Below are 56,517 nucleotides of genomic sequence, written 5' to 3'. Positions count from 1 at the left end.
TGTTCGGGCTGGCCCTGGCCGGCATGAACTCGGTCTTCTACCAGGCCATCGAGCGGATCCCGCTGGGGCCGGCGGTGACCCTGGAGGTGCTCGGGCCGCTCGTGCTGTCGGTGCTGACCGCCCACCGCTGGACCGCGTGGTGCTGGGCCGGTCTGGCGCTGGCCGGGGTGGCGCTGCTCGGCCAGGGCGGGTTCGACCGGCTGAACCCGGCCGGCGCCGGCCTGGCGCTGGGCGCGGGGGCGCTCTGGGCGGCGTACATCGTCTGCTCGGCCCGGGTCGGCGGCCGGTTCCCCCGGGCCGACGGGCTGGCCCTGGCCATGACGGTGGCGGCCCTGCTGACGCTGCCGTTCGGGCTGGCCGACGCCGGGGCGCGGCTGTGGAACCCGGCCGTGCTGGCGCTCGGCGCCGGGCTGGCGCTGCTCGCCTCGGTGCTGCCCTACACCCTCGAACTGCTGGCGCTGCGCCGGCTGGCCACCTCGACCTTCGCGGTGCTGATGAGCCTCGGCCCGGCGCTCGCCGCGCTGGCCGGCTGGCTGGTCCTCGGGCAGGACCTGCACCTGACGGAGGTGCTCGCCATCGCCCTGGTGATCGCCGCCAGCATCGGCGCCGTACGGGCCGGCACGGCGCGCGCCGCAGCCGGATCGGGGCGCCCCGAGGCCGCGCCGAACGACACGGACGTACGGCTCAGCGCAGCAGCCGCACCGCCCCCGGCACGGCGGTGATCCGCACCGGCAGGTCCAGCGAGCGCTCCCCGTCGGCGTACGTGGTGATCCCCTCGGCGGCCAGCTCCACCGTCCGCGCCCGATAGCTGCGCACCAGCCGGTGCGTCACGTGGGTGCCCTGGTAGATGCGGGGCTTGACCCGCATCAGGGTGCGCCGGTCGAACCGACCGCCGACCACCACGTCCAGCAGCCCGTCGGTGGGGTCGGCGTCGGGGCAGATCCGCATCCCGCCGCCGTAGCTGCGGCAGTTGCCGACCGCCACCAGCACCGCGTCCAGCTCGTGCGCCTCGCCGTCGAGGCGCAGCGTGTAGCGGCGCGGGCGCAGCCGGGCCAGCTCCACCAGGATCGCCAGGTCGTACCGGCGGGGGCCGCGCGGCCAGCGCATCCGGTTGGCCCGCTCGTTGACGATCGCGTCGAAGCCCGCCGCGAGCACCGCCCCGTACCAGCGGTCGCCGCCGTCCGCCCCGGTCATCCGGGCCAGGTCGACCGGGCGGCTGCGGCCCTCGCGCAACGCGGCGGCGATCACGTCGGCGGCGGCCAGCGGGTCGGCCGGGAAACCGGTGTCGACCGCGAAGTCGTTGCCGGTGCCGGCCGGGACCGGCCCGAACGGCACCGCCGTACCGGCGACGGCCTGCACCGCGCGGTGGACGGTGCCGTCGCCGCCGACCGTGACCAACGCGCCCGCGCCACCGGCGACGGCGGCGCGACAGGCCGCCTCCGCCTCGCCCGGGTCGTGCGCCGTCAGCAGCTCGACCGGGCGGCCGCCGGCAGCCAGTCGCTCCAGCACTGCGGCCAGCAGGTCACCGTGCCGCCCCCGGCCCGCGGTGGGGTTAGCGAGGACGGCCACGGGGCCGGTCGGACAGTGATCGTCTACGGTCACGGCGAGCACCGTACGGTACGGCGGACGCCGCCCACCAGAGGCGGCGTCGTCACCGTCGGTAGTGGCGGGTCAGAAGGCGATGCGGACCTTGAGCGCGGTGCGCTCGTCCATCGCCCGGTACCCGTCGGGCACCCCGTCGAGGGTGACGGTCCGGTCGAAGACCGGGGACGGGTCGATGGTGCCGTCGAGCACGTCGGCGAGCAGCTCCGGGAGGTACGCGCGGGCCGGGGCGACCCCGCCGCCCAGGGCGACGTTGCGGTTGAACATCTGGCGGATCTCCACCCCGGCGCTGCCGCCGTGCGGCACCCCGACGTAGCCGACCGCGCCGCCGTCGCGGGCGATCGAGATCGCCGTACGCATGGACTCCTCGGTGCCGACGGCCTCCAGCACGGCGTGCGCGCCCTGGCCCTTGGTCAGCTCCCGGACCGCGGCCACCGCGGCCTCGCCGCGCTCGGCAACCACGTCGGTGGCGCCGAAGGCCCGGGCGATGTCGGTGCGCGCGGGGTGCCGGCCCAGCGCGATGATCTGCTCGGCGCCGAGCCGCCGGGCGGCCAGCACGCCGCAGAGGCCCACCGCGCCGTCGCCGACCACGGCGACGGTGGCGCCGGGGCGGACCCGGGCGGCGAGCGCCGCGTGGTGGCCGGTGGACATCACGTCCGAGAGCGCCAGCAGCGCGGCGAGCAGCCGGTCGTCGCCGGCGGCCTCGGCGGGGAGCCGCACCAGGGTGCCGTCGGCGTACGGGACGCGCACGGCCTCGCCCTGCCCGCCGTCGGAGCCGGGCTCGCCCCAGAATCCGCCGTGCGGGCAGGAGGTGTGCAGGCCCTCGCGGCAGAAGTCGCAGACGCCGTCGGACCAGACGAACGGGGCGACCACCAGGTCGCCGGTCCGCACCGAGGTCACCTCGGCGCCGGTGGCCTCGACCACGCCCAGGAACTCGTGGCCGATGCGCTGGCCGGGCTCCCGCCTGGCGACGCCCCGGTACGCCCACAGGTCGCTGCCGCAGATGCAGGCGGTGACCACCCGGACGACGGCGTCGGTCGGGTGGCGCACGGCGGCGTCGGGAACCTCCTCGACGCGGATGTCGTTCGGGCCGTGGATCACGGTGGCGCGCATGTGACCGTCCTTCGCGGGATCGACTGTGCTCGGCGGCACGCCGCCGCCCGCCCGGGCGGGCGGTCGACGGGCCGGGACGACGGTAGACCGGCGACGGGCGCCCACCGCACCCGGCGCGGGCGGGGTGGCAGGGCTCACCCCCGCACCGCCTGGCCGGGCCGGCGCGGCGCGGTGCGTCCCGCCAATTGCAGCGATGCATTTACATTTAACAAAGTTAACTGATAGCCTCCGGCGCATCGACGAGGAGGTATGTCATGCGACTTCGACCCCGACTCACCGCCCTGGCCGTCGGCGTGGCGCTGGCCGCGACCGCCGCCGCCCTGCCGACCACCCAGGGGTTCGCGGAGGCGGCCACCGACGTCGCCGCGGCCGCCTGCACCGCGCCGGCCTGGACCGAGGGCACCACCTACCCGGCGGGCAGCCAGGTCAGCTACGCGGGCCGGCGCTACCAGGCGCTGGTGACCCACACGCCACCGGCGGGCGCCGGCTGGAACCCGGCCGCCACGCCCTCGCTCTGGACGGACCTGGGCGCCTGCGACGGCACGCCCTCCCCGCCCCCCTCACCCACGTCGCCGCCCACGCCCACGCCGTCGCCGACCGTCACTCCCCCGCCCGGCACGCCCACCTGCGCGGTCAAGCCCCGCCCGGCGGGCAAGGTGCTCCAGGGCTACTGGGAGAACTGGGACGGTGCCGCGAACGGCGTCCACCCGCCGCTGGGCTGGATCCCGATCACCGATGCGAGGATCCCCGCGCACGGCTACAACGTCGTCAACGCCGCCTTCCCGGTGATCCGCTCCGACGGCACGGTGCTCTGGGAGGACGGCATGGACGTCACCGTCAAGGTGCCCACCCCCGCCGAGATGTGCCAGGCGAAGGCGGCCGGCCTGACCGTCCTGCTGTCGATCGGCGGCGCCACCGCCGGCATCGACCTCAGCTCGGCGGCGGTCGCCGACCGGTTCGTCGTCACCGTGGTGCCGATCCTGAAGAAGTACAACTTCGACGGCATCGACATCGACATCGAGACCGGGCTGACCGGCAGCGGTGACATCAACCGGCTCTCCACCTCCCAGGCGAACCTGATCCGGATCATCGACGGGGTGCTCGCCCAGATGCCGGCGAGCTTCGGCCTCACCATGGCCCCGGAGACCGCGTACGTCACCGGAGGCAGCGTCACCTACGGCTCCATCTGGGGCGCGTACCTGCCGATCATCAAGCGGTACGCCGACAACGGCCGGCTCTGGTGGCTCAACATGCAGTACTACAACGGCAGCATGTACGGCTGCTCCGGCGACTCCTACCCGGCCGGCACGGTGCAGGGCTTCACCGCGCAGACGGACTGCCTCCACACCGGACTCGTCGTACAGGGCACCACCATCCGCGTCCCGTACGACAAGCAGGTCCCCGGCCTGCCGGCGCAGCCCGGCGCCGGTGGCGGTCACCTGCCGCCGGCCTCGGTGGCGCAGGCGTGGAACACCTACCGGGGCGGGCTGAAGGGCCTGATGACCTGGTCGTTGAACTGGGACGGCGCGAAGGGCTGGACCTTCGGGGACAACGTCCGGTCCCTGCAGGGCCGCTGACCTCTGCCGACCGGCCCCGCGCCTCGGTCACCGGGGCGCGGGGCCGGTCAGCACGGGCGATCGCGCCGCGAAGACTTCGACACATGGACATGTTGCGGGGAGGTCCGGGACCGCTCTAGGCTGCCATGGGAGCGCTCCCGAGCCTCGTCCGGGCATCGAGGCGACAACGGGGACCGCCCAGACCGGCGAGTGCGGTGTGTGGGCACCACCGCCACCCGGTCCAGGCGCCGGACCGGGGCACCACCACCTCGCACCCGACCCCCCGTACAGATGGAGACGGTCCCATGCAGAAGATCCCCCGCCCGACACGGCGGCACCTGCTCGCCGCCGGTGCCGCGGCCGCACTCACCATCGGCGCGTCGGCGCTCCTGCCGGTCGCCACCGCGATGGCGGCGCCCGGCTGCGCCGTCACCTACACGACCAACTCCTGGCCCGGCGGCTTCACCGCCAACATCACGGTCAAGAACCTCGGCGACGCGGTCAACGGCTGGACCCTCGGCTTCAGCTTCCCCGACGCGGGCCAGCGAGTGGGCCAGGGCTGGTCGGCGACCTACCAGCAGAGCGGCCAGGCCGTCACCGCCCAGAGCCTGAGCTGGAACGGCGCCCTGGCCACCGGCGCGTCCACCACCATCGGCTTCAACGGCACCTGGACCGGCAGCAACCCGGCGCCCACGTCGTTCACCCTCAACGGCACGGCCTGCACCGGCAGCACGACCCCCACCACGCCGCCGCCGACCGGCCAGACACCGGTGGCGGTCAACGGTCAGCTCCGGGTCTGCGGGGTCAACCTCTGCAACCAGTACGGCAGACCGATACAGCTGCGGGGCATGAGCACGCACGGCCTGCAGTGGTTCGCCCGGTGCTACAACGACGCGTCGCTGGACGCGCTCGCCACCGACTGGCGCGCCGACCTGCTGCGGATCTCGATGTACGTGCAGGAGGGCGGCTACGAGACCAACCCCGCCGCCTTCACCGACCGGGTCAACACCCTCGTCGACGAGGCCGGCGAGCGGGGCATGTACGCGCTGATCGACTTCCACACGCTGACGCCGGGCGACCCGATGTACAACCTGGAGCGGGCGAAGACCTTCTTCGCCGCCGTCTCGGCGCGCAACGCGAACCGGAACAACGTGATCTACGAGATCACCAACGAGCCCAACGGCGTGAGCTGGCAGACCATCAAGAACTACGCCGAGCAGGTCATCCCGGTCATCCGCGTCAACGACCCGGACGCGATCGTCGTCGTCGGCACCCGGGCCTGGTCCTCACTGGGCGTCTCCGAGGGCGGCAACTCCACCGAGGTGGTCGACAATCCGGTCAACGCCGGCAACATCATGTACGCGTTCCACTTCTACGCCGCCTCGCACAAGGACAGCTACCGCGCCGAGGTCGAGCGGGCCGCCGCCCGGCTGCCGCTGTTCGTCACCGAGTTCGGCACGGTCACCTACACCGGTGGCGGTGCCGTCGACGCGGCCAGCAGCACGGCCTGGCTGAACCTGCTCGACCGGCTGAAGATCAGCTACGCCAACTGGACGTACTCCGACGCCGACGAGGGCAGCGCCGCCTTCCGGCCCGGCACCTGCGCCGGCAGCACGTACGCGGGCACCGGCGTGCTGACCGAGTCCGGCGTCCTCATGCGCGAGCGCATCCGTACCCCGGACACCTTCCCCACCGGCTGACCGCCCGCACCGCACGGCGCCCCGTCCCGGCATCGGCACGGGGCGCCGTCGTCGGCGGGTCAGGCGACGGCGGCCGCGGCGGCCCGCCCGGCCGTCCGCCCGGAGAAGAGGCAGCCACCGAGGAAGGTGCCCTCCAGGGCGTTGTAGCCGTGCATGCCGCCGCCGCCGAACCCGGCGACCTCGCCGGCGGCGTACACCCCGCCCAGCGGCTCGCCGTCCGGGCGCAGCACCCGGCCGGAGAGGTCGGTGTGCAGCCCGCCGAGGGTCTTGCGGGTCAGCACGTGCAGCTGGACGGCGATCAGCGGGCCCGCCGCCGGATCCAGCAGGCGGTGCGGCGTGGCGACCCGGATCAGCCGGTCGCCCCGGTACCGGCGGGCACCCCGGACGGCGTGCAGCTGGGCGTCCTTGCCGAACGGGTGGGCGACGTCGCGATCGCGCGCCTCGACCAGGCGGCGCAGCGGCGCGACATCGAGCTGCGGGCCGCCGGTCTCGGCCGCCAGCCGGTTCATCCCGTCGACCAGCTGCTCCAGGCTGTCGGCGACCACGAAGTCGGCGCCGTGGCGCTTGAACGCCTCGACCGGGCCGGGCGCGCCCGGACGGACCCGTTGCAGGACCTGCCGGACGCTGCGGTTGGTCAGGTCCGGGTTCTGCTCGGAGCCCGACAGCGCGAACTCCTTCTCGATGATCTTCTGGGTGAGCAGGAACCAGCTGTAGTCGTGGCCGGTGCCACGCAGGTACTTCAGGGTGGCCAGGGTGTCGAAGCCGGGGAAGAGCGGCGCGGGCAGGCGCCGGCCGGTCGCGTCGAGCCAGAGCGACGACGGGCCGGGCAGGATCCGGATGCCGTGCCCCGGCCAGACCGGGTCCCAGTTGCGCAGGCCCTCGGTGTAGTGCCACATCCGGTCCGGGTTGATCACCTGCCCGCCGGCGGCCTCGGTGATGGCCAGCATCCGGCCGTCCACGTGAGCGGGCACCCCGGCGACCATCCGGGCCGGGGGCGCGCCGAGCCGCGCCGGCCAGGCCCGCCGGACCAGGTCGTGGTTGCCCCCGATGCCGCCCGAGGTGATGATCACCGCCTGTGCGCCGTAGGAGAAGTCGCCGACGGTTACCCGGGAGGTGCTCTGCCCCCGCGGCGCGTCGTCGGGTTCGAGGACCGTGCCGCGTACCCCGGTGACCACGCCACCGGCGGTGACGAGTTCGTCGACCCGGTGCCGGAACAGCAGCCGCACCCGGCCGTCGTCGACGGCCTTCTGGACCCGCCGGGCGAACGGCTCGACCAGCCCGGGACCGGTGCCCCAGGTGACGTGGAACCGGGGTACGGAGTTGCCGTGGCCGTGGGCCGCTCCCCCGCCCCGCTCGGCCCAGCTGGCCACCGGGAAGACCCGGTGACCCATCCCCCGCAGCCAGGCCCGCTTCTCACCGGCGGCGAAGTGCACGTACGCCTCGGCCCACCGGCGCGGCCAGTGGTCCTCCGGCCGGTCGAAGGCCGCGCTGCCGGTCCAGTCCTGCCAGGCCAGCTCGACCGAGTCGCGGATGCCCATCCGCCGCTGCTCCGGGGAGTCGACGAGGAAGAGGCCGCCGAACGACCAGAACGCCTGCCCGCCGAGGTTCTGCGCGGGCTCCTGGTCGAGCAGCAGCACCCGCCTACCCGCGTCGGCGGCCTCGGCGGCGGCGACCAGACCGGCCAGCCCGGCGCCGATCACGATGACATCCGTATCCATGCCCCCGACGCTACGTACGAGGGTGCCAAGACGGTGGCGGCGCACGCGCAAGATCCGGAGTAGTTTTTGTCACCCGGATGACAAGAAGAGGGGCGGTGGCGTGTCCGACGCGCTGATCGACATCGAGCCGGGCCTCGCCGCCCTCCCGCCGGCGGTCGGCGAGCACCTGCGCGCGCTGCGGGCACCCCTGCGCCGGCGGATCCTCGGCACCGTCCGCGCCGCCATGCGGGCGCAGGGCCGGTCGCTCACCGGCGGGCAGGGGCAGGGCCTCACCCTCGGCGTGGAGACCGCCGTCGACGCGTTCGTCGAGGCGGTCGCCGACCCCGCCCGGGACCTCGCCGCCACCCGGGCCGTGTTCCACACCCTCGGCCGCACCGAGTACCGGGAGGGCCACCGGGTCGACGCGCTGCGCACCGTGCTCACCCTCGGCGCCCGCGACATCTGGGCCTTCGTCGTCGAGAACGCCGGCCCGGCCGGTCCGGCGCCGGCCGACCTGTACGTCGTCGCCGGGGCGCTCTTCGGCTTCGCCGACGCCCTCGCCGGCGCGGCCGCGGAAGGGTTCCTCGACGAGCAGCGCGACGCCGCCCAGGACTGGGCGACCACCCGACGGCGGCTGATCACGCTGCTCGTCCAGCCCGAGCCCCCGGCCGAGAACGCCCTGCACGCCGCCGCCGACGCCGCCCGCTGGCCGCTGCCCCGCAGCCTCGCCGTGATCAGCGCCGAGGGCACCGACGCCGAGCACCTGGCCCGGGCCACCGGCGGCGGCGCCATCGCCACCGTCATCGACGACGCGGTACGCATCGTGCTGCCCGACCCGGGTACACCCGGGCGGCTGGTCCGCGCCCGCCACGCGCTGGCCGGCCGGCGGGCGGCGCTCGGCCCGGCCGTCGAGTCGCGGCGGGCCCGCCTCTCCTACCGGCTCTCCCGGCGCGCGCTGGCCCTGCAGCACGAGGGCGTGCTGCCCGACGGGCTGGTGAGCTGCGACGAGCAGCTGCTCACCCTGCTCACGGCATGGGAACCCGGCCTCGCCGACCGGCTGGCCGGCACCGCGCTCGCCGCGCTGGACGCCGTCCGGCCGGCCGCCCGGCACGCGCTGGCCGAGACGCTGCACAGCTGGCTGCGCCGGCAGGGGCAGGTGGTCGCCGTCGCCGAGGAGCTGCACACCCACCCGCAGACCGTCCGCTACCGGATGCGCCGGCTCCGGGAACTGTTCGGCCCGGCGCTGGACGACCCCGACGCCCGGCTCACCCTGCAACTCGCCCTGCGCCACCGGCTGAGCCGGCCCGCCGGGTGATCCAAGATCCGTCCGCGTTGAACCGTACGGCCGTCCGATCCGAACCACTGGTCGTGCGTACCCGAACCGCCGCGCTGCTGGGGCTGCTGCTCGCCCTGCTGTCCGTACCGCTGGCACCGCCCAGCCCCGCCGCCGCCCACGCCGTGCTGGTCGCCACCAGCCCGGTCCGCGACGCGGTGGTCGGCTACCCGCCGCGGGAGGTGGTGGTGACCTTCAGCGAGCCGGTGTCCCCCGTCGCCGGGCGGGTGCAGGTCCTCGGCCCCGACGGACGCAAGGTCCACACGGGTGAGCCCGTGGTGCGCGGCGGCACCCTGCGCATCCCGGTGCGGGTGCCCGAACGACCGCTCGGCACCTATCTGGTGAGCTACCGGGTGATCTCGGCCGACAGCCACCCGGTGGCCGGGAGCTTCACCTACTCCGCCGGCGCCCCCTCGGCGACGCCCCCGCCGCCCGACGGGGACACCCGGCAGAGCGGCGCGCTGGCGCCGGCCGCCCGGTACGTCGGCTACCTGGGACTGGTCCTGGCCGTCGGCCCGGTGTCGCTGGCGGTCGGGATGTGGCCGCGCCGACGGTCACGCCGCCCGGTGGTGGTCGCCGCCTGCGCCGGGCTCGGCCTGGTGGTCGTGGCCACCGTCGGACAATGGGTGGGACAGGCCGCGGACATGGTGGGGGCGCCGGTCGGCGAGCTGTCCCCGGCCGACCTGCGGGCGGTGGGCACCGGCGACGTCGGCGCGGTGCTGGCGGCCCGGCTGGCCCTGGTCGGCGTGGCCGCGGCGCTGCTGCCCGCCGTCGTGGCCGGCCGGTCCGGCCGCCGGCGACGAGCCGCGCTGGCGGTGGTCGGTGTCGCCGCGCTGAGCACCTGGCCGCTGGCCGGGCACCCGGTGGCCGCCCCGCTGCCGCCGGTGAGCGTCGCCATCGGCGTCGTGCACCTGGCCGGGATGGCGGTCTGGCTGGGCGGGCTGCTCACGCTGGTGGCGTTCCTGCTGCCCGGCCTGCCCGAGCGGGTGCGCGCCCGCGTCCTGCCCGCCTGGTCCCGGCTGGCCACCCTCGCGGTGTGCTGGCTCGTCGCCAGCGGCGTCGCGCAGGCCGCGTTCGAGCTCGGGCGGCCCGCCGCGCTGCTCGACACGACGTACGGGCGGCTGCTCTGCGGCAAGGCCGCCCTGCTCGGCGCGGTGCTGGCGGTCGCCGCCGGGCAGCGCCGCCTGGTGCGCCGGGGGCTCGCGGCGGGGCGGCCGGGCCGGCTCACCCGGGCGGCCGGGGCCGAGCTGGCCGCGACCGCGCTGGTGCTGGCGCTCAGCGCCGTGCTGGTGCAGACGCCGCCGGGCCGCACGGCGGACACCGAGGCCGCCCGGGCCAGCCGGGAGGGGGTGGCCCAGACGCTGACCAGCGGCCTCTACACCCTGCAGTTCGACGTCTACCCGGTGCGGGTCGGCGTGCCGAACTCCCTGCACGCCTACGTCTACACCCCGCAGGGGCAGGCGCTGCCGGTCCTCGAGTGGACGGTCAGCCTGGCCCTGCCGGCGGCCGGCGTGGAGCCGGTCCGGGTGCCGGTCGACACGCCCGAACCGCACCACGGCAGCGCGGAGATCACCTTCCCGGTCCGGGGCGAGTGGACGCTGCGCTTCACCGTCCGGACCAGCGACATCGACCAGGCCACCGTCACCGCGACCGTGCCCGTCGGCTGAGCCGGCCGTGGAGCACACCCGGAATTGTGGCGACCGATCGGCGCGCGGATTGAACGACCGGCGCCCCGGCACCGTACGAACGGGTGAAGGGAGCTGCTCATGAAGCGCATCACCCCGTTGCTCACCCTGCTGGCCGGGGCCGGCACGGCCGCCGTGCTGTTCGCGATGAGCGCCCAGGCGGCGCCGCGTACGGTCCAGCCGACGGCCGGCGCCGCCCCCTCGGCCGGCGCCACCGCCCCGCCCGACGCGTCCCCGGCACCGCCGGCCGAGGCACCCGGGCAGCCGCCCGCGCAGCCGTCGGAGCAGCGCAGCCGCCCCGGCGCACCCACCAGCGCCCCGCCCGCGCCGGTCACCGCCAACTGGACCGGCCGCCTCGACAGCGGCGCCACCATCGCCATCACCGCCACGGACGGCACGGCGGTGGCGTACGTCTGCGACGGCAAGCGTCTGGAGATCTGGCTGCGCGGCACCGCCGCGGACGGTCGGCTGCGACTGAGCGGCAAGCAGGACGCCACCCTCACCGGCACGGTCGCCGACGGCGACGTCTCCGGCGAACTGGTCGTCGGCAAGCGGCGCTGGACGTTCACCGCCAAGGCCAGTGCCACGCCCGCGCCCGTGCTCTACCGGGCCACCGCCGCGCTCCGCAAGACCGGCGTGGACGGCGGCTGGATCATGCTGCCGGACGGTTCCCAGATCGGCGTGCTCACCCGCGACGGCACCCCGGTGCCGGCCCCGCCACTCGACCCGGCGTTCGGCACCACGATCGTCGACGGCCTCACCGTCACCGCCGAGCCGGTGGCGCCCGCAGCGGGTACGGCCGAGTGAGGGTCGGTCACCGGCGCATGACCGGCGCGGAGTCCGGCGAGGACACCACGCCGGTCGTGCACGTGCAGTTCGACCCGGCTCCCGCGCCGGCCCGACCGGCCCCGATCGGCGCGCCACGGGCGTCCCTGGTCGTTCCGCTGCTGGTCGGCGCGGCCGTCGCGGTGGCGACGGGCGTCTACGGCCGGCTCCACACGCCGACCGGGATCGCCGTCAACCTGGCCGGCTTCTCCAGCCCGCAGGCGGTGAAGGTGTGGCTGGGCAGCGGGGCGGCCGCCTTCGCCGTCGTCCAGCTGCTCTCCGCGCTGGCCATGTGGGGGCGGCTCGGCGGGTTCTCGCCGGCCTGGGCGGGCACCGCGCACCGCTGGTCGGGCCGGATCGCGTTCCTGCTGACCGTGCCGGTGGCGGTGCACTGCCTCTACGCGCTCGGCTTCGCCGACCACGACCTGCGCACCCTGCTGCACTCGCTGCTCGGCTGCCTCTTCTTCGGCGCCTTCACCACGAAGATGCTCGCGCTGCCCCGGCCCGGTCTGGCCGGCTGGGTGCTGCCGGTGGCCGGCGGGGTGGTCTTCACCGTGCTGATGGGGATCTGGCTGACCTCGTCGCTGTGGTACTTCACCACGTTCGGGGTCGGATTGTGACGTACCAGGAGGAAGGCACGGACATGGTCGACGACCGCGATCGCGGATGCCCGTCGCGGCGGGCGGTGCTGGCCGGCGCCGGCGGGGTGGGCGTCGGCGCCCTGCTGACCGGCTGCCAGACGTACGGCGAGGCGACGCCGGCCGCGCCCGCCCCCGAGGCGGCCGGTCCGGCGGCGGGTGGGTCGGGGGCGCCGGCGAAGCCGCTGGCCACGCTCGCGGACATTCCCGTCGGCGGCGGGAAGATCTTCGCCGCCCAGGGGGTGGTGCTCACCCAGCCCGCCGAGGGCACCATCAAGGCGTTCTCGGCCAAGTGCACCCACCAGGGCTGCACGGTCACCGCCGTGCGCGACGGGAGCATCGTCTGCGCCTGCCACAACAGCGTCTTCGACATCGCCGACGGCTCGGTACGCAGTGGACCGGCCGGCGGGCCACTGCCCGAGGCGGCCGTCTCGGTCGAGGGGAACAGCATCCGGCTGGCCTGAGCCGACCGACCGGCGAGGCGGTCACCCAGCGAGGGTGACCGCCTCCCGACGCGCGTGTCGGCGGTCATGTCGGCGTCGGCGGGCAGCGCGTTTCCCGCGTGCAGGCACCCGCACCGCCCGCCGGCGGTGCCCGGCCGGGCGCACCGTGGACGCCGCCCGGCGGGCGACGCACCGGCGGTGTCGGGGTGGCCGCGACCGGGCGGGACGGTGAAGTGGTGCCCCGCAGCCGACGCCCGCCAGGCGTCGCGAGCGAGCGTCAAGCAGCGGCGATGATCCCCGGTCCGCCCCCGCGACAGCCGCACCCGCGGCCGACGGGAGTGAGCCGTTCCCGTCATGCGCTGCCCGGCTCCGCCGGAACGATTGCGCCGGTTCGCAAGGACGTCAGACGCCATGCCGCAGTCCCCCTCGACCTCACCGAGGCCTTCATCCAGCTGGGCACGACCCGCTACGACGAGACGAGTCTGGACGCCGTCCTGACCCGGATCGCCGAGGTCGCTCACGACGGCATCCCGGTCGCGGCCGAGGTCTCGGTGACCCTGGTGCACGGCGCCGAGGCCACCACCGCCGCCTACACCGGCGAGCTGGCCCTGCGGCTCGACGAGTTCCAGTACGAGCAGGGCGGGGGCCCGTGCCTGGACGCGGCCACCACCGGCCCGCTGATGATCGTGGCGGACATGGCGGTGGAGAGCCGCTGGCCGGAGTGGGCGCGGCGGACGCACGCCGCCGGCGTCCCGGGCCTGGACGTCGGTCGTCGCACCGTCCCGGACCGCGCGCGGCGGCCGTGCGTCCGGGGCGGCGGTGGCGACCTCGCCCCGGGGCGGCGTGGCACCTCGCACCCTACCCGCCGCGCCGAGGCCCCGTCGCCCGACTCGGCCGGGTTCCGCCGCGACGGCCGTTGCCCGCCCGGACGTGTGGAAAGCGGCCGGGCGAGGTAGCGTCGTGCCCGGGTCGAGACACGCGCCCAGGACCGGCACCGCTCTGCGGTGTCGTCACGTCCGGTCCATCCCGCGAGGGGGCGCGATGTCCACCGAACTGCCGTACGCCCGCCCGGACGGCCACGTCTGCGCACCGGCGCCGCCCATGATGTCGCTGGCTGTGGAGCACGAGGGATCGGTGACGGTCGTCTCGGTGCGCGGCGAGATCGACATGAGCAACGCCCACCTGCTCGTCGACCTCACGATCGACCTCGGCCACGACCCGGCCCCGCAGGTCGTCCTGGACTTCTCCGGGGTCCGCTTCGTCGACCTGCACGCGGTACGCGCCCTCGTCCAGGCGCGCCGCCTGCTCCAGGCGGCCGGGGGCGAACTGACGCTGCGCCGGCCGCCCCGCTGCGTCACCCGGCTGCTCCACCTCACCGAGACCGCAGACCTGTTCCTGGCGGAGGGCGGCCCTCGACAACCCGCCACACTGGACGGGACGGCCCCGGACGGTGCGACCCGGTGGCCGGCGGCCCTGGTCCTGCCGCCGCCCGTCCCCCCTCCACAGGGGAGCGCGCCGCACCCGCACCGGGTGCGGGGGACGCTGAGCTGACCAGCGCCGCCGGAATCCCGGACGCCGCGCCGCACGCGCTCTGTCACCACACCGACGCTTTCGGTAGAGTGCCCGGTGTCGGTCCTCGTGGCCGGCCGAGGCCGGGGGTGCGTGATGGGCGTGCGGAACGGGCGGTTCGCGCCTCTCGCGCTGCGCCTCGGCTTCGTGCTCGCCACGGCCGCCTGCGTCTGGATCGGGCACGAGGCGGGCGACGATCGGGCGGCACGCGCCGCCGACACGGCACCCGTCGTCACGGTGGACGCGGTCGTCGGGGGCGTGACCGGCCTGCTCCAGACGGCCCTCTCCCCCGCGAAGGTCCCGCCCACGGTCCCGGCCGACACCCCGGACGCCCCGCCCGGGCCCGGCTCCACCGGCGGCGGCGGGACGACGACCACGTCGCCCTCCCGGGCCGGGTCGTCCCCGCCGAAGGTCAGCCCTTCCGCGACGCCGGCGCCGAAGCGCCGGACGCCCACCCTGACCGGCCGGCCGGGCCGAGCCGTCACCGCGCACCCGCGCCCCACGAAGACCGGGGCGGCGAGCACGCCCCGGCCGGGGCGGAACCGGGTGACGGCACCGGCGACCCCCGTGCCCGCCCAGGTCACCAAGCCCGTCGGCGCCGTCCTGGAGCCGGTCACCAAGCCCGTCGGCGCCGTCCTGACCCCTGTGCTCGACCCGGTGACCAAGCCGGTCGGCGCCGTCCTGACCCCCGTGCTGGAGCCGGTCACCAAGCCCGTCGGCGCCGTCCTGACGCCCGTGCTGGAGCCGGTCACCAAGCCGGTCGGCGCCATCCTGGCCCCGGTGCTCGAGCCGGTGCTGCGTGGCCTCGATCCGGTGCTCGCGCCGCTGGATCCGGTGCTCGCGCCGCTGCGCCCGGTGGTGGGCGTTCTCCAGCCGGTCGGGGTCCGTCCCCGGCCGCCCATCGAGCGGGTGGCCCCGGCGGGCGGCGTGTCCCGGCACTCGCCTCCTCCGGCGACGACCGTTCCCGCGGCGGCAGCGCCGACGACGCCGTCCGTCACGCCACCGCGCACCGAGCGACCCCCGACCGTCCTGGCGCGCACCACCTCGGCCGGGTCGTGGTCGACGGCGCGGTCCACGGCGGGTGGCGGTGGCACCCTGAGCCCCGTCCAGCACCCGCTCCGACCCGGGATCGCCCCGTACCCCGCCGCGCCGGGCGCCGACACCAGCGGCGTGGGTTCGTCCGGCGGCGCGCACCAGATCGCCGGCGACGCCTCGACGGCGTCACTCACCCCTCCCCCGGCCGGCATGCGGATCTGCCGGCCCGACGGTCCGGACCGGCTGCCGTCCCGCTCACCCCGGCCCGGGAGCAGACCCGCCTGACGCCGGCCGCCGGCCTTCCGTGGACGGACGCTCACCCGGTCGTGCGCCCCGCCGCCGGTGCACCGTGCCGACTTCGGCCACGGCCGCCCGTGCCCGCCACGTCGTCGCCGGCCGGCCCCATCGGACATCCCTGACCGCTCCGGCGCCCGCGCCGGGCTGAGGCCCCCTGCGGGCCCCGTGTCGTCGACCACCACCGGCGTCTGGTGCCACCAGGCGGCCGGCCGGTCGGCCCTGCCTGCCGTACCCAGGTCATGATCTTGATCAGGAGTCGCACCATGCCCTCTGCCACACCTGTTGTCCGCGCCCGATGGTGCGACGTCGGCCGGGTCGTCGACCTCGTCACCGCGAGCCTCGACGCCACCGTCATCGGCGCCTGGCTGGTCCCCGACGAGCGGCAGCGACCGCTCGTGCTGGCCGACGTGGCCCGGATCTGGACCGAGCACGCGCTGCTGGTCGGCGACGTGTTCCTGCTACGCACCGGCGCCGCCGCCACCGTCTGGTTCCACCGCTACCGTCCGATCCCGACACCCGCCCGGTACGAGGAACGCCTCGCGTCGGCCTGTGGCGCACACCGGGAGAGATTCCTCCTGCTCGAACAGGCCCTGGCCGCGCACCGCCCCACTCAGGCACACCAACACCTGGCGATCCTGGCGGTGCCGCCCGGTCCGGACCGCGCCGCGCGCGCGGACGCCGTCCTCGCCGGCAGCCAGCGGTGGATGGACACCGTCGGCCTGCCGACGTACGCGGAGACCTTCACCGACGCCCAGCGTGTCCTGCACGGCCGGCACGGCTACGTCGAGCGGGACAGCTTCCCCCTGCTGAACGGGATGCTCGTGCACCCGATGTGGCGACCCGCGTCGCGGCCGGGCCGGCTCAGCGCCAACGTCGCGCGCTGGCCGAGCGGGCGGACATCCCGACCCGGGCAGAACCGGGCGCGGGGGTGGGTCCCGCGGTGACCGGGGGTGGCACCGCGTCGGTCCGGGCACGTCGGTGAGCCGGGGCGGCCTCCGGGCCGCCCCGGTGGCGACGCACCGGCCAGGTGTGGCTGGCGGATCGGGCACCGGGGGCCCGCCAGGTGATGCCGGCACCTGATCTGCTGCGCTCGCCGCAGGCGTGCGGCCCCGCGCCGGGCCGGGACACTGGCGTCCACAGGTGCCCGGTGCGCCCGCGAACGGTTGACATGCCGCTGGGGGCGCCGACCAGTTGTGCGGAACCTGTCAGGAAGCGATGCCCATCCTGTGTGCCGGGGCCGTCGGCCTCCGTCGGCCGAACGTCTTCGACCGGTACCGGGCCTAGACTCGCCGCCATGTCCGCACACGTCATGGTCGCCGAGGACGACGAGAAGCAGGCCGACCTGGCGCGCCGATACCTCGAGCACGAAGGGCACTCGGTGGTCCTGGTGCACAACGGCCGTGACGCGCTCGACGAGATCCGCCGGCAACCGCCCGACCTGCTCATCCTCGACGTGATGATGCCCAAGGTGGACGGCTTGGACGTGTGTCGCATCCTGCGCCGGGAGTCCGATCTACCGGTGCTCATGCTCACCGCCCGCTGCACCGAGGAAGACCTGCTGCTCGGGCTCGACCTCGGGGCCGACGACTACATGACCAAGCCCTACAGCCCGCGGGAACTCATGGCGCGGGCGCGCGTCCTGCTCCGACGCACGAAGTGGGGCGAGCCGCGCTCCGACCCGGTGCTGAGGGTCGGCGGGCTCCGGGTGGACCCGATTCGGCACGAGGTCAGCGCCGACGGCCGCCGCGTCGACTGCACCCCCGCGGAGTTCCAACTCCTGCACGTCATGGCCGCCCAACCGGGCCGGGCCTTCACCCGGCAGCAGTTGCTCGAACACCTCCACGGCTTCGACCGCTACATCACCAGCCGCACCATCGACGCCCACGTCATGAACCTGCGCAAGAAGATCGAGCCGAACCCGCGCAAGCCAGTCCGCCTGCTGACCGTGTTCGGGATCGGCTACAAGCTGGCCGACACCGTGGACGGCCGGCGTCATGGCGCGTGACGTGCCTCTGCACCGAAGTCTGCTCCTGCGGCTGCTGGCACTGTCTGCGCTGGTCTCCGTCTGTTCCATCGCCGCGACCGCCTGGCTGGCGGTCCGCACCACCACCGGGGCGATCCGGCACGAGCAGGGCCAGGCCCTGGCCGACGACGCCCACATCTACGACACCCTGCTCGGTTACGGGGCGACCCACCGGGACTGGACCGGCGTCGACGAGACGGTGCGCCGGCTCGCCCAGGAGACCGGACGGCGGATCGTCCTCACGACCGAGGACCGTACGCCGGTCGCCGACTCAGGCTCCGGGTCGGACAGGCCACCCGCCAACCCGTCGGTGACCATCGATCCCCTCGCGGTGGACGCAGCGCTCGCTCCGGACTCCGCGACCCACCGCATCGACCCTCGTGCTGTCGGGCCCTTCCTGCTGCCCGCCGACGAACGGGCGAAGCTGCGCGCCACGGCTGCCGAGGCGGCCGACTGCATCCGCCTTCGGCTCGGAGCCGACGCCGACATCGTGGAAGGACCGAGCGGACGCCCGCACCTCGACGCTCCCGGGGCCGACCCCGCCCGTACCACCGGTTGCGGGTCGGTCAGAGCCGCCCTCGAAGCGCCGACCGAGACGGAGCGCACGGCGCTGGCCCAGCTCAACGCGTTGGTGAACACCTGCCTCGACCGCCGCCACGTACCCACGGTGCAGCTCGACCTGGATCCGGCCTGGAAGAGGTGGCGCCCCGAGCCCGGGCCGGCGCCGCCCGAGAGCCGGCAGTCAGCTGAGCAACCGTTTCCGTACTACAACCGGTCGGTCACCGACTGCATCGGCAGTAGCCGTCGGGAACAACTCACTCCCTACGTCGCACCGGCGGCGCTGCTCTTCGCCGCCCCACCGGGAGTCGGCGCCCCGGCCGGATTCGACCTCTCCCCGGCCAACACGGCCCGCATCGCCTGGGTGGCCGGCCTCGTCCTGCTGGTGACCGTGACCGTGACCGTGCTGGCCGGCATCCGGCTGGTCAGACCGCTGCACGCGCTCATCGCCGCCACCCGGCGCATGCGGGACGGGAACGGTCCCGCCCGCGTCAAGGTCACCGGCCGCGACGAGATCGCTCGGCTGGCGGCGGTGTTCAACGAGATGTCCGAACGCCGCGAACGACTGGAAGAGCTGCGTCGGACGATGGTCAGCGACGTCGCGCACGAGTTGCGCACGCCGGTCAGCAACATCCGCGGCTGGCTGGAAGCGGCCGAAGACGGCATCGTCGCGCGCGACCGGGAGTTGATTCTCTCGCTGCTGGAGGAGGCACTCCTGCTGCAGCACATCATCGACGATCTCCAGGACCTGGCGGCAGCCGACGCCGGCGCATTGACCCTGCACCGGCAACTCGTCGACGTCACGGATCTGGTCAACCAGGTCGCCAACGCCAACGGCGAACGGGCAGAGCGCGCCGGCGTCACACTGTCCACCCGAGCGGAGGCGGCCCCCGTGCTGATCGCCGACCCGGTCCGCCTCCGCCAAGCCATCGGCAATCTGGTCGCCAACGCGCTGCGCCACACTCCCACCGGCGGCGCCGTGACGATCCGCGCCGAATCCACCGGCGACGACGTCCTCATCGAGGTGACCGATACCGGGACCGGGATCGAGGCCGAAGACCTGCCGCGGGTCTTCGACCGCTTCTGGCGGGCCGAGAAGTCGCGTAGCCGGCAGACCGCAGGCAGTGGGCTCGGCCTCGCCATCGTTCGGAAACTCGTCGAGGCGCACGGTGGGACGGTCTCCGCGGCCAGCACCCCGGGCAGGGGCTCGACCTTCACCATCCGACTGCCGACCGGAATCCCTCACGGCCCGAAGCATCCGCGACGAGTGACCGCCCCGGCGGTGACGAACCTCTGACGAGGTCCAGCCCACGGCGTTGGTCGAGGGGCGCGCCGTATCCGGCATCGACAGCCGAAGGCTCCGCGACGGCCGGAGACCTCCCGGCAGGAAGAGGTAGGGCGCCCGGCCGGCTGACCCAGGGCGCCGGGCGCGGTGGGTCAGCCGGGGCGTCACCTGCGGGGCCGCGGGGTAGGTTGGCTCAACCCGCGACGCGGAACGCGTCCGCGATGAACGCGAGAAGCTTCGCCTCCAGGGCGGGCCCCTCCCTGCTCCTCAGCATGTCCGTCCCGTGCGAGCCGCCGTCGACGATGACGAGTCGCTTGTCCTTCGCGCCGGACGCCTTGTGCAGCCCTCGGACCTCCCTTTCCATGGCGTCGCCGTAGTCACCCGGCGAGACCGCGAACAACGACGGTCTCGTGACCGACGTGATCACCTTGAGGGCGTTGATCTTCCCGCAGACTCTCGGCGAGGCCATGACGACGAGGCCGATGAAGCCCGGAATTCTTGGTGCGGCGACCACTGTTCCGGTGCCGCCGCAGGACGCGCCTCCGGCGAGGATCCGGGTCACGCCGCGACGGGTGAGCTCCTGCCCCGCGGCCAGGATGTCGCGGTCGATGTAGGTGTTCTCCTCGCTCTTGTCGATTCCGGAGGCGCCGTGGTTACGGTGGTCGAACACGATCACGTGGTAGCCGCGGTCGGCCAAGGTCTGGGCGAGGTCCAGCCAGGAGCAGATGGTGTAACCGTGTTCGTGTGCGAGGACGATGCCGTTCGGCCCGCTGCCGAGCACCAGGGCGGAGAGCCGGATGCCGTCGGAGGTCCGCAGGCTGAGTGTCCTGCTGTGCAGCGCCTTCGGCACGCACGTGTTGACGAGCGTCCCGTTCGGTGCGCGGGTGGTGTACCTGGGGTCGGACGGCTTGTCGGTCGGTCGTGGCGACGGGTGCTTCGTTCGCGGGGACGAGGATGTCCCGCTTGGGCCGGTCAGGGGGGACGTGGGAGCCGGGCTGGCGGTGATGCTCAAGGGGTGGGGCCGGTCGACCGAGGTCGTTCCCGCCCACACGGCGCCGGCCAGGGTGAGCGCCAGCGCAATCAGGGTGGCGGCGAGCGCCTGGCGGCGCGTCCTCCGCGAGATGAACGTCATGCATGACTTGTATCGAGAGGTTGTCATGGACCTGTGAGGGCGTTGTCCTGATCTCGTCGTGGTGCCCCCGGAGCCCGGAGTTTGCGGCGGAGCCGGTTATTCGGCGCTCGCCGGGCCGTTGATCCACGGTGCCGTACCGGGTGCGTCGGCTGCTGCCTGCAGCATGGCGCTGAGGACACCGGCGAGCCGGGCGTTGGGTTTCGGCGGCTGATCGCTGGGCGGTGGTCCGGCGTCGAGCGGCGCGACCGCGAGCATGCGGCCGAGCACATCCATGCCCAGCAGGAGGGACAGTGCCAGGACGGCGCGTTCTTTGGCGGCCGGGTCGTCGTCGCCGAAGTAGGTGGTGAGGGGCGGGATGACCGTCTGCTCGACGTAGTCGCGCAGCACGGGCTGGGCGGCGTGGCTGGCGGCGGAGCGCAGGACGAGGAGCAGCGGGTCGTAGGCACCCTCGTCGCCGTGCGCCACCGGCTCGTGGCCGCCGCCGAGCAGCAGGGCGGCCAGGGTCGTCCCGAACTCTTCGCGGGAGATGGAATGCAGGCCGGGCGGGCTGGGATCGCGGGTGCCCACCGCCTCCCGGAACAGTCCTTCCTTGGTGCCGAAGTAGCGGTTGACCATCGCGGCGGTGACCCCGGCGCGGCCGGCGATGTCGCGCAGCCCGATGTCGTCGTACCCGTGCTCGGACCATGCCTCGCGCGCGGCGTGCAGGATCGCCGCGCGGGTGCTCTCACGCCGGGCGCCGCGGCCCGGGGCCGCGCCGCCGGTGGGCCCGGTGGTAGTCATCGCACGAGTATACGGCCGTTCACCGAGTCGGTATACAGGTGTTGACAGAACCGCGAGCGGTTCGGTAAACATGTGTATACCGAAGTTCGGCACCGCGCAGCGAGGAGACATGACAATGCCGCAGACCATCCTGGTGACGGGTACCTCGAGCGGCCTCGGCCGACGCACCGCCGAGGTGCTCGCCGCGCGGGGCCACACCGTGATCGGCACCATGCGTGACCCGCAGGGCAAGGACCAGGCCCAGGCGGACAGCCTGATCAGGTACGGCGCCGGCACGGCCGGGCGGATCCTGGTCGTGCCCATGGACGTGCGCAGCGACGAGTCCGTCGACGCGGGTGTCGCCGCCGCCGTCGAGCAGGCCGGCCGGCTCGACGGCGTGGTGAACAACGCCGCGTACGCGATCACCGGTGTCGGGGAGAGCGTCACCAGCCAGCAGCTTCAGGACGTCCTGGACACCAACGTGGTGGGGCCGCAGCGCGTCACCCGCGCCGTCCTGCCGCAGCTGCGGCAGCGCCGCGCCGGCCTGCTCGTCTTTGTCTCCAGCGGCGCCGGCCGCCTGACTCTCCCGGGCATGGGCGCCTACTCGGCGAGCAAGTTCGGCCTGGAGGCGCTGGCCCAGGCCTACCGCTACGAGCTGCGCCCGCTCGGCATCGACGTGTCGATCATCCAGCCCGGCGCGTTCCCCACCAACCTGGCCACCTCGCAGGTCCTCGGGGCCGACGAGAGCCGCGTCGGCGACTACGCCGACGTGCTGGCCCTGACCGGAGCCTTCATGCAGAACGTCGGGGCCATCTTCGCCTCGCCGCAGCCGCCGGACCCGCGCGAGGTGGCCGACACGATCGCCGACCTCGTCGACGCCCCGGCCGGGAAGCGCCCGGAACGCGTCAGCGTCGACCGGTTCATGCTCGGCGAAGCCGTCGAGGCCATCAACGCCGGCACCAAGGAACCGACCGACCGGCTGCTCAGCTCACTCGGCCTCGGCGCAGTGCTGGGCTGACCGCCGCGTACGAGCGCGGCGGCGAGCTGTCGGGTGGCGGCTGAGGATCAGCCGCCACCCGAGGGGTGATCGCGGTGGGACCGGGACCGACGGTGACGACAGCGGACGCACCAACGAAGCGCTCACCGTCGCACCGGCCGTGTCACCGTTACCCGCACGTCGGCGACGTCGGCCAGTGGGTGTTCCCGGCCGGTCAGCGTCGGGTCGAGGTCGGTCCGGCCGTCCAGGTAGCGGAGGAAGAATGCAGTGACGTAGGTGAGGGCGACGCGGCGCTGATCGTCCTCGTCGAGTTGGCGCTCCTCGGTGTCCGTGTCGACCGCGACGCAGCGTCCCGGTGGTGGCAGCTGCTCGCCGGGAGCCAGTATCCGGTGCTCGTGCACCTCGTCGTGGGCCATGACCTGGCCGCTGCGGGGGGACCACTGCGTGTTGAAGAAGTTGTGGTTGGCGCCGCGCACGGTGATTTGGTGCACGGGCGCCGTGTTCGCGCCGTGGACGTCGGTCACGTACTGACTCGGTCCGTGAAGCCCGACGGCCAGGTCACAGGCGCCGCCAACGGCGACGAACGGGATCTTGGTGACCTGGTACTCCGGTCGGGGACGGTCGTCGGGCGTGTAGTAGCCGGCCGGCTCGAGCGGAACCACCGCCTTCACTTGCACCCCGGACGGCCACTGGTTTCGGTGTGCGTCAGCTGCCTGCCACATCACGCCCCGGCCGCCGCGGGAGTGGCCGAGGGTACCGACGTTGGTCAGGTCCACGTGCCCGGCGAAGTCGACCTGCGCCGGCCGTCCCCGCCCGTCCACGAACCGGCCGGCCAGTGGACCGCGGCCCCTGGTGGCAAGCTGCTGCCACAGCTGAAGGTGCTTGTTGATCAGGGTGGCACGCGCCATGTCCTGAGGCTCTCCGCCCTCGCCGACGTTGATGCCGTTGGCGCTGATCGACACCACCACGAAGCCGTGGCTGGCCAGCCGTTGAGCTAGGTAGTCGTAGCCCCGATAGCTCGGCAACGCCGGCACGCCCGCCGCACACGGCCACCGGTTCAACGCCGCACCGTTTTTGTCCAGCACCGCCTCCAGGCGCTCCCGCTCGGCGGGATCCGACAGCGGGTCAGGGCCGTAGAGCCTGCGGAAGGCCGACTCCCACGCCGCGCCCGCCCGCCTGTCGGCGCAGGTCTCCCACAGCCCGTGCGAGAGCAGCACCAGCGGGTGCCCCCCGTGGCCGACATCCGCCGGGTAGTGCACCGCGCCGGCCAGCTCGATGTCCGCGAGCCGCGACCCGTCCCCAGCATGGAATCCCGGCACCTGGAACGCGGTGTCACCGAGGGTGTACGCGACCGTGCGCACCGCGTGTGGGCCAGGCGCCGACGGGTCGGGGCCCGCCATCGTCACGGTGCCCGCACTGGCGGTGAATACCTGCGCCGCGACCAGCGTGGCCACCACGCTCGCCACCGCGGCCATGAAAGCCTTCCGCCCGCCCGTACGCCGCCGGCCGTCCGTCTCCGTCACCGTCGCCTCCTCGTCAACGTTGATGACTGTCGTGGATCAGTACAGTCGGCAGTTGTGCGGAAGGTGTGCGACCGGTGTGGTCATCCGGTAGGGCCCGCCGGCGGTCGGCGGCCCGCACCGACTGGCCGGCAGAGTTGGCGTCGGGACGGCACCTGAGGCAGCGGTCCGGAAGGGGCGGACTCGGCCCGTCCGACGCCCACCGCCGGCCCCCGGGTACGGGAGCCGGCGCCGCCGGTGGGTGATCAGTCGAACGGGTCGAGCGTGATGTAGGCGGTCGTCGGTGAGCCGTCGTGCACGAGCGACTCGTGGGCGCCCACGTCGTCGAAGGCGAAGCCGTACGCCTTCCCGTCCACCATCTGCGCGTGGATCTTGCGGGAGTAGTGGTTCGTGGAGACGTCCTTGTAGAAGTCCGTCGGCACGTTGTGCGGCTGGTTCGAGTGGCTCAGCAGCGTCGACCGGTTGAACCCGGCGCACAGTGTGCGGGAGATCTGGCCCCGCACGTCGTTCGGCGCGTCCAGGTGCTTGTAGCAGCCCCAGATGCTGTCGGTGCTGGGCTTGACGAAGCTGGTCACGATGCCGCCGGAGCCGTCGCGGAACGTCATCGTGCTGCCCGAGACGCGGCCGTAGTACTTGTTGTTCGGCAGGTCGGCGATCGGGGTGACGACCAGGTCCTGGCCGGAGTACTTGCTCCAGACCTGGTTGACGTAGCCGTCCATGGCGCCGGCCAGCGACGGCGCGCCGTTGCCGATGCCGTGGCTCGGGGCCAGGGCGCGCAGGATGGTGCCGTCCGGGCGGCGCTTGATCAGGTTCGCCCAGCCACCCGGCTGGCCCTGCAGGGCCTTGAAGAAGCCGTGGTACCCGCCCGGCCTGAGCCGGCCCGTGCTGACGACCTGGCCGTTGGACTTCCTGAGGCCCACGGCGTACGGCGCCGAGAACATGTCGACCTGCGTGGAGTTGATCCACAGGCCGTCGTTGTTCAGCGTGTACTCGGACCAGTTGAAGAGGATGTTCGTGTTCGGGTCGGTCGGGTTGGCCAGCGACGGCTGGACGAGACCGCCGGTGGCCAGCTTGAAAATCAGCTTCTGGCCGTACGAGAAGTACACGCGGCCGGAGAACTTCGGCAGGTTGATGGTCTTCGTCTGGCCGTTGGCCGGGCCCGGGATCGAGGCGTCCGGGGCCGGGACCGGCACGGGCGCGCCGGCGGGCCACTGGTGGAAGGCGCCGGAGGCGTCGGCCCAGCCCTGGCGGCCGGAACCGTCGAGGATGGTGCCGAGGACGTAGATGTAGATCTGCTCGCTGCGGCCCGAGTTGTTCTTGAAGACCAGCGGGATGCTGGAGCCGGGCACGGCGGCCTGCACGGGGGACGTCGAGACGACCGCGGCGAGCCCGCCGGCGAGCGTCACCGCGGCGGTGGCCATGGCGGCCAACACCTTTCTTCTGACACGCACAGCACTTCTCCTCGTCAGATGGATCCACGCAGCGGAATGTGAAGCACTGACGGCTGGCGGCCGGTACGCGCCGGCGAGCACAGCCACCGACAGTCGCTCCACGTCGACCAGGGGGAAGAGGGACCCCAAGCGGCGTGAGAGCGCTCTCAGCTTCACGCTTTCAACGAGATCTGTCAATGTCTGCGCCCTGGATTGTTGCCGGGAAGTTTCCACGTCGATCAGCTGTCCGACATCAGGCCGGAGTGCTCCTGGCCTACCGCTCGGCCACGGCCACGGGCCGATCGACCGGCAGCTGTCTCCGCCCAGGGCCCGGACCGATGACCGGCGGGCCGGTGCGCGCGGTTGGCCCGGTTAGGCTGTTGAGCGGCGGTGGGGCGAGGGGGGTGGCGGTGAGCGGAGACGTGGCGGGCACCGCGCCGTCGGCCGACCTGGTGGCCTTGCTCGACACCGATCCCCACGGTTGCGCGGTGGCCGCTGCGATCCGTGATCAGGACGGTGTCATCACCGACTTCAGGCTGGACTACCTCAACGAGGCCGGCGGCCGGTTTCTCGGGCGGCCGCGGGAGGAGCTGATCGGCCGGCGGTACCGGGAGCTGTGGCCGGACACGGTCACCGACGGCACGCTGCCGTTCTATCGGCAGGTGGTGCAGGAGCGGGTGCCGGCGGTCCGCACCGTGTACTACGACCGGGCGAGCGTCGCGGGGCACTTCGAGTTCCGGGTGGTGCCGTTCGGTGACGGATTCATTGCCCGGTTCGTCGACCTGAGCAAGCTGACCATGGGGGCGCAGACCGAGGGCGGTGTCCGACTCTACGAGGCGCTCGACGCGGCCTTCGACGGGTTCGCCCTCCTGCGGGCGGTCCGGGACGACGCCGGCGCGATCGTGGATTTCACCATCGAGTACGTCAACCAGGTCGGCGCCAAGCTTGCCGGTCGCACGGTCGAGCAACTCGTCGGCCAGCGGGTCGGCGAAAGGCCCTCGGGGACCACGGAGCTGAGCCTGCTCACGCACTACCGCGAGGTCGCCGCCAGCGGAGAGCCCTGGCGCCGGCAGTTGACCTCCCCCGCGACCGGACAGGTGTGGGACCTGAAGGTCGCCCGCGTCGACCTCGACGTCGTCGCGGTGTCGTACCGGGACGTCACCGAACAGGTCGGCCAGCAGAAGCAGCTCGTCGACACGGCGGCGCAGGTCCGCGCCGCCGCGACCCGCACCGCGGCGTTGCAGGCCGTCACCGCCGCTCTGGTCGCGGCCAGCACCCCCGACGAGGTGTACGCCGCGATGGGCACGGTCGTGCGACCGTCCGCAGGCGGCAACAGCCTCGCGGTCCTGCTCACCGAGCAGGACCGGCTCACGCTCAGCTACCACCACGGATACGAGGACCACGTCGTCGAAGCGCTGCGCGATCTGCCCCTGTCGCACCCCTACCCGGCGACGGGGGTCAGCATCACGGGCGAGCCACGCTACCTCTGCTCGCCGGAGGAGTTCGCCGCGGCGCAACCCGATCCGCGCACCGCCATATCCGGTGGGAGCCGGGCGGCGTGGGCCTTCCTGCCGCTGAGCACCGGCGGGCAGGTGCTCGGCGCACTCGTGATCGGTTACCCCCGGCCACAGGAGTTCGACGACGAGGAGCGGGAGAATCTGATCGCCTTCAGCCGGCTGGCTGCCCAGGCGTTGCAGCGGGCCCTGCTGTTCCAGGCCCAGATGTCGATCGCGGCGGACCTGCAACGGGCCCTGCTGCCGGCCGTGCTACCCACCCTGCGCGGCGCACGGCACGCCGTGCGGTACCTGCCCTGGACACACGGCGCGGACATCGGTGGCGACTGGTACGACGTCATCCAGCTCGGTCCGGACACCGCAGCGGTCGTCATCGGGGACGTCGCCGGCCACAGCCCTCAGGCAGCGGCCGCGATGGGCCAGCTACGCAACGCGATACGCGCCTACGCCGCCGACGGACACAGCCCCGCCGGCGTGATGCACCGGGTGAACCACCTGCTGCTGCAGTTCGAGACCCATGCCATGGCCACCTGCTGCTACCTGGAGCTGCACCTGGCCGAGGGAACTGCGACGGCGGTGCTCGCCGGGCACCCCCCGCCCGTGCTGCGCGCCGGCGGCCCCGCCCGCAGCCTGGACCTCAGGACCGGGCCACCACTGGGCGTCCGTGGCGCCCACTACCCCGACACCACCTTCCTGCTGCCCACCGGATGCAATCTCGTCCTCTACACCGACGGCCTCGTCGAAGATCGCCGCTATCCGCTCGACCAGGGCCTCACCGACCTGTGCTCCGCGCTGGACTCGGCGCCGACGGACGACCCGGAAGATCTGGTCGACCACCTCCTGAGCGCCAGCGTCGGGCCCCGTCCGCGCCGCGACGACGTGGCCATCCTCGCGCTGACGGTCGACGCTGAGCCGGCGCCCGGGCCGCGCACCGCCCGGCGGCGCTTCCGCGGCGACGCCGCCACCGTCTCGGCCGCCCGTCACTTCGCCGCGGACATCCTCGCCGCCTGGGACCAGCACCCCCTCCGCGAGGACGCGTCCCTCCTCCTCGGCGAGGTCATCACCAACGCGGTGCAGCACACCGCGGGCGACGTGGAGGTCCGCATGACCCTGGGCCGGCGACTCCGCATCGACGTGCACGACAGCAGCAACCGGCGACCCGTCAAGCGCCCCGTCGACGGTTACAGCGACACGGGCCGGGGCCTGCACATCATCGAGCGCCTCGCCCACGCCTGGGGATCCGCACCGCTGCCCGGGACCGGCAAGACGGTCTGGTTCGAACTCGACCCCGCCCAGGGACGGCCCTGACGCGTCGTCGCACCACCGGGTCCAGGTCGTCCCATCCTGGCCGCCGGCGAGGCCGGCCACCCGGGCCCGGTCAGTCCCGTACGCCGCCGGAGGCGAGCAGGCGGGCGATCGGCAGGGTGGCCGCGCCCAGCGCGACCGCGTCCACGCCCAGCCGGCCGAGCTGGATCGACGCCTGCTCGTACGGCTGGCGCAGCGCCTGCTGGCCGGCGGCGGCCCGGATGGCCGGCAGCAGGTCGCCGAGCGCCATCGCGGCCCAGCCGCCGAGCACCACGCGTTCCGGGTTGAACAGGTTGATCAGGTTCGCCACTCCGGCGCCGAGGTAGCCGGCGGTCTCGTCGAGCACCCGCCGGGCGGTGGCCGAGGTCGCCGCCGCGTCCACCAGGGCGGAGAGTTGAGACTCCTCGTCCTCGCCGGGCACCGGCCGGCCCCGGCGGGCCTCCCGGTAGCGGTCGATGATCGCCTCGGCCCCGACGTAGGCCTCCAGGCAGCCGCGCGCCCCGCAGCGACAGGCCCGGCCGCCGTACATCAGGGTGGTGTGCCCCCACTCGCCGGCGCTGCTGGACGCTCCCCGGTAGGTGATCCCGTTGGTCACCACGGCGGCGCCGACCCCGGAGCCGACCAGGGCGAAGACCGCGTGCCGGGCGCCCCGGCCGGCGCCGAACCACATCTCCGCCTGGCCGAGGGTCTTGGCGCCGTTGTCGATGTGCAGCGGCAGGTCGGTGCCGTCGGCGATCAGCCGTTGCAGCGGCACCCGGTCCCACCCGAGGGCCTGGGCGTGCACCACGGCCTGGCCGCCCTGTTCGACCACCCCGGAGACGCCGATGCCGACGCCGAGCACGTCCGCCGGCGCCACCCGGGCGCGGGCGGTCACCGCGTCGACGCCGGCCAGCACGTGGCCGGCCACCGCGGCGGGCTCGGTGCGGGCCGGGTCCAGCGGGTACTCGACGCTGGCGAGCAGGGTCATCGCGAGATCAAACAGCTCGACGCGTACCCGGGTCTCCCCGACGTCGACGCCGATGACGGCGGCGAAGTTCGGCGCGACCCGGAGCATCATGCTGGGCCGTCCCCCGTCGGAGGAGGCCGCGCCGGCCTCGACGACCAGCCCCTCGTCGATCAGGTCACCGACGACGTTGCTCACCGCGGGCTGGCTCAGCCCGCTGCTGCGTACCAGGTCCTGCCGGGTCAGCGGGCCGTCGAGGAAGACCTTCGTCAGCAGGGCGGACCGGTTGCGCAGCCGGAGCCCCCGGTTCGTCGCTCGCGCCAGCTCCACTCGCCACCTCGTATCCTCCTCGGCCCGACCGGGCGACTGTACGTGCCCATGCTTGACGGCCCTGGAGACAACCACTTTAATGACGACATTAATTAAGGCGTGATGTAAGCCCTCGGGGCGCCGGATCGCCGTCGCCCCCCGCACCACCGCCCGGTCGGCCGCCCGTCACCTCCGTCCCCCCGACGGGTGCCCACCGGTCCCCCACCACTGCAACCGGAAGGGCATCACCGTGTCGAGACGACACCTCGGGATACTGACCGCGGCCGTGCTGGCCGCCGCCTCGCTGACCGCCTGCGGCGACGCCGGCGACGCGGGCAGCGGGTCCGCCAAGACCCTCACCTACTGGGCCAGCAACCAGGGCCCCAGCCTGGAGGCGGACAAGCAGATCCTCCAGCCGGAGCTCGACAAGTTCGAGAAGCAGACCGGCATCAAGGTCAACGTCGAGGTCGTGCCCTGGTCCGACCTGCTCAACCGGCTGCTCGCCGCCGCCGCCTCCGGGCAGGGGCCGGACGTGGTCAACATCGGCAACACCTGGTCGGCGTCGATGCAGGCGACCGGGGCCATGGTCGAGTTCGACGACGCGACGCTGGCCAAGGTCGGCGGCAAGGACCGGTTCGTCCCCGCCGCGCTCGCCGCCGCCGGCGCGCCCGGCAAGCCGCCGGCCGCCGTGCCGATCTACAGCCTGTCGTACGCCCTCTACTACAACAAGAAGGCGTTCGCCGACGCCGGCCTCACCACCCCGCCGACCACCTGGGAGCAGGTCGCCGAGTACGGCCGCAAGCTCACCGGCAACGGCAAGTGGGGCCTCGCCGTCGAGGGCGCCAACCCCTCGGAGAACGCCCACCACGCCTTCACCTTCGGCCAGCAGTACGGCGGCGAGTGGTTCGACTCCGCCGGCAAGCCGACGTTCGACACCCCGCAGAACGTCGCGGCGGTGAAGCGGTACGTCGACCTGATGGCCGTCGACAAGATCGTCAACCCGAGCAACGCCGAGTACGCGCAGAACCAGGCCGTCTCCGACTTCGCCAACGGCAAGGCGGCCATGCTGCTCTGGCAGGCGGCCGGCTCGAACCTGAAGTCGCAGAACATGGCCCCCGACGCGTACGGGGTCGCCCCGGTGCCGTTCCCGGCCACCCCGCCGGCCGGCGGCAAGAAGGTCAACAGCATGGTCGCCGGGATCAACATCGCCGTGTTCAAGCACACCAAGAACAAGGACGGCGCGCTGGAGTTCGTCAAGTTCATGACCAGCGACGCCGAGCAGGTGGCCCTCAACAAGACGTACGGCTCGCTGCCGGCCGTCAAGACCGTCGCCGCCGACCCCGCCTTCGCCGCCCCCGAGCAGAAGGTGCTCCAGGAGGTGCTGGCCACCACGGCCGCGCCGCTGCCCCAGGTGCCCAACGAGAGCACCTTCGAGACGCTGGTCGGCACCGCCATCAAGGAACTGTTCGCCGACGCCGCGAGCGGCAAGCCGGTCACCGAGGACTCCATCCGGCAGAAGCTCACCCGGGCCCAGCAGCAGCTGCGCTGACCCGCCGGAGCGGTGGTCGTGGGAGGGATCGCCGACCCTCCCACGACCACCTCAGCGAGAGGACCTCGATGGCAACCCGCACCACCCCCCGCGCCGTCGCCGGGCCCGACCGGCCGGCCGACGCCGCCGGCACCGCGCCGGGCCGACGCCGCCGCTCCCGTCGGACGCTGCTGCCGTACCTGCTGCTCGCTCCGGCCGTCGTGCTGGAACTGGCCGTGCACGTGGTGCCGATGGCCGTCGGCGCGTGGATGAGCCTGCTGGAGCTGACCCAGTTCCACATCCGCGACTGGTCGACCGCGCCCTTCGTCGGCCTGGACAACTACCGCGTCGTGCTCGACGTAGACTCCGCCGCCGGGGCCGACCTGCTGCACTCGTTCTGGGTGACCGTCGTCTACACGATCGCCTCGGTCGGGCTCTCCTGGCTGCTCGGCACCACCGCGGCCGTGCTGCTGCAACGCCCGTTCCGCGGGCGCGGCCTGCTGCGCGCGCTGTTCCTCACCCCGTACGCGCTGCCGGTCTACACCGCGGTGATCACCTGGAGCTTCCTCTTCCAGCGCGACACCGGCCTGGTCAACCACGTCCTGGTCGACCAGCTGCACCTGCTCGACGACAAGCCGTTCTGGCTGATCGGCGGCAACAGCTTCTTCGCGCTGCTGGTGGTGTCGATCTGGCGGACCTGGCCGTTCGCGTTCCTCTGCGTGATGGCCGGCCTGCAGAACATCCCCGGCGACCTGTACGAGGCCGCCGCCGTGGACGGGGCCGGCTTCTGGCGGCGGCTGCGCTCGGTGACCCTGCCGATGCTGCGGCCGGTGAACCTGGTCCTGCTGCTGGTGCTCTTCCTGTGGACCTTCAACGACTTCAACACCCCGTACGTGCTCTTCGGCGGCTCGGCACCGGACGAGGCGAACCTGATCTCCATCCACATCTACCGCAGCTCGTTCAAGACCTGGGACTTCGGCTCCGGGTCGGCGATGTCGGTGGCGCTGCTGCTGTTCCTGCTCGCGGTCACCGCCGGATACCTGCTGATCACCAACCGCCGGAGGAACGATGCGTGAGACCGCCGCCGAGCGCTGGAGCCGCCGGGTGGTGCTGACCCTGCTCGCGGTCTTCGTGCTGGTGCCGCTGTACGTGATGGCCAGCAGCGCCATGAAGCCGCTGCAGGACGTGCAGAACGCCTTCACCTGGTGGCCGCGACGCCCCACCGCGCAGGCGTTCGTGGACATGTGGTCGACCGTGCCGCTGGGCCGTTACCTGGTCAACAGCCTGGTCGTGTCCAGCGTGGCGGCGGTCCTGTCGGTCTCCGTGGCGATCTTCGCCGCGTTCGCGGTGAGCCGGTACCGGTTCCGGGGCCGGGGGCTGTTCTCGGTGACCGTGCTCTCCACCCAGATGTTCCCCGGCATCCTCTTCCTGCTGCCGCTGTTCCTGATCTACGTCAACCTGGGCAACGCCACCGGCATCGCGCTCTACGCCAGCCGCACCGGCCTGGTCATCACGTACCTGACCTTCTCGCTGCCGTTCTCGATCTGGATGCTGGTCGGGTACTTCGACTCGATCCCCCGCGAGCTCGACGAGGCTGCGCAGGTCGACGGGGCCGGGCCGCTGCGCACCCTGTTCCAGGTGATCCTGCCGGCGGCGGTGCCGGGCATCGTCGCGGTCACCGTGTACGCCTTCATGACCGCCTGGGGCGAGGTGCTCTTCGCCTCGGTGATGACCGACGAGGGCAGCCGCACCCTCGCCGTCGGCCTGCAGGGCTACTCCACCCAGTTCAACGTCTACTGGAACCAGGTGATGGCCGCCTCGCTGGTGGTCAGCGTGCCGGTCGTGGCCGGCTTCCTGGCGTTGCAGCGCTACTTCGTCGCCGGCCTCACCGCCGGCGCCGTCAAGTAGGACCCATGTCCACCGAACCTCGCAAGGAGAACCGACCCGTGCCCGACCTGTCCAAGCTGCCGCCCGACTTCCGCTGGGGCGTGGCCACCTCGGCGTACCAGATCGAGGGCGCCGTGCGCGTCGACGGCCGCGCCCCGTCCATCTGGGACACCTTCTGTGAGGTGCCGGGTGCGGTCGACAACGGCGACACCGGGGCGGTGGCCTGCGACCACTACCACCGCTGGCCGCAGGACGTGGCGCTGATGCGGCAGCTCGGCGTCGGGGCGTACCGGTTCTCGGTGGCCTGGCCCCGAGTGCGGCCCGACGGCGTCGGCCGGGTGAACCCGGCGGGCCTGGACTTCTACGACCGGCTGGTGGACGCCCTGCTGGCGGACGGCATCCGGCCCGTCGCGACGCTGTACCACTGGGACCTGCCGCAGGCGTTGCAGGACCGGGGTGGCTGGCCGGAGCGGTCGACCGCCGAGGCCTTCGCCGACTACGCCGCCGTCGTGGCCGCGCGGCTCGGCGACCGGGTCACCGACTGGTGCACCGTCAACGAGCCGCTCTGCGTGGCCTGGATCGGTCACCTGGAGGGGCTGATGGCGCCCGGCGAGCGGGACCTGGGCCGGGCGGTCCGCGCCGCCCACCACCTGCTGCTCGGGCACGGGCTGGCCACCCGGGCGGTGCGGGCGCACGCCGCCCGGCCGGCGTCGATCGGCCCGGTGCTCAACCTCAGCCCCTGCGAGCCGGCGAGCGACCGGCCGGCGGACGTGGCTGCGGCGCGGCGGATGGACGGTCACGTCAACCGGTGGTGGCTGGACCCGCTGCACGGCCGCGGCTATCCGGCGGACATGCTCGCCACGTACGAGGTGGAGCCTCCGGTGCGCGGCGACGACCTGGCCGTCATCGCCACGCCGACCGACTTCCTGGGCGTCAACTACTACTTCCGCCAGGTGGTGGCCGACGACCCGGACGGGCCGGCGCCGTACGCGCGGCAGGTGCCCGTGCCGGGCGCGACGCAGACGGCGATGGGCTGGGAGGCGTACCCGGCCGGGCTGGAGCAGCTGCTGGTCGCGGTCACCGAGGAGTACGCCCCGGCGCGGATCATGGTCACCGAGAGCGGGGCGGCCTGGCCCGACCGGGTCACCCCGGACGGCACCGTCGAGGACCGGGAACGGACCGCGTACCTGGAGGGGCACCTGGCGGCCTGCGCGGCGGCGCGGGAGCGGGGCGTCCCGATCGACGGCTACTTCGCCTGGTCCCTGCTGGACAACTTCGAGTGGGCGTACGGCTACGACAAGCGCTTCGGTCTGGTGCACGTCGACTACGCCACCCAGCAACGCACGGTCAAGGCCAGCGGCCTGCGCTACGCCGAGCTGATCCGCGCCCACCAGCGGCTGGCCGGGTCGAGCGAGGCGGTCCCGGCGCGCGGCTGACGGAGGGAGTCCGTCGCCGGCCGTCAGCGGTCCCGGCGGTACCGTGCACATCGGTGCCGCCGGGACCGGCGGGCACTCCGGCCGGAAGGAACCCGGGCGGCCGCGTCCGGTGGGTCAGCGCAGCCCGGCGGCGATGGCGTCGACGAGCAGTGCCGCGATCGTCCGCGCCAGGGTGGCCCGTGCCGCCTCGACGTCCAGGCCCATCGCGTCGCGCATCATCGACCAGGCCGACCAGGTGCTCGCCACGGTCAGCGCGTCGAGCAGCTGCGCGCGGTCCGGCCCGGCGTGCGCCAGCTCCGGGCCGAAGACGGTCTCGATCTCGCCGCGTACCCGGGCGATGTTGCCCTCGCGGTTGCGGCGCAGCTGCGGCGAGAAGGGCTCGCGCAGCGCGGAGGCGCGGGCCGAGGGGGCCAGCACCTCCAGCATCCGGGCGCGCTGGGCGCTGAACTCCGCGATCCGCCGGGTGAGCGGCAGCTCCGGTGGGATCGGCCGGACCAGTGCCTCCTGCCGTTCACCGACCCGCCGCCCGGTCGCGGCGAAGAGGGTCTCCATGTCCTTGAAGTTGGTCCACAGGGTCCGCAGCGACACCCCGGCGCGCTCGGCGATGCGCTCCCCGGTGGGCCGCAGGTCGCCCTCGTCGATCAGCGCGAGGTGCGCGTCGACGATGGCGCTACGGGTACGCTCGGCGCGCGCCGAACGCCCGTCCACCCGCGCCGGCGCACCGGCGTCCACGTCGATCATGCGACGGTCCCCTGTCCTGACGGAGAAAACTGCACCGGCAGTGTATCGACATCCGCCAACTGCGGGTCGCAGGGCACCGGTGCGGTCGATCCGTTGACACGGCGGGCCGACAATGCGCACCGTAGGTGCACCTGTTGGACGGCACGGAGGACCGACGATGAGAGTTTTCGCCACTCCCGACGAGCTCACCAAGGCGGTCGGCGACCACCTCGGCTACAGCGACTGGCACGTGGTCGACCAGGCCCAGGTCGACGCGTTCGCCGAGGCCACCGGGGACCGGCAGTGGATCCACGTCGACCCCGAGCGGGCGCGCAGCGGGCCGTTCGGGGGCACGGTCGCGCACGGGTTCCTGATGTTGTCGCTGCTGCCCGCGCTCGGCGCCGAGGTCTACCGGGTCGAGGGTGTCCGGATGGGCGTCAACTACGGACTGGACCGGGTGCGCTTCCCCGCCCCGCTGCCCACCGGCAGCCGGGTCCGGGCCGGGGTCGTGCTGCTCGCGGTGGAGCCGGTCGGTGGCGGGCTCCAGGTGACCAACGAGGTGACCCTGGAACGCGAGGGCGGCGACAAGCCGTGCTGCGTCGCCCGGACGCTCGCCCGCGTCTACGTCTGAGCAGCCCGGGCCGCCACCGGACGGTGGCGGCCCGGGCCGGACCCGCCGCGCCGCGTGCGCGACCGGCGGCGCTCGCGGATCAGCTGGTCGGGATCGCGTCCGCCGGCGGCGCCACCGGCGCCCCGGTCAGCTCCGTGACGGGGGCGTCACCGTCGTCGGTGGTGTAGGTCGGACCGAAGTACGCCTGGACGCCGTTCTGCACCTTGTTCATCCGCACGCCGCTGTAGCCGGCGTGGACGTCCGCGCTGTAGCGGAACGGGGTGAGGCCGGGGCCGGTGAAGCCGCCCTTGCGCACCGCCTCGATGAGCTTCTCGCGGGTCAGGTCCTTGCCGGCGGCGAGCAGCGCCTGCACGAAGGTGTACGCCATCGAGTAGCCGTAGACGGCGTTGCCGTCGATCGGGTTGGCGGCGTTGTACTGCTGGTGGATCCTGGTGTACGCCTGGATCCACGGATCGCTCTGGTCGTTGGCCATCGGCAGGTAGTTGTCGGCGATCATGCCCTCGAGGATCACCTTCTTGTCGCCGAGCTGGGTGGAGAGCGTGGTGTAGTCGGCGCCCACGTTGGACACCACCCACTGCGCCCGGAACCCCTGACCGGCGGCCTGGCCCATGGCCAGGGCGGTGAAACCGGGGATGGTCGCCGCGATCACCACCTGGCAGCCGGCCGCCTTCAGCGCCCCGATCGCCGGGCCGACCTGCTGGTTGGTGGTGGTGTAGGTCTGCTTGACGGCCACCGGCCCGAGGACCTTCTCCACCCCGGCCAGGGAGTCGCGGCCGAAGTCGTCGTTCTGCCCGAAGTGGCAGACCTTCTGGCCCGGGAACTGCTGCTTGACGAAGGTGGCCAGGATCTTGCCCTCGACGGTGTAGTCGGGCTGCCAGCCGAAGGTGGTCGGGTACTTCTCCGGCTGGTTCCAGTTGCGGCTGCCGGAGGAGACGAAGAGGTCGGGCACCTTCTGGGTCTTCACGAACTCCAGCACGCTGGTGTGCGTCGGCGTGCCGAGCCCGCCGAGCAGGGCGAAGACCTTGTCGTCGAGGACCAGCTTGCGGACCACGTTCTCGGTGTTCGCCGGGTTGTAGCCGTCGTCCACCGCCTTGTAGACGATCTTCCGCCCGTTCACCCCGCCCTTGCTGTTGACGTGCTCGAAGTACGCCTTGGCAGCGGCGGAGATCCGGGAGTAGCCGGGCGCGGCGGGACCGGTGAGCGGCTGGTGGGTGCCGATGACGACCTCGGTGTCGGTGACGCCGGGGACGTTCTCGGCCGCCTGCTTCTCGTCGTTGGCGCAGGCCGACGCGCCGGCCAGCAGAGTGAGGGTGGCGGCGGCCGCGAGAGCGCGCCGTGCGGTGGGATGCATGGTTCTCCTGTCCGGTGCGACGGGGGTGCGACGGTGGAGTCAGCGGCTCGGTGCCCGCCGGCGCGGCCTCAGCCGTGCGGTGAGCGTGCGGACGGCGCCCTGCACGCCGCCCGGGGCGACGAGCATGACGACGATCAGGACGAGACCGAACACGGCCAGGGCCAGGTTGCCCTCCAGCCGCTGGGCCAGGCCCGCCGGCAGGGTGAAGGTCTCGGTGACGAGGCTCGGCAGGTCCTGCAGGGCGACCAGCAGGATCGCGCCCCAGACCGCGCCGGCGAGGCTGCCCAGCCCGCCGATCACGATGGCCATCAGCAGGAACAGCGACAGTTCGAGGGCGAACTTGCCGGGGGCCACGGTGGCGGTCAGCACCGCGTACACGCCCCCGCCCAGGCCGGCGCAGGCGGCGCTGACCACGAAGGCGAGCACCTGGTTGCGGGCCACGTGGATGCCGGCGAGGCGGGCGGCCACCTCGTCGTCGCGGACGGCGCGCAGCGACCGGCCGAACCGGCTGCGCACCAGGTTCGCCATCAGCACCATGGTGGTCAGCGCGGCGAACAGCGCGATCCAGGCCAGCCAGCGCTCCGGCTGGAAGTACGCGCCGAGGAACGCCGGTGGCGTCTCCGCCGGGAAGCGCAGTCCCTGCTCGCCGTTGAAGGTGCCGATGAAGATCGTGGTGATCGCCGGGACCAGGGTGGCGACGGTGAGGGTGACGCCGGCCAGGTACGGCCCGCGCAGCCGGGCGGCGGCCAGCCCGATGACCAGCCCGGCCGCCGCGGTCATCGCCACGGCGGCCAGCAGGGACAGCGGCAGGATCCATCGGCCCTGCACCGTCCGCGCCTCGAAGGCCCGCTGGACCAGCGCGACGGTGTACGCCCCGGTCGCCATCAGGGCCCCGTGCCCGAGGGAGAGCTGTCCGTTGAGCCCGACCAGGACGGTGTAGCCGGCGGTGACGCAGAGGAACGCGCAGACCCGGGCCACCTGGAGGTTCTGGTACGGCGGCAACTGGTTGGTCAGCAGCACGACGAGCGTGCCGGCGAGCACGGCCGGGACCAGGTGGTGCAGCAGGGTGGCACCCCGCGCCGGGGCGGCGCCCGGCGGGCCGGGCAGCAGCCGGCGCAGCGGTGACGGCCGGGTGGTCGACGGGTCCTTCTCGGACACCTGGGGCTCGGTGGTGGTCACACGTGCCTCGCTCTCGCGCTGGAGAAGAGCCCGCCCGGGCGGACCAGCAGGACCGCCAGCAGCAGGACGAGGACGGCCAGCGGCGTGGTGTCCGGGCCGAGGTAGCCGGTGACGTAGGAGAGGATCAGGCCGACCAGCAGGCCGCCGACCACCGCCCCGGCCGGGCTGTCCAGGCCGCCCACGACGGCGGCGGTGAACGCGACGACGAAGACCAGGTCCATCGCGTGCGGGTGCAGCCCCAGCCCGGTGGGGATGACCAGCATGCCGGCGAGGGCGCCGACCGCGGCGGCCAGCGCCCACCCGATCGTGAGCATCCGGGCGACGTTCACCCCGAGCAGCCGGGACACCTCGGGGGCGAAGGCGGAGGCCCGCATCCGCAGGCCGATCGGGGTACGGGTGAACAGCAGCGCGAGCGCCACCACGACCACCAGGACGGCGCCGAGCACCCACAGGTCGTACGGGGACAGGGCGGCGATCCCGCCGATCGACAGGGCGTCGGTGTCGAACGGCGCGGCGGCCGGCCGGTACTCGTTGCCGAAGACGATGCCGAGCACCGCCTGGATCAGCAGCACCAGGCCGAGGGCGACGATGACGTCGTTGAGCGGGTTGGCGTGCCCGACGAAGCGCATCAGCACCCGTTCGACCAGCGCGCCGAGCGCCAGGCCGGCGAGGACGGCCGCACCGAGGCCGAGCCAGTACGAACCGGTGGCGGAGGCCACCGCATAGCCGACGTAGGCCGTCGCCACCGCCATCGCGCCCTGGGCGAAGTTGACCAGACGGGCCGCCCGCCAGATCAGCACCAGGGCGAGCGCGAACGCCGCGTAGACGGCGCCGGTGGAGAGTCCGTCGAAGGTGAGGAACAGAAACCGGTCCACCCGCCGATCCTTCCTACTCCGGTGGTCAGAACCCGAGGTACGCGTGGCGCAGTGTGTCGTCGTCGCGCAGCTGCGCCGCCGGGGTGGCCGTGACGACGCGGCCCAGGGACATCACCACCCCCTGGTCGGCGACCGAGAGGGCGCTGCGCACGTTCTGCTCGACGAGCAGGACGGTCAGCCCGCTGTCGTCGCAGAGCCGGCGCAGCAGCGCCATGATCTGCGCGGTGACCCGGGGCGCGAGGCCGAGCGACGGCTCGTCGAGCAGCAGCAGCCGGGGCCGGGCGATCAGCGCCCGGCCGAGGGCGAGCATCTGCCGTTCCCCGCCGGAGAGCTGGTGCCCGGCGTGCCGCCGCCGCCGGGCCAGCGGCTGGAACAGCTCGTACACCTCGTCCTGGGCGCGCCGGGCGTCGGCCCGGTCGCGGCGCCACAGCCCGCCGAGGCGCAGGTTCTCCTCGACGGTCAGCTCGGCGACGATGCCGCGTCCCTCCGGCACGTGCGCCAGGCCGCGCCGGACCAGCGCCTCGACGCGGACGCCGCGCAGGTCCGCGCCGTCGTAGCGGACCTGGCCGGCGGTGGGGCGCAGCAGGCCGGACAGGGTCCGCAGCAGGGTCGTCTTGCCGGCGCCGTTGGCGCCGAGCACGGCGGCGATGGTCCCGGTCGGCACGGCGAAGGTGACCTCGCGCAGTACCGGCACCGGTCCGTAGCCGGAGCTGAGCGCGTCGACCTCCAGGAGCGCGCTCACGGCGTGACCACCGGGCCGGCGGTGCCGGTCGCGCCGGCCGGGACGTCGGCGCCGAGGTACGCCTCGGTCACCAGCCGGTCGTCGCGTACCTGCTCGGGGGTGCCGGTGGCGATGACCCGGCCGAAGTCGAGCACCACGATCTCGTGGCAGACGGACATGACCAGGTCCATGTGGTGCTCGACGAGCATGATCGAGCAGGCGCCGTCCGCGCGGCCGGGCAGTGCGGTGACGAGGTCGGCCAGCTCGGCGATGTCCTCGGCGCCGAGCCCGCCAGCCGGCTCGTCGAGCAGCAGCAGGCGGGGCCGGGCGATCAGGGCGCGGGCGAGGGCGACCCGCTTGCGCACGGCGTACGGCAGGGTGCCGGGTGACGCGGCGGCGTGCCGCGCGACGCCCAGCTCGGTGAGCAGGTCGAGGGCCTCCGCGCGCAGCCGCCGTTCGTCCCGGTCGCTGCGGGGCAGGCCGAACAGGGCGGTGGCGAAGCCGGCCCGGGCGGCGTGGCTGGCGCCGGCCATGACGTTCTCCACGACGGTGAGGCCGGGAAAAAGGCCGACGCCCTGCAGCGTGCGGGCGATACCGAGGCGGGTGAGCCGGTGCGGGCGGGGGCGGAACGGCCGGCCGTCGACGGTGAGCGATCCGCTGGTCGGCGGGACGAAGCCGCAGACCACGTTGAACAGCGTGGTCTTGCCGGCGCCGTTGGGGCCGATCACGCCGACGATCCGGCCGGGCGGCACCCGCATCGAGACGCCGTCCAGCGCGACCAGTCCGCCGAACCGGACGCCGACGTCGCGCAGCACCAGATCGATGCCGTCGGTGGGGGGTGGGCTCATCTTCACCTCTTACGGGACACGGCGGCGGGGGGATGCGCGGTGCGGCTCGGGCGAAGCGTGGAGGCGATTATTACACCGGGAGTGTACTTTTCAAGCGGTGAGCGTCAATGGCTTGTTACGACGCTGTGATGTCGAGGTGTCGTATCCGGACATTGCTCTGCGACCCGGTCCCCTGCCGGTCCTGTTCGGCGAAACTCATGCACTTGCCGTGCAAAGGTTTCTCCGGCCTGCAGGTCACGGCATGACGAGACCGCCGTCGACGGGGACGGTCACCCCGGTGACGTACGACGAGGCGTCGCTGGCCAGCCAGATCAGCGTGGCGGCGAGCTCCTCGTGCTCGCCGAGCCGCCCGGCCGGGGCGAGCGCCTTGACCATCTCGAAGGTGCCCGGCTCCAACTGGTCGCTCATCTCCGAGGCGAAGAAGCCGGGGGCGATGCAGTTGACCCGGATGCCCTTGCGGCCGGTCCACTGCGCCGCCAGGTCGCGGGTCAGGCCGATGACGCCGGCCTTGCTGGACGCGTACGCGGCCTGCGGGATGCCGCCGGGGCGCAGGCCGATGACGCTGGAGATGTTGACGATGGCGCCGCCGCCCGTCGCCGCCCGGGCGAACGCCTGGGCCATCCAGTAGCTGCCCATCAGGTTCACGTCGACGACGGCGCGGAACTGCTCCGGCGTCTCCCGGGAGGCGGGCACGGCGGTGCCGACCCCGGCGTTGTTGACCAGCACGTCCACCCGTCCGAAGTGCTCGATCGCGGTGGCGACCAGCGCCTCGCAGTCCTCGGGCCGGCTGACGTCGGTGGCGCGGGCCGCGTACCGGCGGCCGGCCGCCTCGACCAGCGCGCCCGTCTCCGGCAGGCGCTCGACGCGGCGGGCGCCGAGCACCACGTCGGCGCCGGCCTCGGCGAGCGCGCGGGCGAACGACACCCCCAGGCCGGAGGAGGCGCCGGTCACGACGGCGACCTTCCCGTCGAGGCGGAACCGGTCCATCACGCTCACCCTGGTGCTCCTCACGTTCGCGGTGCTCTGGACGCCATACCGACCAGCCGGTATGTTCGGCGTCCGGCGACCGTAGCGAGCCGCCGACACGCGCGTCAATGGGGAGGCAGCCATGGACTTCGAACCGACCGCACGGTCCGCCGAGTACCTCAAGCGGCTGCAGGAGTTCATGGACGAGCACGTCTACCCGGCCGAGGCCGTCTACGCCGCCCAGCGCGCCGAGCTCACCGCGGCCGGCAAGCGCCACCACCTGCCCGCCGTCGTCGAGGAGCTCAAGGCCGAGGCACGCCGCCGGGACCTTTGGAACCTGTTCCTGCCCGACGTCTCCGGGCTGAGCAACCTGGAGTACGCCCCGCTCGCCGAGCTGACCGGCCGCTCGATCGACATCGCCCCGGAGGCCGTCAACTGCGCCGCCCCGGACACCGGCAACATGGAGATCCTGCACATGTTCGGCACCGACGAGCAGAAGGAACGCTGGCTGCGCCCGCTGCTCGACGGCCGGATCCGGTCCGCGTTCGCGATGACCGAGCCGGACGTGGCCTCCAGCGACGCCACCAACGTCCGCACCCGCATCGAACGCGACGGCGACTCGTACGTCGTCAACGGGCGCAAGTGGTGGACCACCGGCATCGCCGACCCGCGCTGCGCCGTCATGATCGTGATGGGCAAGACCGACCCGTCGGCCGACACCCACCGGCAGCAGTCGATGATCCTGGTGCCGGTCGACACCCCCGGCGTCGAGGTGGTCCGCTCGCTGCCCGTCTTCGGCTACCACGACCAGCACGGCCACGGCGAGGTGGTCTTCACCGACGTACGGGTGCCGGTGTCGCACCTGCTCGGCGAGGAGGGCGGCGGGTTCGCCCTCGCCCAGGCCCGCCTCGGCCCCGGCCGCATCCACCACTGCATGCGCGCCATCGGCCTGGCCGAGCGGGCGCTGAGCCTGCTGGTGCAGCGCGCCACCACCCGGGTCGCCTTCGGCCAGGAGCTGGCCCAGCAGGGCGTGGTGCAGCAGCAGATCGCCGAGTCGCGGATGGCGATCGAGCAGGCGCGCCTGCTCACCCTCAAGGCGGCCTGGATGATCGACCGGTACGGCGCCAAGGCCGCCCGCACCGAGATCGCCGCGATCAAGGTGATCGCCCCGCGCGTGGCGCTGGAGGTGATCGACCGGGCCATCCAGGTGCACGGCGGCGCCGGCGTCTCCGACGACTTCCCGCTCGCGGCGATGTACGCGGGCGCCCGTACCCTGCGCATCGCCGACGGCCCCGACGAGGTGCACGTGCGCGACGTGGCCCGCCGGGAGATCCGCCGCCACCGGGAGTCGCGGTGACGGTGGCGACCGGGTCCGCCGTCGCGCCGGAGCGGCGACGGGCGCCGCGCGGCTCGGCGCGGCAGAGCATCGTCGCGGCCGCCACCGAACTGTTCGCCCGGCGCGGCTACGAGGCGACGAGCGTGCAGGAGATCGTGGCGGCGGCGGAGGTCACCAAGGGCGCGCTCTACCACTGGTTCGGCTCCAAGTCCGAGCTGCTCACCAGCATCTACCGCGAACTGCTCGCGGAGCAGACCGAGCGGCTGGCCGAGATCGCCGCGGGCGACGGGCCGGTGCGGGAGCGGCTGCACGCGGCGGCCCTCGACGTCGTCGCGCACACCGCCGAGCACCTCGCCGAGCTGACCGTCTGGGCCCGCTCGGCGCACCTGCTCGACGACGAGCACGCCGAGGCCACCCGCCGGGAGCGCCGCCGCTACCACGACCTGTTCCGGGACCTCGTGCACGAGGGCCAGCTGGCCGGCGTGGTCCGCACCGACCTCTCCGCCACGGTGGTCACCCACACGTTCCTCAGCGCGCTGGGCAACATCCACACCTGGTTCCACCCGGACGGGCCGCTGACCTTCACCGAGGTCGGCCAGCAGCTGGTCACGCTCTTCGTCGACGGCCTGCGCGCCCCGGCGCAGCCCGAGCCCGCGCATCCCGCAGCGGGCTAGATGTTCGCCGAGTCGGCCGGTACGCCGGCCGGCAGCGACGGCGCGCCCGCCGGCTGGTCACCAGCCTGGCAGGACAACCCCACCGTGTACGCGGTCATCGACAGCGACCCGTACGCGTACCCGTGCACCAGCACCTCGGGGGTGGACCTGGTCGCCCCGGCGATGCCGGCGAGGTAGAGCAGCGGGATGAAGTGGTCCGGCGTCGGCACCGCGCAGCCGAAGTCGCGGTGGGCGTCCAGCCGGGCCGCCTCGGTGGGCTCGTCGAGCATCACCTCGCGGGCCGCCTCGTCGAAGCGCCGCGCCCAGTCGAAACCCCGGTCGCCCAGCATCGGGTCGACCCCGCCCAGGTTGTGCACCACGTTGCCGCTGGCCACGACGAGCACCCCGCGCTCGCGCAGCGGCGCGAGCTGGGCGCCGAGCCCCAGGTGGTAGTCCAGCCCCTTGAACGCATTGATGCTCAGCTGCACCACCGGGACGTCCGCCTCGGGAAACGCGTGGGTCAGCACCGACCAGGTGCCGTGGTCGATGCCCCACGAGTCGACGTCGGCGCCCACCCAGGTCGGATGGACCAGATCACTGACCTCCTCGGCCAGCTCCGGCAGGCCCGGCGCCGGGTACCGGACGTCGAACAGCTGCTGCGGGAAGCCGTAGAAGTCGTGGATCGTGCGCGGCCGGGGCATCGCGGTGACGGCGGTCGCGCCGATGTACCAGTGCGCCGAGACCACCAGGATCGCCCGGGGCCGGGGCACCGCCCGGCCGAACGCCCGCCAGGCCGAGGTGTACCGGTTGACCTCCAGGGCGTTCATCGGGTTGCCGTGGCCGAAGAACGCGGCGGGCATCATGCCGGGACCCTGCTGACCGCTCATGCCGCTCCCCTCCGTGCCGTGGTCCGAGGGTAGTCCGGCGGGGGCGGGCGTCGCGGCGGTTCAGGCCGGTACGCCCCGTCAGCCGACGAGGTAGGCCGCGGGCACCGCGTCGGTCAGCCACACCCCGTTCGCGCTGCGGTAGAAGACGTGCCCGTCGCGGGCCATCGCCGCGGCGTCGACCGCGAGCACCACCACCGCGCCGTCGCGGCGGGCACCGACCCGCCGGGCCGTCGCCACGTCCGGCGACAGGTGTACGTGGTGCCGCCCGCCCCGGTGCAGGCCGGTGGCCCGGATCGAGTCCAGCGCGGCCGCGCCGGTGCCGTGGTAGAGGCGCTCGGGTGGCGTGGTGGGCTCCAGCTGCAGGTCGACCGGGATGGAGTGGCCCTGGTTGGCGCGGATCCGCTCGACGCCGTCGGCGCCCCGCTCGACGGCGAAGCGCTGCTTGTCGTTGCCGGCAACGACCGCGTCGAGATCGGCGCGCGAGATCCGCATGGCGGCGAGCAGGTCGTCCAGGGCCACCCAGCCGGCCCGGTCCGGGGCCAGGCCGAACCGGGCGGGCTCGTGCCGCAACGCCAACGACATCCGCTTGCTCAGCCGCACCAGCGCCCGATCGTCCATCGGGCCATTGTCGACCATGGCCGCGTGCGGCGGCGACGGGATTGCCGCAGGCACCGGGGCGGGCCGAGGCGCGGCGCGGCCCTCCCCCGCTACGGCACCCGTCGTCACCCCGGCCGGGTGAATCGGATCGCCGCCGCGCCGTCGAGCCGGCCGGGCGGGAGCTTGCGCCCGCAGACCGCCAGGAGCAGATCCTGGGCGAGGCCCCGCACGGGTGTGCCCTCGCCGTGGCTCCAGTCGAGGTCGGTCGCCCGGAGCTGGACGCCGGTCAGGTCCGTACCGAAGAACGCGACGTTGCGGGGCGACATGCCGGCCAGGACCAGGGCGACCCGTTCCGGCGGAACGCGGCGGTCCAGCCCGAGGCCGACGGTGATGTCCAGGCCGTGGATGACGTCGTGCGAGAGCGCGCCGTGGACCCCTCCGCCCGGCGGCGTCCACCGGTGGCCGATGTTCTCCCGCACCGCCGCGAGCAACTGCTCGGGCGAGAGGGTGGCGGCGTCGCGGCGGGCGGTGCGGTCGGCCATCCGGTTGATGTTGCCGCGCGCCCTGGCCAGCTCCACCAGCGTCCGCCCGAGCGAGGTCCGGAACGGCATCGTGGTGTGGGCGACGACCTCCCGCACCCGCCACCCGTCGCAGAGTGTCGGCGCGTCCCACCGATCAGGTGGCAGCGCCGCCAGCAGCTCGGCCTGTTCGGTCCGTTCCGCCACCACTGCGGCGCGCAGCTCGTCGTCGGTCATCCGGGGTTCCTTCCGTCCGCTCCGTCGACCCCGTCCACCGGGGTCCTCGGAGGGGATACGGACCGCAGGCGCCGAACTCATCGGCCGGTGGGCGTATGGTCGGCGGGTGCGGGAGAGACCGGCCGGCCACGACGTCCCGGTGGAGATGCTGCGAACCGAGCTGACCGGCTTCTGCTACCGGATGCTCGGCTCCGGTTTCGAGGCCGAGGACGCCGTGCAGGAGACGCTGACCCGGGCCTGGCGCGCGTCGGACCGTCACGACACGGCCCGCGGGTCCCTGCGGACCTGGGTCTACCGCATCGCGACGAACGTCTGCCTGGACATGCTGCGCAGCGCGCAACGGCGGGCCCGGGCGATGGACCTCGGCCCCGCCGCGGAGCCCGGTACGGCCATCGGCGCGCCGGAGCCGGAGCACGTCTGGGTCCAGCCGGTCCCGGACGACCGGGTGCTGCCCGGGTACGGCGACCCGGCCGAGGTGGCGCTGCGACGCGAGACGATCCGGCTGGCGTTCGTCGCCGCGCTGCAACACCTGCCGCCCCGGCAGCGGGCCGTGCTGATCCTGCGCGACGTGCTCTGCTGGCGGGCCGACGAGGTGGCGCACCTGCTGGGCGCCAGCGTCGCGTCGGTGAACAGCGCGCTGCAGCGGGCCCGGTCCACCCTGCGGGCGGTCGGCCCCACTCCCGGGGAGTCGTCCCCGCCCACCGAGGCGGCCCAGCGTGAGCTGCTGACCCGCTACTGCACCGCGTTCGAGCGCCACGACGTACCGGCCCTGGTGGCCCTGCTGCACGCCGACGCCACCATGTCGATGCCGCCGTTCCGGTGGTGGCTGCGGGGCCGGGACGCGATCGCGCAGGCCCTGTCCGACCCGGCGGCCTCGTGTGCGGGGTCGCGGCTGGTGGCCACCGCGGCGAACGGGTCACCGGCGTTCTGGCAGACCCGGCCGGGGCCCGACGGCGTTCACCGGCCGTTCGGGCTGGTCGTCCTGGAGCTGTCCGGCCGGTGGGTACGCGGGATCACCACCTACCTCGACGCGGACCGGCTGCTGCCGCTGTTCGGTCCCCCTGCCCGGTCGACCGATCCGGTGCCGACGGCCTGAGCCAGTCGTACCGGTGCGGCGCCGGCGGGTCGCCGGCGCGCCTGGGGCGAGAATTCGGAGCAGGCAGCACAGCTCGAGCGGTCCACGGACGAGCGTCACGCCATCGAGAGGACGCCGCGCGGTGGAGTGATGAGTACCATTCTTCGTCTTGAGCGAAGGACCCCTGCGTGCCCTGCAGGTTCATCGACCGGTTCTTCGAAGCGGTCGTGCAGGGGTCGAGGAGGCGGTGCTCAACGCGTTGTTCGTCAACGACGACATGACCGGCCGCGACGGTCACCGGATGCCCGCCCTGCCGGTCGACCAGGTGCTGGAGCTGGTGCGGGCCGGCCGGCCGGCGACCGTAGTCGGCTGCCGGCCGCCTCACTGACGCGCGGACCCGGCACTGATGCTCAACCACCGGCACATGCCCTCACAGACCCGAGCGGTCGGCCCGTACCTGACAGAGATCAGGGCTGCTGTCGGCCCTCCTGCTGTCCCGCTGGGGCGAACGTCTCCCGAGGCGGACCCGGCTCGGCCCAACACACGCCGCCTCGAAACTCGACGCCAGGCACGCCGTCGACCAGGCGACCGACGTCCGCCACGGCTCCGAGCGAGAAGGCGACGCTGCCTCGCAGTTCTGCAGTTGCCGCTTGGAGATCGTCGTCTTCCTTCGACCAGTCGACATCTGCCGCATGCAGCTCGGCGACAGCGCCGTCGGTTAGAGCGTGAGCGTCGGTGATCACCACGTCAATCCTGCAGTACAGATGCAGGGTGAGCGGTGCGGATACGGGCGGGTTCTCCATCCCGCCAGCATGCCGACGCCAGCTTCGGTGCGGAAGGGCGCGCTCAATCGGTCGTGATGCCCGAACCGCCTGCCGGCGGCGACGATCGAACGCCGACCGGGCGACCACGGGCAGCCTGGCCCTGGTTGAGGTGACCATCCCGACGAGGTGCTGATCAGCGACCGTCACTCACGACTTCAGCGTCGTCGGCGTGGACGCCGAGGATGGCGAGGAAGGCGTTCGCCGCAGGCGTACGGTCGGACCGGCTCCAGATGACGTACTCGACGCGGGCCGGCGCGTCCGTGACCTCGATGATGGCCACTCCGCTGAGCTGCGGCGCGTAGGCGGACGGCAGCATGGCCACGGCGAGTCCCTGCTCGACCAGGCGGGACATGAGGTACGCGGTGGTCACCTCGAAGGCGACATCGCGGACGAGACCGGCGGCCGCAAAGGCCTGATCGGACTGGCTCCGCCCGGCGGTCTTGGCCGGCAGGTCCACGAACACCTCGGAGGAGAGCCGACGCAGGCTGACCGCTGACTCCGCAGCGAGGGGATGGTCCGGGGCGACCACGGCGACGAGCCGATCACGGGCGAGTTCACGGGCGTTGACGCCCTCGGGCCGGGCCGTGGTGGGCAGGCCGAGGAAGGCCACCTCGACGCTGCCCTGCTTGACCTGCTCGACGAGGTCCTCGCTCGCGCCGACGCGAAGGTTGATGCGTACGGACGGATACCGCTGGCGGAAGTCGCGCAGGACGCCGGGGAGGTCGACCGCGGCAACGGTGGGGATCAGGCCGACCGCCAGGCGCCCACGCACCTCACCAACGGCCGCGGCGACTTCGGCGGCCGCGCGCTCCGCAGCGTCCAGGCACTGACGGGCGGCGGGCAGGAAGGCGGTGCCGGCCGGGGTCAGCCGGACCCGCCGGCTGGTGCGCTCGAAGAGCCTCGCGCCCAGTTCCCGTTCCAGGCGCGCGATCTGGTGGCTGAGCGCGGACTGGACCACCAGGCACCGCTCGGCAGCCCGGGTGAAGCTGTTCGTCTCGGCGACGGCGATGACGTAGCGCATCTGCTGGAGCTCCATCGATCCATCTTGGTCGGCGATCGATGGCGTGACAAACATGTGTTGGACTCATCGATCCATTCCGGGTGATGCTCAGGACACGACCGGGACGGCACAGCCGTGGTCCGGCCGGAGCCGCGTCGACCGGTCTTCGCGTGATCTCGGCGTCGATGACCGCGTGCAGCCGACGGCGACCCACCTCACCCGAAAGGACGCCCCACCATGACCATCGCTGCCCAGGAAAGGCCGGCCAGGACCGTTGCCGACATCTGGGTCGATCCCCGCTGCCCCTGGGCCTGGATCGCCTCCCGCTGGCTGTTCGAGGTCGAACAGGTCCGACCCGTCGCGACACGTTTCCACGTGATGAGCCTCTCGGTGCTCAACGAGGGCCGTGAGGTGCCGGAGAAGTACCGCACGGCGATGGTCGAGGGCTGGGGGGCGGTGCGTGTCTGCATCGCCGCCGAACAGCAGCACGGCCCCGAGGCGCTGCGGGCGCTCTACATCGCGATGGCCACCCGGATTCATCACCACAGGGCGGGCCTGGGCCAGGACATGATTCTCGCCTCGCTCGCCGACGTCGACCTGCCGGCGGAGCTCGCCGGCGCGGCGGACTCGACCCAGCATGACCGGGCGCTGCGGGAGAGTCATCACGCCGGGATGGACCCGGTCGGCTCGGAGGTCGGCACTCCGGTCATCCACGTTCCCGGGCCCAGCGGCGAACGCATCGCGTTCTTCGGGCCGGTGATGTCTCCGGCACCGCGCGGCGAGGCCGCCGGCCGGCTCTGGGACGGCGTCCTCGCCCTGACCGGCACCGACGGCTTCTTCGAGCTCAAGCGGACTCGCGACCGCGATGCCCGCTTCGACTAGCAGCAGATCGATCGTGAGCGCCTGCACGGCGCCCGAGGGCGGCGCCCGAACTCTCGGCACGAAAGGCGGGGCGGTATGAGGGGCGGCCATCACCTCCTCACCGCAGGCGTCACGGCGCTCGCGCCGGCGATCTGGGGAAGCACGTACCTGGTGACGACCGAATGGTTGCCACCGGACCGGCCACTGCTGGCCACCACCGTCCGGGCGCTTCCCGGGGGCCTGGTCCTGCTGGCCCTCACGTGCCTGCTGCCGACCGGGCCGTGGTGGTGGCGGTCGTTGGTGCTCGGCACGCTCAACATCGGCGCGTTCAACGTCCTGCTCTTCGTCGCGGCCTACCGTCTGCCCGGCGGCATCGCGGCGATGGTCATGGCCGTGCAGCCGATGATCGTCCTGATCCTGTCGGCGCTGCTCATCGGTGACAAGATCCGGGGCACGCACGTGGTGGCCTGTCTGCTGGGCGCCGCCGGTGTCGCGATGCTGGTGATCAGGCGGACCGGGGCTCTGAGCACCGTGGGTGTGGTTGCAGCGCTCGCCGGGGCGGCCTGCATGGCCGTCGGCATCACGCTGACCAAGCGGTGGGGACGCCCGGACCGGGTGGGACTGCTGCCTTTCACCGCATGGCAACTGATCGCCGGCGGACTGGTGTCCCTGCCGTTCACGCTGATCCTCGAAGGGCTGCCGGCCGCTCTCACCGGGACCAACCTGCTCGGGTTCGCCTACCTCACCTCGTTCGGCGCCGTTCTCAGCTACGCGCTGTGGTTCCGCGGGATCGAGCGCCTGCCCGCACTGGCGGTCTCCTTCCTCGCCCTGGGCAGCCCGATCGTCGCGACCCTCCTCGGCTACCTGTTCTTGCGCCAGAAGCTCGCCACCGTCCAGATCGTCGGCGTCATCGCGATCATCGTCGCCGTGCTGCTCGCGCAGACGCGACCACCCGGCTCACGGCGGTAGCCGCCCACCCCTTGTGGTGGTCACGGTAGGTTGCACGTCATGGCCACGGCCGCCGACATCCGTCACGAACTCGCCGGCCTCGCCGACCCGCGTCGGGCCGAGCAGATGAGCCGGTTCCTGCAGATGGTTCCAGGCGGGTACGGCGAGGGCGACCAGGTTATCGGCGTGTCCGTGCCGGAACAGCGCAGGGTGGCCGGCCGGTACTGGCGGGAGCTGTCCCTCGCCGAGACGTCGAAGCTGCTGACCAGCGGTGTGCACGAGGAGAGGCTGACCTCGCTCTTCGTCCTGGTGCGCAAGTTCACCAAGGGAGACGAAGAGGAGCGAGGCCGGATCTTCAGCATCGTCCTGGCCAACACCGACCGCATCGACAACTGGGACCTGGTGGACTCGTCCGCGCCGTACATCGTCGGCCCCTGGCTGATCGACCGGGACCGGAGCGTACTGGATCGGCTGGCCGGGTCGGCCCTGGTGTGGGACCGGCGGATCGCCATCATGGCGACGTTCGCGTTCATCAGAGCCGGAGACTTCCAGTGGACCTTCCGGCTCAGTGAACGGCTCCTGCGCGACCCACACGACCTCGTGCACAAGGCGGTGGGCTGGATGCTGCGCGAGGTGGGCAACCGCGACCGGGCGGCGGCGGAGGAGTTCCTGGCCCGACATTACCGAGCCATGCCACGGGTCATGCTGCGGTACGCGATTGAGAAGTTCACACCGCAGCGACGTGCGGAGTACCTGTCCGGCGCGGTCCAGACAGGGCGGTGCGGCGGCTGCTGACAGCCGATAGGTTGCAGCCCATGGGCAGGATCCTCTCAGTCAACCTGGCCGTGCCGGAGCCCAGCACCGCGAAGCGGGTAGGCATCACCGGCATCAACAAGCAGCCGGTCGACGGGCCCGTGACGGTCCGCGCTCCCGGACCGAAGACCACCGGGCTGCACAGTGGTCTGGTGGGTGACCAGATCTTCGACATCGAGCATCACGGCGGTGACGACCAGGCCGTGTACGCGTACGCCCGGGAGGACTACGACTGGTGGGAGGCCCGACTTGACCGGGTGCTGCCCGGCGGCGTCTTCGGCGAGAACCTGACCACGGTGGGCGTCGACGTGAACGGCGCGGTCATCGGCGAGACGTGGCTCATCGGCGACAGCCTCGTGCTACAGCCGACGTTCGGGCGTATTCCGTGCGCCACCTTCCAGGCCAGGATGGCTGAGCCACAGTGGCTGAAGACGTTCACCCGGGAGAACCGGCCTGGCGCCTATCTGCGCGTCGTCGCCCCGGGAGACGTTCAAGCTGGACCCTGCCATGATCCTGCTGTTGCGGCTGTAACCGCAGCATGCTGATACGCCACAGCGGTCAGCCAGGCCACCGCCAGCGCGATCGAGTCCTGCTGGTTCAAGCGGCCGAACGCGTCGCGGGTACGCCGGTGGCCCGCGCGCTGCAGCTCCCGCAGCACGGACGCGGCGGTCGGCAGGTGGGCGTCCAGCAGCGCCTGCGCGTCCCGGTCGACGTCCGGCACCAGGGCGGTACGGCCACCGGCGACGACTCGTTGCAGATGGTGGGCGAGCAGGTGCAGCGGCGGTTGAGGCGGCTCGCTGTCCGGAGGTTCCGTGGTTGCGGTGCCGGGCAGGTCGGCGCGCTGCAGCCGGTCGATGCCGAGGTCGACGTGTCCGCCGAAGCGGTCCGGCAGCCAGTCCGCGGCGACGGCGAGACCGTGGACCTGGCGAGGTCCGTGGAAGCGTCCGATCATCCGTACCGCCATGCCGGTGGCGTGGGCGGCGAGCAGGCGCAGGTTGGTGACGAACGGCAGCGACGGGTCGTCGTGCGGGGCGAGGACGGCGACCGGCCCCGGCAGCTGCGCTGTCTGCAGGAGCAGACCTCGCCGGTCGGCGGCGAGGACACCGTCGAGGAAGGCGAGGTCGTGGCCGGCGGGGCGATCGCCGGGGGCGAGGTTCAGGGCGTTCAGCCAGCGGCCGGCCTGTTCGGGGACCGGTTGCCGCCAGAGGCGGTCGGCTGGTTCCTCGTACCAGCTTCGGCCTGTGGTGCGTACGGCCTGCACTGCCCGGCCGTGGCTGAGCCGGCGATCGGCGGAGGCATGCGCGTTGACGGCGATGAGTCCTGCACGGCCCAGTTCCCGGTGGCTGAGCGTGACGTCGCCGAGGTCGACGCTGGTGTGAGCGGCGTGGCGGGCTTCGTCGCCGTCGCCCGGGCGTGCCTGCGCCAGGCTCCAGATGGTCGCATCGCCGCCGGTGAGGTAGCTGATCGCGCCGACGTGGCCGGTGGTGGTGCGCAGCGGCTCGGTGCACAGCCCGTACAGGTGCAGATCGCCGACCGGGTGGTAGCCGCGCCGGCTCGTGCCCCGGGCGGCGTGCGGGTCACCGATGCGGTGGATCAGCAGGTGGCAGACGGTCAGCACCTCGCGCAGATCGCCGGTGAGGTCGGCCAGCCGGAATCCGGGGGCGTTACGGCGGGCGGTGCGGAGTTGTTCGACCACTTTGATCGCGGCCGTCGCCAGTCGGGGCAGTCCGATGGCGCGGGCCTGGTGGACGGCCCGGAGCAGATCTGCCTGGGTCACCGCGCCGGCGCCCGCCACGCCGTGTTCGAGGATCCCGGCAACGACGGCGCGTACCTGGGTGGCGGCGGCGACCTCATCAGCCGTGGTGGTCGGGTCGGCGGGATCGGGCGGGTCGGCTTCGGTGCTCACCAGGGTTCGGGCGGTGGCCGGGTCCGGTCCGGTTGCGGCCGGCTGGTGCGGGTGCGTGGACAGGACGGGTGCGGCGCTGAGCACTGCGGCGCGGTGCAGGCAGCGCGGTGCGAGCAGGCAGGTGCAGGCGGCACGGTCGGCGGCGTCGACCGGCGTGGTGAGGGTGACGGTGACCTGGTCGTCGATGGCGATCGTCGCGCCGTCGGCGGACGTGGTGACGGTCCAGGTCGACTGCTTCTCGAGGGCCTGGTCGAGCTTGGACCGCAACCGGGTGGGGAGGGTGGCGACGGCGTCGGCGGCGACGTGTGGTGCGACGGCGGGCAGGCTCATCGGACCTGTTCTCCGATCCAGCGGGCGAGTTCGGTGGGATTCAGGGCGGCGACGGGCATCCCGGCGGCCACGAGCTGCCCGGCGACGGCGGTGCTGTAGCGGGGTTGGCCCCGATCGTCGAGGCTGGCGCAGCCGAGCAGGGTGACGCCGTCGTCGGCGAGCGCCCGGACTGCGGCCAGCAGCCCGCCGATGGGGTGTCCCTCTTCGAAGTCACTGACCAGCACGACCATGCTGCGGCTGGGAGTGGTGACGATCTGCCGGGCGTAGCGCAGGGCGGCGGCGATGTGGGTGCCGCCGCCGACGCTGATCTCCAGCAGCAGACTGAGCGGGTCGACGACCCGGTCGGTCAGGTCGACGACGTCGGTGGAGAAGGTGACGAAGTGGGTTCGTAGGGTCGTCACGCCGGCGAGGACGGACGCGGTCAGCGCCGCCCAGATCGTGGACGGTTCCATCGACCCGGAGACGTCGACGAGGAGGATGACCTGCCAGTCGACGCTGCGTCGACCGTGGCTGCGGAAGACGAACCGTTCGGGGCGGAGCTGCGCCGCCCCGTGGGAGTCGATGTGTGCGGTGTGCAGGTTGGCGCGGACGGTGGCGCCCAGGTCGAGGCGCCCCGTGGGTCGGCGGGTGCGTCGCGGTGTGGTGAGCCCGGTCAACGCGGGTCGGATCTGTCGGGCCAGTTGTGCGGTCAGCTCGGCGACGAGCCGGGCGACGAGAGGGCGCAGCCGGTGCAGCCGCGCCTCGGGCAGGCCGCCGGCCAGCGCCAGGACGGTGTGCAGCAGCTCCACCGAGGGGCGGACGCCTTCGGGCGCGATGGCGAGCAGGGCGTCGGCGCGGCCGCGCTCGGCGGCGCGGGCGAGCACCTCGTCGCGTACTGCCGTGCCGAACAGCGCTTCGAGGTCGTCGGCCCACTCACGCACCTGCGGGTATGCGGGTTGTCGTCCGCCGCCAGGTCCGGCGGCGGTGTGGGACCCTTCTCCCCTGCCGGTGCCGTACAGCTCGTCGAGGGCGGTGGCGAGCCGGCGGGCGTGCGGTGGCAGGTCGTCGGGGCGGCGGCCGAGCAGCAGCCGCCAGCGCTGCGCGGCGGGGACCGTCTGCGGTCGGGTCGCCGGGCGGGGTTCGGCCGGCAGCGGTGGCGCGGCCGGGAGCTGGGCGGTGGGCTCGCCATCGCCCGCGTGCAGTCCGAGGGCGGTGAGGGCGTGCCGGCCGGACCGGTCGACGGCGACCCACTCGGCGAGCAGGGCCGGTGGGACGGTCACCGTCGGGTCGACGTCACCGATGCGTTGCCGGACGGTGTCCAGCAGCCGGTCCCGGTCGGCGGGGCTCAACGCGTCGAAGCCGCCGCGCAGCGCCGGCAGTCGACGGATGAAGTGGTCGTCGTCCCAGCCGTCGATGGTGTCCAGCAGCGGGGCCAAGCTGTCCCCGCCGGCATCGAGCAGGGCGCCGGCGACGCTGAGCGCCCCGCGGAGCCGGTCGGTGCATTCGGCGGCGGGCATCTCGGTCCAGGACGCCAGGGCCGCGCCGAACGCGTCGGGGTCGGCGAGGCCGAGCAGCACCTGCACGGCGTGGGCCGCGCCGCGCATCAGCGGTGATCCGTGGCGGGCGAGGCGGTCGACGGCGTGGCCGAGCCGCAGCAGGTGGCCGTCGGCGTCGGCGTGCCGGACGAGGTCGAGCAGGGCTCGGGCGTCGTCGGGATCGGTGGATCCGGCGAGCCCGTCGACGGCGCGGACCGCTGCGGCGTGCAGGTGTGCCAGGTGCTCGTCGAGACCGGCCGGCGGCGACGGGGTGGCGGGGATGTGCCCGCGTCGCAGCCGTTGGAGCAGGTGGCTGGCGGTGGCGAGTTCGGCGAGGGTGGCGGTGCCGGTCACGGCGGTGTGCAGGTCGGCGAGGCGGACGTCGACGGCGTCGGGTAGGCCGCAGGCGGCGGCGCGGGCCAGCCCGGTGACAGCTTGTGCGGCGGTGGGGCCGCCGTCGGCGATTTCCCGGCGGCGCCGGGTGTTCAGCATGCCGGCGGCGGCTTGCGCGAGGGTGACGCCGTGGGGGCCGGCGGCGGCGAGGGCGGCGTCGGTGCCGGGTTGCCAGTGCAGCCGCCATCGGGTGGTGAGGGTGTCGTCCGTGGTGGCGTCGGCGGGCTCGGCGTAGGGCACCTGGCAGGCTCGCAGTTGCTGCAGGGCGGCCTCTCGTCGCCGGTCGAGCGGGGTGCGCAACGGATCGAGGCGGACGGTGCGGGGCGGGTCGCCGGGGCCGGGCAGGCGTAGCTGCCGCAGCAGGGCCGTGGTCGCCGGCGTCAGTCCGCAGACGGGTGTGTCGGGGCAGGGGTGACCGCCGTGCTGTCCGATCAGGACGTGCTGCATGGCGGCGGCGACCGCTCGGCCGCGGCCGACCGGCTCGCCTTGGGCGAGGACGGTCTGCAACGCTTCGACGAGTTCACCGCGTCCGGCGGCGGGCAGGTTCCGCAGTCGGGCCAGATCGTGGGCGAGCCGGGTGATCTCGGCGGCCTCCGCCGGTCCCGTGGGGTGTCCCTGCTCCCGCAGGTGCCGGGTGACCTCGACGGCGAAGCCGCGCAGGCGGGCCGACAGGGCTGTGGGATCAGCGCGAGCCTCGTGGACAGCCTGCTGCCAGCGAGGATCGCGGATCCCGGCGGGATAGCCGGATCTCTCGTCGAGCAGGTCGAACGAGTACGGCACCAGCGAGATGATCGGGGCTCGCCGCGGCGCCTCCGCATTGGGGTGCGGTGGCGTGGCGGGCGACGGGTGACCTGGTGTGGTCAGTGCGGGTGCGTGGAAGGCGCCGACGACGACGGCGAGGCGGCCGGGGGTTTCCGCGATGCGCTGCCGCATCCACGACTCCCGCCGGCGGTCGAGGGCGCCGATGCCGCCGGCGGCGGCGTCGGTGCGCAGCGCCCAGCCGACGGCCAGCGCCGACCGGCGGATCGCCTCGGGCGGTGAGCCGGGGGCCGCTGCCTCGACCCAGCGGTCCCACAGGTCGTCACCGGTGCGGCCGGTCAGGGCGGCTCGCACGGTGTCGGCGTAGCCGCTCGCCCGCTGACCGACGGCCGGGCGTTCCTGCCAGGCCGGGTCGGTCAGCGGCAGATCGCAGCAGTGGGCCGGCACGCCTCGGCG

At 73.4% G+C, this 56,517-nt stretch carries 50 protein-coding genes and 1 pseudogene (2 of these 51 only partly in view); 29 read left to right on the top strand and 22 right to left on the bottom strand.

Going from position 1 to position 56,517, the window contains the following annotated elements; translation table 11 throughout:
* A protein-coding gene (locus tag ACSNN7_RS01855; RefSeq protein ID WP_436678736.1) for an EamA family transporter crosses the window boundary here: on the top strand, positions 1 to 722 show its 3' portion. The gene continues 259 nt to the left of window position 1, outside the view; 722 of the gene's 981 nt are visible here — the last part of the coding sequence; its start codon lies beyond the left edge, outside the window; it ends in the stop codon at positions 720 to 722.
* Here the strand turns inward: ACSNN7_RS01855 and ACSNN7_RS01850 are convergent.
* Entirely contained in the window at positions 685 to 1,611 is a 927-nt protein-coding gene (locus ACSNN7_RS01850; RefSeq protein ID WP_436678735.1) for a diacylglycerol kinase, read from the bottom strand. The genes ACSNN7_RS01855 and ACSNN7_RS01850 overlap by 38 nt on opposite strands.
* 60 nt (positions 1,612 to 1,671) lie before the next feature.
* Positions 1,672 to 2,715: a zinc-dependent alcohol dehydrogenase family protein gene (locus ACSNN7_RS01845; protein ID WP_436678734.1), complete on the bottom strand. Its 1,044-nt coding sequence runs from the start codon at positions 2,713 to 2,715 to the stop codon at positions 1,672 to 1,674.
* A 254-nt stretch (positions 2,716 to 2,969) separates the two neighbouring features.
* Here ACSNN7_RS01845 and ACSNN7_RS01840 point away from each other — a divergent pair, with 254 nt between their 5' ends.
* Both ACSNN7_RS01840 and ACSNN7_RS01835 read left to right on the top strand, forming a co-directional pair.
* On the top strand, positions 2,970 to 4,292 hold the full coding sequence (locus tag ACSNN7_RS01840) for a carbohydrate-binding protein (protein ID WP_436678733.1): 1,323 nt from the start codon (positions 2,970 to 2,972) through the stop codon (positions 4,290 to 4,292).
* Between the two features lie 284 nt (positions 4,293 to 4,576).
* On the top strand, positions 4,577 to 5,971 hold the full coding sequence (locus ACSNN7_RS01835; RefSeq protein ID WP_436678732.1) for a cellulase family glycosylhydrolase: 1,395 nt from the start codon (positions 4,577 to 4,579) through the stop codon (positions 5,969 to 5,971).
* A 59-nt stretch (positions 5,972 to 6,030) separates the two neighbouring features.
* Here ACSNN7_RS01835 and ACSNN7_RS01830 read toward each other — a convergent pair whose 3' ends face one another.
* Entirely contained in the window at positions 6,031 to 7,689 is a 1,659-nt protein-coding gene (locus ACSNN7_RS01830; RefSeq protein WP_436678731.1) for an FAD-binding dehydrogenase, read from the bottom strand.
* A 100-nt stretch (positions 7,690 to 7,789) separates the two neighbouring features.
* Here ACSNN7_RS01830 and ACSNN7_RS01825 point away from each other — a divergent pair, with 100 nt between their 5' ends.
* The 11 genes from ACSNN7_RS01825 to ACSNN7_RS01775 all read left to right on the top strand — a co-directional run bounded on the left by ACSNN7_RS01825 (position 7,790) and on the right by ACSNN7_RS01775 (position 19,371).
* On the top strand, positions 7,790 to 8,983 hold the full coding sequence (locus ACSNN7_RS01825; RefSeq protein ID WP_436678730.1) for a PucR family transcriptional regulator: 1,194 nt from the start codon (positions 7,790 to 7,792) through the stop codon (positions 8,981 to 8,983).
* 53 nt (positions 8,984 to 9,036) lie between these two features.
* Positions 9,037 to 10,668, top strand: coding sequence for a copper resistance CopC/CopD family protein (locus ACSNN7_RS01820; RefSeq protein ID WP_436678729.1), 1,632 nt, complete (start codon positions 9,037 to 9,039; stop codon positions 10,666 to 10,668).
* Positions 10,669 to 10,767: 99 nt separating this feature from the next.
* Positions 10,768 to 11,493, top strand: a complete 726-nt coding sequence (locus tag ACSNN7_RS01815) for a hypothetical protein (protein WP_436678728.1) — start codon at positions 10,768 to 10,770, stop codon at positions 11,491 to 11,493.
* Between the two features lie 17 nt (positions 11,494 to 11,510).
* Positions 11,511 to 12,131 (top strand): DUF6529 family protein, encoded by a 621-nt coding sequence (locus ACSNN7_RS01810; protein ID WP_436678727.1) that lies wholly within the window; start codon positions 11,511 to 11,513, stop codon positions 12,129 to 12,131.
* Between the two features lie 23 nt (positions 12,132 to 12,154).
* Positions 12,155 to 12,613 carry a Rieske (2Fe-2S) protein gene (locus ACSNN7_RS01805; protein WP_436678726.1) on the top strand — a complete coding sequence of 153 codons (459 nt, stop codon included), beginning with the start codon at positions 12,155 to 12,157 and terminating at the stop codon, positions 12,611 to 12,613.
* A 317-nt stretch (positions 12,614 to 12,930) separates the two neighbouring features.
* Entirely contained in the window at positions 12,931 to 13,548 is a 618-nt protein-coding gene (locus tag ACSNN7_RS01800) for a hypothetical protein (protein ID WP_436678725.1), read from the top strand.
* 85 nt (positions 13,549 to 13,633) lie between these two features.
* Complete coding sequence (locus ACSNN7_RS01795) at positions 13,634 to 14,143, top strand: STAS domain-containing protein (RefSeq protein WP_436678724.1); 510 nt, start codon at positions 13,634 to 13,636, stop codon at positions 14,141 to 14,143.
* Positions 14,144 to 14,257: 114 nt separating this feature from the next.
* The gene (locus ACSNN7_RS01790) at positions 14,258 to 15,481 is read left to right on the top strand and encodes a hypothetical protein (protein ID WP_436678723.1); all 1,224 of its coding nucleotides are present in this window, start codon (positions 14,258 to 14,260) and stop codon (positions 15,479 to 15,481) included.
* 275 nt (positions 15,482 to 15,756) lie between these two features.
* Positions 15,757 to 16,437, top strand: a complete 681-nt coding sequence (locus tag ACSNN7_RS01785; RefSeq protein ID WP_436678722.1) for a hypothetical protein — start codon at positions 15,757 to 15,759, stop codon at positions 16,435 to 16,437.
* Positions 16,438 to 16,787: 350 nt separating this feature from the next.
* On the top strand, positions 16,788 to 17,498 hold the full coding sequence (locus ACSNN7_RS01780) for a response regulator transcription factor (protein ID WP_436678721.1): 711 nt from the start codon (positions 16,788 to 16,790) through the stop codon (positions 17,496 to 17,498).
* Between the two features lies 1 nt (position 17,499).
* On the top strand, positions 17,500 to 19,371 hold the full coding sequence (locus ACSNN7_RS01775; protein WP_436678720.1) for a HAMP domain-containing sensor histidine kinase: 1,872 nt from the start codon (positions 17,500 to 17,502) through the stop codon (positions 19,369 to 19,371).
* A 181-nt stretch (positions 19,372 to 19,552) separates the two neighbouring features.
* Here the strand turns inward: ACSNN7_RS01775 and ACSNN7_RS01770 are convergent, their stop codons facing one another.
* Both ACSNN7_RS01770 and ACSNN7_RS01765 read right to left on the bottom strand, forming a co-directional pair.
* Positions 19,553 to 20,491, bottom strand: coding sequence for an alpha/beta fold hydrolase (locus tag ACSNN7_RS01770; protein WP_436678719.1), 939 nt, complete (start codon positions 20,489 to 20,491; stop codon positions 19,553 to 19,555).
* Positions 20,492 to 20,587: 96 nt separating this feature from the next.
* Positions 20,588 to 21,271 (bottom strand): TetR family transcriptional regulator, encoded by a 684-nt coding sequence (locus ACSNN7_RS01765; protein WP_436678718.1) that lies wholly within the window; start codon positions 21,269 to 21,271, stop codon positions 20,588 to 20,590.
* Positions 21,272 to 21,386: 115 nt separating this feature from the next.
* On the opposite strand from ACSNN7_RS01765, the gene ACSNN7_RS01760 reads away from it, so the two are divergent.
* Positions 21,387 to 22,268: an SDR family oxidoreductase gene (locus ACSNN7_RS01760; RefSeq protein WP_436678717.1), complete on the top strand. Its 882-nt coding sequence runs from the start codon at positions 21,387 to 21,389 to the stop codon at positions 22,266 to 22,268.
* Positions 22,269 to 22,390: 122 nt separating this feature from the next.
* Here ACSNN7_RS01760 and ACSNN7_RS01755 read toward each other — a convergent pair whose 3' ends face one another.
* A complete protein-coding gene (locus ACSNN7_RS01755) occupies positions 22,391 to 23,770 on the bottom strand; it encodes a hypothetical protein (protein WP_436678716.1) in 1,380 nt (459 codons plus the stop codon).
* 242 nt (positions 23,771 to 24,012) lie between these two features.
* Positions 24,013 to 25,218 carry a glycoside hydrolase family 64 protein gene (locus ACSNN7_RS01750; RefSeq protein WP_436678715.1) on the bottom strand — a complete coding sequence of 402 codons (1,206 nt, stop codon included), beginning with the start codon at positions 25,216 to 25,218 and terminating at the stop codon, positions 24,013 to 24,015.
* Positions 25,219 to 25,607: 389 nt separating this feature from the next.
* Here ACSNN7_RS01750 and ACSNN7_RS01745 point away from each other — a divergent pair, with 389 nt between their 5' ends.
* Complete coding sequence (locus tag ACSNN7_RS01745) at positions 25,608 to 28,019, top strand: SpoIIE family protein phosphatase (protein WP_436678714.1); 2,412 nt, start codon at positions 25,608 to 25,610, stop codon at positions 28,017 to 28,019.
* Positions 28,020 to 28,089: 70 nt separating this feature from the next.
* Here the strand turns inward: ACSNN7_RS01745 and ACSNN7_RS01740 are convergent, their stop codons facing one another.
* Positions 28,090 to 29,289: an ROK family transcriptional regulator gene (locus tag ACSNN7_RS01740; RefSeq protein WP_436678713.1), complete on the bottom strand. Its 1,200-nt coding sequence runs from the start codon at positions 29,287 to 29,289 to the stop codon at positions 28,090 to 28,092.
* Positions 29,290 to 29,518: 229 nt separating this feature from the next.
* Between ACSNN7_RS01740 and ACSNN7_RS01735 the strand changes: the two genes are divergently transcribed.
* The 4 genes from ACSNN7_RS01735 (at position 29,519) to ACSNN7_RS01720 (ending at position 34,119) form a co-directional block, all read left to right on the top strand.
* Positions 29,519 to 30,817: an ABC transporter substrate-binding protein gene (locus ACSNN7_RS01735; RefSeq protein ID WP_436678712.1), complete on the top strand. Its 1,299-nt coding sequence runs from the start codon at positions 29,519 to 29,521 to the stop codon at positions 30,815 to 30,817.
* Positions 30,818 to 30,885: 68 nt separating this feature from the next.
* Entirely contained in the window at positions 30,886 to 31,872 is a 987-nt protein-coding gene (locus tag ACSNN7_RS01730; protein ID WP_436678711.1) for a carbohydrate ABC transporter permease, read from the top strand.
* Positions 31,865 to 32,704, top strand: a complete 840-nt coding sequence (locus tag ACSNN7_RS01725; RefSeq protein WP_436678710.1) for a carbohydrate ABC transporter permease — start codon at positions 31,865 to 31,867, stop codon at positions 32,702 to 32,704. Before ACSNN7_RS01730 ends, ACSNN7_RS01725 begins: the two co-directional genes overlap by 8 nt.
* 5 nt (positions 32,705 to 32,709) lie before the next feature.
* Positions 32,710 to 34,119: a GH1 family beta-glucosidase gene (locus tag ACSNN7_RS01720; RefSeq protein ID WP_436678709.1), complete on the top strand. Its 1,410-nt coding sequence runs from the start codon at positions 32,710 to 32,712 to the stop codon at positions 34,117 to 34,119.
* A 114-nt stretch (positions 34,120 to 34,233) separates the two neighbouring features.
* On the opposite strand, the gene ACSNN7_RS01715 is transcribed toward ACSNN7_RS01720, so the two are convergent.
* A complete protein-coding gene (locus ACSNN7_RS01715; protein WP_436678708.1) occupies positions 34,234 to 34,860 on the bottom strand; it encodes a TetR/AcrR family transcriptional regulator in 627 nt (208 codons plus the stop codon).
* Positions 34,861 to 35,017: 157 nt separating this feature from the next.
* Between ACSNN7_RS01715 and ACSNN7_RS01710 the strand changes: the two genes are divergently transcribed.
* Positions 35,018 to 35,470 (top strand): MaoC family dehydratase, encoded by a 453-nt coding sequence (locus tag ACSNN7_RS01710; protein ID WP_436678707.1) that lies wholly within the window; start codon positions 35,018 to 35,020, stop codon positions 35,468 to 35,470.
* A 79-nt stretch (positions 35,471 to 35,549) separates the two neighbouring features.
* On the opposite strand, the gene ACSNN7_RS01705 is transcribed toward ACSNN7_RS01710, so the two are convergent.
* From ACSNN7_RS01705 to ACSNN7_RS01680, 6 genes are all read right to left on the bottom strand, one after another.
* Positions 35,550 to 36,821, bottom strand: a complete 1,272-nt coding sequence (locus ACSNN7_RS01705) for an ABC transporter substrate-binding protein (protein ID WP_436678706.1) — start codon at positions 36,819 to 36,821, stop codon at positions 35,550 to 35,552.
* A 39-nt stretch (positions 36,822 to 36,860) separates the two neighbouring features.
* Positions 36,861 to 38,000: a branched-chain amino acid ABC transporter permease gene (locus ACSNN7_RS01700; RefSeq protein WP_436678705.1), complete on the bottom strand. Its 1,140-nt coding sequence runs from the start codon at positions 37,998 to 38,000 to the stop codon at positions 36,861 to 36,863.
* Positions 37,997 to 38,875 (bottom strand): branched-chain amino acid ABC transporter permease, encoded by an 879-nt coding sequence (locus tag ACSNN7_RS01695; protein WP_436678704.1) that lies wholly within the window; start codon positions 38,873 to 38,875, stop codon positions 37,997 to 37,999. Before ACSNN7_RS01695 ends, ACSNN7_RS01700 begins: the two co-directional genes overlap by 4 nt.
* 25 nt (positions 38,876 to 38,900) lie before the next feature.
* Positions 38,901 to 39,617, bottom strand: a complete 717-nt coding sequence (locus tag ACSNN7_RS01690; protein ID WP_436678703.1) for an ABC transporter ATP-binding protein — start codon at positions 39,615 to 39,617, stop codon at positions 38,901 to 38,903.
* Positions 39,614 to 40,444, bottom strand: a complete 831-nt coding sequence (locus tag ACSNN7_RS01685; protein ID WP_436678702.1) for an ABC transporter ATP-binding protein — start codon at positions 40,442 to 40,444, stop codon at positions 39,614 to 39,616. Before ACSNN7_RS01685 ends, ACSNN7_RS01690 begins: the two co-directional genes overlap by 4 nt.
* 234 nt (positions 40,445 to 40,678) lie before the next feature.
* On the bottom strand, positions 40,679 to 41,431 hold the full coding sequence (locus ACSNN7_RS01680; protein WP_436678806.1) for an SDR family NAD(P)-dependent oxidoreductase: 753 nt from the start codon (positions 41,429 to 41,431) through the stop codon (positions 40,679 to 40,681).
* A 121-nt stretch (positions 41,432 to 41,552) separates the two neighbouring features.
* Here ACSNN7_RS01680 and ACSNN7_RS01675 point away from each other — a divergent pair, with 121 nt between their 5' ends.
* Both ACSNN7_RS01675 and ACSNN7_RS01670 read left to right on the top strand, forming a co-directional pair.
* Positions 41,553 to 42,767, top strand: a complete 1,215-nt coding sequence (locus tag ACSNN7_RS01675; RefSeq protein ID WP_436678701.1) for an acyl-CoA dehydrogenase family protein — start codon at positions 41,553 to 41,555, stop codon at positions 42,765 to 42,767.
* On the top strand, positions 42,764 to 43,420 hold the full coding sequence (locus tag ACSNN7_RS01670) for a TetR/AcrR family transcriptional regulator (protein WP_436678700.1): 657 nt from the start codon (positions 42,764 to 42,766) through the stop codon (positions 43,418 to 43,420). Before ACSNN7_RS01675 ends, ACSNN7_RS01670 begins: the two co-directional genes overlap by 4 nt.
* On the opposite strand, the gene ygiD is transcribed toward ACSNN7_RS01670, so the two are convergent.
* The 3 genes from ygiD to ACSNN7_RS01655 form a co-directional block, all read right to left on the bottom strand.
* A complete protein-coding gene (gene ygiD, locus ACSNN7_RS01665; protein WP_436678699.1) occupies positions 43,417 to 44,286 on the bottom strand; it encodes a 4,5-DOPA dioxygenase extradiol in 870 nt (289 codons plus the stop codon). The genes ACSNN7_RS01670 and ygiD overlap by 4 nt on opposite strands.
* 78 nt (positions 44,287 to 44,364) lie before the next feature.
* Positions 44,365 to 44,904 carry an RNA 2'-phosphotransferase gene (locus tag ACSNN7_RS01660; RefSeq protein ID WP_436678698.1) on the bottom strand — a complete coding sequence of 180 codons (540 nt, stop codon included), beginning with the start codon at positions 44,902 to 44,904 and terminating at the stop codon, positions 44,365 to 44,367.
* 104 nt (positions 44,905 to 45,008) lie between these two features.
* Positions 45,009 to 45,638: a maleylpyruvate isomerase family mycothiol-dependent enzyme gene (locus ACSNN7_RS01655; RefSeq protein ID WP_436678697.1), complete on the bottom strand. Its 630-nt coding sequence runs from the start codon at positions 45,636 to 45,638 to the stop codon at positions 45,009 to 45,011.
* A 106-nt stretch (positions 45,639 to 45,744) separates the two neighbouring features.
* Here ACSNN7_RS01655 and ACSNN7_RS01650 point away from each other — a divergent pair, with 106 nt between their 5' ends.
* Together ACSNN7_RS01650 and ACSNN7_RS01645 are read left to right on the top strand one after the other, a co-directional pair.
* Complete coding sequence (locus tag ACSNN7_RS01650; protein WP_436678696.1) at positions 45,745 to 46,734, top strand: sigma-70 family RNA polymerase sigma factor; 990 nt, start codon at positions 45,745 to 45,747, stop codon at positions 46,732 to 46,734.
* Between the two features lie 226 nt (positions 46,735 to 46,960).
* Entirely contained in the window at positions 46,961 to 47,101 is a 141-nt protein-coding gene (locus tag ACSNN7_RS01645; RefSeq protein WP_436678695.1) for a hypothetical protein, read from the top strand.
* Between the two features lie 79 nt (positions 47,102 to 47,180).
* Here the strand turns inward: ACSNN7_RS01645 and ACSNN7_RS01640 are convergent, their stop codons facing one another.
* Positions 47,181 to 47,516 carry a hypothetical protein gene (locus tag ACSNN7_RS01640; protein WP_436678694.1) on the bottom strand — a complete coding sequence of 112 codons (336 nt, stop codon included), beginning with the start codon at positions 47,514 to 47,516 and terminating at the stop codon, positions 47,181 to 47,183.
* Positions 47,517 to 47,670: 154 nt separating this feature from the next.
* A complete protein-coding gene (locus tag ACSNN7_RS01635; protein ID WP_436678693.1) occupies positions 47,671 to 48,573 on the bottom strand; it encodes a LysR substrate-binding domain-containing protein in 903 nt (300 codons plus the stop codon).
* A 201-nt stretch (positions 48,574 to 48,774) separates the two neighbouring features.
* On the opposite strand from ACSNN7_RS01635, the gene ACSNN7_RS01630 reads away from it, so the two are divergent.
* The 4 genes and pseudogenes from ACSNN7_RS01630 to ACSNN7_RS01615 all read left to right on the top strand — a co-directional run.
* A complete protein-coding gene (locus ACSNN7_RS01630; protein WP_436678692.1) occupies positions 48,775 to 49,419 on the top strand; it encodes a mycothiol-dependent nitroreductase Rv2466c family protein in 645 nt (214 codons plus the stop codon).
* Positions 49,420 to 49,494: 75 nt separating this feature from the next.
* Positions 49,495 to 50,367, top strand: a complete 873-nt coding sequence (locus ACSNN7_RS01625) for an EamA family transporter (protein ID WP_436678691.1) — start codon at positions 49,495 to 49,497, stop codon at positions 50,365 to 50,367.
* Between the two features lie 39 nt (positions 50,368 to 50,406).
* Complete coding sequence (locus ACSNN7_RS01620) at positions 50,407 to 51,141, top strand: DNA alkylation repair protein (RefSeq protein ID WP_436678690.1); 735 nt, start codon at positions 50,407 to 50,409, stop codon at positions 51,139 to 51,141.
* Between the two features lie 20 nt (positions 51,142 to 51,161).
* Positions 51,162 to 51,698: pseudogene (locus ACSNN7_RS01615) on the top strand (MOSC domain-containing protein); the annotation flags it as partial.
* Here the strand turns inward: ACSNN7_RS01615 and ACSNN7_RS01610 are convergent.
* Both ACSNN7_RS01610 and ACSNN7_RS01605 read right to left on the bottom strand, forming a co-directional pair.
* On the bottom strand, positions 51,650 to 53,395 hold the full coding sequence (locus ACSNN7_RS01610; RefSeq protein WP_436678689.1) for a hypothetical protein: 1,746 nt from the start codon (positions 53,393 to 53,395) through the stop codon (positions 51,650 to 51,652). The pseudogene ACSNN7_RS01615 and the gene ACSNN7_RS01610 overlap by 49 nt on opposite strands.
* Positions 53,392 to 56,517, bottom strand: the 3' portion of a protein-coding gene (locus ACSNN7_RS01605) for a DUF5682 family protein (RefSeq protein WP_436678688.1). Its footprint extends 321 nt past the window's final position; only the last 3,126 of its 3,447 coding nucleotides appear in the window; its start codon lies off the right edge, out of view — the gene reads right to left on this strand; it ends in the stop codon at positions 53,392 to 53,394. The genes ACSNN7_RS01610 and ACSNN7_RS01605 overlap by 4 nt, the downstream gene beginning before the upstream one ends.

The organism is Micromonospora sp. URMC 105 (genome assembly GCF_051386295.1).
Taxonomy (GTDB): domain Bacteria; phylum Actinomycetota; class Actinomycetes; order Mycobacteriales; family Micromonosporaceae; genus Micromonospora.
The sequence above is the reverse complement of the archived record's forward strand: the minus strand, read 5'-3'. Positions and strand labels throughout refer to the sequence as shown.

Bases quoted from the DNA above. Each gene is read 5' to 3' on its own strand.
- ACSNN7_RS01795 (WP_436678724.1), top strand. From the start codon at position 13,634: ATGTCCACCGAACTGCCGTACGCCCGCCCGGACGGCCACGTCTGCGCA.
- ACSNN7_RS01630 (WP_436678692.1), top strand. From the start codon at position 48,775: ATGACCATCGCTGCCCAGGAAAGGCCGGCCAGGACCGTTGCCGACATC.
- ACSNN7_RS01660 (WP_436678698.1), bottom strand. From the start codon at position 44,904: ATGGACGATCGGGCGCTGGTGCGGCTGAGCAAGCGGATGTCGTTGGCG.
- ACSNN7_RS01830 (WP_436678731.1), bottom strand. From the start codon at position 7,689: ATGGATACGGATGTCATCGTGATCGGCGCCGGGCTGGCCGGTCTGGTC.
- ACSNN7_RS01785 (WP_436678722.1), top strand. From the start codon at position 15,757: ATGCCCTCTGCCACACCTGTTGTCCGCGCCCGATGGTGCGACGTCGGC.
- ACSNN7_RS01730 (WP_436678711.1), top strand. From the start codon at position 30,886: ATGGCAACCCGCACCACCCCCCGCGCCGTCGCCGGGCCCGACCGGCCG.
- ACSNN7_RS01840 (WP_436678733.1), top strand. From the start codon at position 2,970: ATGCGACTTCGACCCCGACTCACCGCCCTGGCCGTCGGCGTGGCGCTG.
- ACSNN7_RS01680 (WP_436678806.1), bottom strand. From the start codon at position 41,431: ATGGACCGGTTCCGCCTCGACGGGAAGGTCGCCGTCGTGACCGGCGCC.
- ACSNN7_RS01845 (WP_436678734.1), bottom strand. From the start codon at position 2,715: ATGCGCGCCACCGTGATCCACGGCCCGAACGACATCCGCGTCGAGGAG.
- ACSNN7_RS01685 (WP_436678702.1), bottom strand. From the start codon at position 40,444: ATGAGCCCACCCCCCACCGACGGCATCGATCTGGTGCTGCGCGACGTC.
- ACSNN7_RS01835 (WP_436678732.1), top strand. From the start codon at position 4,577: ATGCAGAAGATCCCCCGCCCGACACGGCGGCACCTGCTCGCCGCCGGT.
- ACSNN7_RS01780 (WP_436678721.1), top strand. From the start codon at position 16,788: ATGTCCGCACACGTCATGGTCGCCGAGGACGACGAGAAGCAGGCCGAC.
- ACSNN7_RS01805 (WP_436678726.1), top strand. From the start codon at position 12,155: ATGGTCGACGACCGCGATCGCGGATGCCCGTCGCGGCGGGCGGTGCTG.
- ACSNN7_RS01815 (WP_436678728.1), top strand. From the start codon at position 10,768: ATGAAGCGCATCACCCCGTTGCTCACCCTGCTGGCCGGGGCCGGCACG.
- ACSNN7_RS01710 (WP_436678707.1), top strand. From the start codon at position 35,018: ATGAGAGTTTTCGCCACTCCCGACGAGCTCACCAAGGCGGTCGGCGAC.
- ACSNN7_RS01720 (WP_436678709.1), top strand. From the start codon at position 32,710: ATGTCCACCGAACCTCGCAAGGAGAACCGACCCGTGCCCGACCTGTCC.
- ACSNN7_RS01675 (WP_436678701.1), top strand. From the start codon at position 41,553: ATGGACTTCGAACCGACCGCACGGTCCGCCGAGTACCTCAAGCGGCTG.
- ygiD (WP_436678699.1), bottom strand. From the start codon at position 44,286: ATGAGCGGTCAGCAGGGTCCCGGCATGATGCCCGCCGCGTTCTTCGGC.
- ACSNN7_RS01610 (WP_436678689.1), bottom strand. From the start codon at position 53,395: ATGAGCCTGCCCGCCGTCGCACCACACGTCGCCGCCGACGCCGTCGCC.
- ACSNN7_RS01715 (WP_436678708.1), bottom strand. From the start codon at position 34,860: ATGATCGACGTGGACGCCGGTGCGCCGGCGCGGGTGGACGGGCGTTCG.
- ACSNN7_RS01640 (WP_436678694.1), bottom strand. From the start codon at position 47,516: ATGGAGAACCCGCCCGTATCCGCACCGCTCACCCTGCATCTGTACTGC.
- ACSNN7_RS01635 (WP_436678693.1), bottom strand. From the start codon at position 48,573: ATGGAGCTCCAGCAGATGCGCTACGTCATCGCCGTCGCCGAGACGAAC.
- ACSNN7_RS01765 (WP_436678718.1), bottom strand. From the start codon at position 21,271: ATGACTACCACCGGGCCCACCGGCGGCGCGGCCCCGGGCCGCGGCGCC.
- ACSNN7_RS01760 (WP_436678717.1), top strand. From the start codon at position 21,387: ATGCCGCAGACCATCCTGGTGACGGGTACCTCGAGCGGCCTCGGCCGA.
- ACSNN7_RS01655 (WP_436678697.1), bottom strand. From the start codon at position 45,638: ATGACCGACGACGAGCTGCGCGCCGCAGTGGTGGCGGAACGGACCGAA.
- ACSNN7_RS01810 (WP_436678727.1), top strand. From the start codon at position 11,511: ATGACCGGCGCGGAGTCCGGCGAGGACACCACGCCGGTCGTGCACGTG.
- ACSNN7_RS01705 (WP_436678706.1), bottom strand. From the start codon at position 36,821: ATGCATCCCACCGCACGGCGCGCTCTCGCGGCCGCCGCCACCCTCACT.
- ACSNN7_RS01625 (WP_436678691.1), top strand. From the start codon at position 49,495: ATGAGGGGCGGCCATCACCTCCTCACCGCAGGCGTCACGGCGCTCGCG.
- ACSNN7_RS01725 (WP_436678710.1), top strand. From the start codon at position 31,865: ATGCGTGAGACCGCCGCCGAGCGCTGGAGCCGCCGGGTGGTGCTGACC.
- ACSNN7_RS01620 (WP_436678690.1), top strand. From the start codon at position 50,407: ATGGCCACGGCCGCCGACATCCGTCACGAACTCGCCGGCCTCGCCGAC.
- ACSNN7_RS01770 (WP_436678719.1), bottom strand. From the start codon at position 20,491: ATGACGTTCATCTCGCGGAGGACGCGCCGCCAGGCGCTCGCCGCCACC.
- ACSNN7_RS01790 (WP_436678723.1), top strand. From the start codon at position 14,258: ATGGGCGTGCGGAACGGGCGGTTCGCGCCTCTCGCGCTGCGCCTCGGC.